Origin of the sequence: Hydrogenophaga sp. (assembly GCF_050182545.1) — a bacterium.
Lineage (GTDB): Bacteria > Pseudomonadota > Gammaproteobacteria > Burkholderiales > Burkholderiaceae_C > Hydrogenophaga.
The window spans coordinates 1-53,777 of record NZ_JBFXCD010000010.1; the positions used below are offsets into that span (position 1 = coordinate 1).

58 protein-coding genes, 2 tRNA genes and 2 pseudogenes (1 of these 62 running past the window's edge) are annotated in these 53,777 nt (G+C 65.8%); 35 read left to right on the forward strand and 27 right to left on the reverse strand.

What is annotated here, in order from left to right:
- The 19 genes and pseudogenes from AB7P10_RS12055 to AB7P10_RS12145 form a co-directional block, all read left to right on the forward strand.
- The coding region (locus AB7P10_RS12055) for a hypothetical protein (RefSeq protein ID WP_428294102.1) at positions 1-458 on the forward strand (458 nt) is incomplete at its 5' end.
- Positions 455-823 (forward strand): hypothetical protein, encoded by a 369-nt coding sequence (locus tag AB7P10_RS12060; RefSeq protein WP_428294103.1) that lies wholly within the window; start codon positions 455-457, stop codon positions 821-823. The genes AB7P10_RS12055 and AB7P10_RS12060, both read left to right, overlap by 4 nt.
- Before the next feature lie 112 nt (positions 824-935).
- Entirely contained in the window at positions 936-1,115 is a 180-nt protein-coding gene (locus AB7P10_RS12065) for a hypothetical protein (RefSeq protein WP_428294104.1), read from the forward strand.
- Positions 1,112-1,330 carry a hypothetical protein gene (locus AB7P10_RS12070; RefSeq protein ID WP_428294105.1) on the forward strand — a complete coding sequence of 73 codons (219 nt, stop codon included), beginning with the start codon at positions 1,112-1,114 and terminating at the stop codon, positions 1,328-1,330. Before AB7P10_RS12065 ends, AB7P10_RS12070 begins: the two co-directional genes overlap by 4 nt.
- On the forward strand, positions 1,327-1,524 hold the full coding sequence (locus tag AB7P10_RS12075; RefSeq protein WP_428294106.1) for a hypothetical protein: 198 nt from the start codon (positions 1,327-1,329) through the stop codon (positions 1,522-1,524). Before AB7P10_RS12070 ends, AB7P10_RS12075 begins: the two co-directional genes overlap by 4 nt.
- Positions 1,525-1,600: 76 nt before the next feature.
- The gene (locus AB7P10_RS12080) at positions 1,601-1,858 is read left to right on the forward strand and encodes a hypothetical protein (protein ID WP_428294107.1); all 258 of its coding nucleotides are present in this window, start codon (positions 1,601-1,603) and stop codon (positions 1,856-1,858) included.
- Positions 1,859-1,878: 20 nt separating this feature from the next.
- Entirely contained in the window at positions 1,879-2,868 is a 990-nt protein-coding gene (locus AB7P10_RS12085) for a recombinase RecT (RefSeq protein ID WP_428294108.1), read from the forward strand.
- A 34-nt stretch (positions 2,869-2,902) separates the two neighbouring features.
- Entirely contained in the window at positions 2,903-3,361 is a 459-nt protein-coding gene (locus tag AB7P10_RS12090; protein ID WP_428294109.1) for a hypothetical protein, read from the forward strand.
- A gap of 33 nt (positions 3,362-3,394) precedes the next feature.
- Entirely contained in the window at positions 3,395-4,303 is a 909-nt protein-coding gene (locus AB7P10_RS12095) for a DNA cytosine methyltransferase (protein ID WP_428294110.1), read from the forward strand.
- A gap of 49 nt (positions 4,304-4,352) precedes the next feature.
- Positions 4,353-4,802 carry a hypothetical protein gene (locus tag AB7P10_RS12100; RefSeq protein ID WP_428294111.1) on the forward strand — a complete coding sequence of 150 codons (450 nt, stop codon included), beginning with the start codon at positions 4,353-4,355 and terminating at the stop codon, positions 4,800-4,802.
- A complete protein-coding gene (locus tag AB7P10_RS12105) occupies positions 4,799-5,095 on the forward strand; it encodes a hypothetical protein (RefSeq protein ID WP_428294112.1) in 297 nt (98 codons plus the stop codon). Before AB7P10_RS12100 ends, AB7P10_RS12105 begins: the two co-directional genes overlap by 4 nt.
- The gene (locus AB7P10_RS12110; protein WP_428294113.1) at positions 5,092-6,297 is read left to right on the forward strand and encodes a hypothetical protein; all 1,206 of its coding nucleotides are present in this window, start codon (positions 5,092-5,094) and stop codon (positions 6,295-6,297) included. Before AB7P10_RS12105 ends, AB7P10_RS12110 begins: the two co-directional genes overlap by 4 nt.
- Positions 6,294-6,674: a hypothetical protein gene (locus tag AB7P10_RS12115; protein WP_428294114.1), complete on the forward strand. Its 381-nt coding sequence runs from the start codon at positions 6,294-6,296 to the stop codon at positions 6,672-6,674. Before AB7P10_RS12110 ends, AB7P10_RS12115 begins: the two co-directional genes overlap by 4 nt.
- The gene (locus tag AB7P10_RS12120; protein ID WP_428294115.1) at positions 6,671-7,270 is read left to right on the forward strand and encodes a hypothetical protein; all 600 of its coding nucleotides are present in this window, start codon (positions 6,671-6,673) and stop codon (positions 7,268-7,270) included. The genes AB7P10_RS12115 and AB7P10_RS12120 overlap by 4 nt, the downstream gene beginning before the upstream one ends.
- Positions 7,267-7,440 carry a hypothetical protein gene (locus AB7P10_RS12125; RefSeq protein ID WP_428294116.1) on the forward strand — a complete coding sequence of 58 codons (174 nt, stop codon included), beginning with the start codon at positions 7,267-7,269 and terminating at the stop codon, positions 7,438-7,440. The genes AB7P10_RS12120 and AB7P10_RS12125 overlap by 4 nt, the downstream gene beginning before the upstream one ends.
- A 237-nt stretch (positions 7,441-7,677) precedes the next feature.
- Positions 7,678-7,908, forward strand: coding sequence for a hypothetical protein (locus AB7P10_RS12130; RefSeq protein WP_428294117.1), 231 nt, complete (start codon positions 7,678-7,680; stop codon positions 7,906-7,908).
- A complete protein-coding gene (locus AB7P10_RS12135; protein WP_428294118.1) occupies positions 7,905-8,351 on the forward strand; it encodes a Lar family restriction alleviation protein in 447 nt (148 codons plus the stop codon). The genes AB7P10_RS12130 and AB7P10_RS12135 overlap by 4 nt, the downstream gene beginning before the upstream one ends.
- Positions 8,348-8,575, forward strand: coding sequence for an excisionase (locus tag AB7P10_RS12140; protein ID WP_428294119.1), 228 nt, complete (start codon positions 8,348-8,350; stop codon positions 8,573-8,575). The genes AB7P10_RS12135 and AB7P10_RS12140 overlap by 4 nt, the downstream gene beginning before the upstream one ends.
- 32 nt (positions 8,576-8,607) lie before the next feature.
- Positions 8,608-9,576, forward strand: a pseudogene (locus tag AB7P10_RS12145) (Arm DNA-binding domain-containing protein); the annotation flags it as partial.
- A gap of 182 nt (positions 9,577-9,758) precedes the next feature.
- Here AB7P10_RS12145 and AB7P10_RS12150 read toward each other — a convergent pair.
- The 3 genes from AB7P10_RS12150 to AB7P10_RS12160 all read right to left on the reverse strand — a co-directional run bounded on the left by AB7P10_RS12150 (position 9,759) and on the right by AB7P10_RS12160 (position 13,112).
- Positions 9,759-9,835: transfer RNA gene (locus AB7P10_RS12150), tRNA-Val, on the reverse strand.
- Between the two features lie 43 nt (positions 9,836-9,878).
- Entirely contained in the window at positions 9,879-12,128 is a 2,250-nt protein-coding gene (locus tag AB7P10_RS12155; RefSeq protein WP_428294249.1) for a RelA/SpoT family protein, read from the reverse strand.
- Between the two features lie 63 nt (positions 12,129-12,191).
- Positions 12,192-13,112, reverse strand: coding sequence for an alpha/beta fold hydrolase (locus tag AB7P10_RS12160; protein WP_428294120.1), 921 nt, complete (start codon positions 13,110-13,112; stop codon positions 12,192-12,194).
- Positions 13,113-13,205: 93 nt separating this feature from the next.
- Between AB7P10_RS12160 and AB7P10_RS12165 the strand changes: the two genes are divergently transcribed.
- Positions 13,206-13,976 carry a 3-hydroxybutyrate dehydrogenase gene (locus AB7P10_RS12165; protein ID WP_428294121.1) on the forward strand — a complete coding sequence of 257 codons (771 nt, stop codon included), beginning with the start codon at positions 13,206-13,208 and terminating at the stop codon, positions 13,974-13,976.
- Positions 13,977-13,994: 18 nt separating this feature from the next.
- Here AB7P10_RS12165 and AB7P10_RS12170 read toward each other — a convergent pair whose 3' ends face one another.
- The gene (locus AB7P10_RS12170; protein ID WP_428294122.1) at positions 13,995-14,645 is read right to left on the reverse strand and encodes an SIMPL domain-containing protein; all 651 of its coding nucleotides are present in this window, start codon (positions 14,643-14,645) and stop codon (positions 13,995-13,997) included.
- A gap of 92 nt (positions 14,646-14,737) precedes the next feature.
- Entirely contained in the window at positions 14,738-15,202 is a 465-nt protein-coding gene (locus AB7P10_RS12175; RefSeq protein WP_428294123.1) for a hypothetical protein, read from the reverse strand.
- Between AB7P10_RS12175 and ompR the strand changes: the two genes are divergently transcribed.
- Together ompR and AB7P10_RS12185 are read left to right on the forward strand one after the other, a co-directional pair.
- A complete protein-coding gene (gene ompR, locus AB7P10_RS12180; protein WP_428294124.1) occupies positions 15,201-15,932 on the forward strand; it encodes a two-component system response regulator OmpR in 732 nt (243 codons plus the stop codon). The two genes, AB7P10_RS12175 and ompR, sit on opposite strands and share 2 nt — an antisense overlap.
- A complete protein-coding gene (locus tag AB7P10_RS12185; RefSeq protein ID WP_428294125.1) occupies positions 15,932-17,335 on the forward strand; it encodes an ATP-binding protein in 1,404 nt (467 codons plus the stop codon). The genes ompR and AB7P10_RS12185 overlap by 1 nt, the downstream gene beginning before the upstream one ends.
- Positions 17,336-17,352: 17 nt before the next feature.
- Here the strand turns inward: AB7P10_RS12185 and ispF are convergent, their stop codons facing one another.
- Both ispF and ispD read right to left on the reverse strand, forming a co-directional pair.
- Complete coding sequence (gene ispF, locus AB7P10_RS12190) at positions 17,353-17,850, reverse strand: 2-C-methyl-D-erythritol 2,4-cyclodiphosphate synthase (RefSeq protein WP_428294126.1); 498 nt, start codon at positions 17,848-17,850, stop codon at positions 17,353-17,355.
- Complete coding sequence (ispD, locus tag AB7P10_RS12195; protein ID WP_428294127.1) at positions 17,847-18,569, reverse strand: 2-C-methyl-D-erythritol 4-phosphate cytidylyltransferase; 723 nt, start codon at positions 18,567-18,569, stop codon at positions 17,847-17,849. Before ispD ends, ispF begins: the two co-directional genes overlap by 4 nt.
- Positions 18,570-18,694: 125 nt before the next feature.
- Between ispD and mfd the strand changes: the two genes are divergently transcribed.
- Entirely contained in the window at positions 18,695-22,180 is a 3,486-nt protein-coding gene (mfd, locus tag AB7P10_RS12200) for a transcription-repair coupling factor (RefSeq protein ID WP_428294128.1), read from the forward strand.
- A gap of 51 nt (positions 22,181-22,231) precedes the next feature.
- Positions 22,232-22,963 carry a phosphoserine phosphatase SerB gene (serB, locus tag AB7P10_RS12205; protein WP_428294129.1) on the forward strand — a complete coding sequence of 244 codons (732 nt, stop codon included), beginning with the start codon at positions 22,232-22,234 and terminating at the stop codon, positions 22,961-22,963.
- A 15-nt stretch (positions 22,964-22,978) separates the two neighbouring features.
- Here serB and AB7P10_RS12210 read toward each other — a convergent pair whose 3' ends face one another.
- Positions 22,979-23,344 carry a translation initiation factor Sui1 gene (locus tag AB7P10_RS12210; RefSeq protein WP_428294130.1) on the reverse strand — a complete coding sequence of 122 codons (366 nt, stop codon included), beginning with the start codon at positions 23,342-23,344 and terminating at the stop codon, positions 22,979-22,981.
- An 11-nt stretch (positions 23,345-23,355) separates the two neighbouring features.
- Positions 23,356-23,976: an RNA polymerase sigma factor gene (locus AB7P10_RS12215; RefSeq protein ID WP_428294131.1), complete on the reverse strand. Its 621-nt coding sequence runs from the start codon at positions 23,974-23,976 to the stop codon at positions 23,356-23,358.
- Positions 23,977-24,218: 242 nt separating this feature from the next.
- Between AB7P10_RS12215 and AB7P10_RS12220 the strand changes: the two genes are divergently transcribed.
- Both AB7P10_RS12220 and AB7P10_RS12225 read left to right on the forward strand, forming a co-directional pair.
- Entirely contained in the window at positions 24,219-24,680 is a 462-nt protein-coding gene (locus AB7P10_RS12220) for a hypothetical protein (RefSeq protein WP_428294132.1), read from the forward strand.
- 10 nt (positions 24,681-24,690) lie between these two features.
- A complete protein-coding gene (locus AB7P10_RS12225; RefSeq protein WP_428294133.1) occupies positions 24,691-26,817 on the forward strand; it encodes a hypothetical protein in 2,127 nt (708 codons plus the stop codon).
- A gap of 12 nt (positions 26,818-26,829) precedes the next feature.
- On the opposite strand, the gene AB7P10_RS12230 is transcribed toward AB7P10_RS12225, so the two are convergent.
- From AB7P10_RS12230 to AB7P10_RS12240, 3 genes are all read right to left on the reverse strand, one after another.
- Positions 26,830-28,038: an HD-GYP domain-containing protein gene (locus AB7P10_RS12230; protein WP_428294134.1), complete on the reverse strand. Its 1,209-nt coding sequence runs from the start codon at positions 28,036-28,038 to the stop codon at positions 26,830-26,832.
- 113 nt (positions 28,039-28,151) lie between these two features.
- Positions 28,152-28,751 (reverse strand): GNAT family N-acetyltransferase, encoded by a 600-nt coding sequence (locus tag AB7P10_RS12235; RefSeq protein ID WP_428294135.1) that lies wholly within the window; start codon positions 28,749-28,751, stop codon positions 28,152-28,154.
- Positions 28,752-28,855: 104 nt separating this feature from the next.
- On the reverse strand, positions 28,856-32,065 hold the full coding sequence (locus AB7P10_RS12240) for a 4Fe-4S dicluster domain-containing protein (protein WP_428294136.1): 3,210 nt from the start codon (positions 32,063-32,065) through the stop codon (positions 28,856-28,858).
- A 112-nt stretch (positions 32,066-32,177) separates the two neighbouring features.
- On the opposite strand from AB7P10_RS12240, the gene AB7P10_RS12245 reads away from it, so the two are divergent.
- The 3 genes from AB7P10_RS12245 (at position 32,178) to AB7P10_RS12255 (ending at position 35,286) form a co-directional block, all read left to right on the forward strand.
- Complete coding sequence (locus tag AB7P10_RS12245) at positions 32,178-33,080, forward strand: LysR substrate-binding domain-containing protein (protein ID WP_428294137.1); 903 nt, start codon at positions 32,178-32,180, stop codon at positions 33,078-33,080.
- A 244-nt stretch (positions 33,081-33,324) separates the two neighbouring features.
- Positions 33,325-33,744 carry a CesT family type III secretion system chaperone gene (locus tag AB7P10_RS12250; RefSeq protein ID WP_428294138.1) on the forward strand — a complete coding sequence of 140 codons (420 nt, stop codon included), beginning with the start codon at positions 33,325-33,327 and terminating at the stop codon, positions 33,742-33,744.
- A gap of 15 nt (positions 33,745-33,759) precedes the next feature.
- On the forward strand, positions 33,760-35,286 hold the full coding sequence (locus AB7P10_RS12255; RefSeq protein ID WP_428294139.1) for a hypothetical protein: 1,527 nt from the start codon (positions 33,760-33,762) through the stop codon (positions 35,284-35,286).
- Between the two features lie 76 nt (positions 35,287-35,362).
- Here the strand turns inward: AB7P10_RS12255 and AB7P10_RS12260 are convergent.
- The 11 genes from AB7P10_RS12260 to AB7P10_RS12310 form a co-directional block, all read right to left on the reverse strand.
- Positions 35,363-35,437, reverse strand: a tRNA-Val gene (locus tag AB7P10_RS12260).
- Positions 35,438-35,493: 56 nt separating this feature from the next.
- Entirely contained in the window at positions 35,494-36,201 is a 708-nt protein-coding gene (gene dnaQ, locus AB7P10_RS12265) for a DNA polymerase III subunit epsilon (RefSeq protein ID WP_428294140.1), read from the reverse strand.
- On the reverse strand, positions 36,201-36,539 hold the full coding sequence (gene fdx / locus AB7P10_RS12270; RefSeq protein WP_428294141.1) for an ISC system 2Fe-2S type ferredoxin: 339 nt from the start codon (positions 36,537-36,539) through the stop codon (positions 36,201-36,203). Before fdx ends, dnaQ begins: the two co-directional genes overlap by 1 nt.
- Positions 36,540-36,550: 11 nt before the next feature.
- Positions 36,551-38,422, reverse strand: a complete 1,872-nt coding sequence (gene hscA, locus AB7P10_RS12275) for a Fe-S protein assembly chaperone HscA (RefSeq protein ID WP_428294142.1) — start codon at positions 38,420-38,422, stop codon at positions 36,551-36,553.
- Positions 38,423-38,454: 32 nt separating this feature from the next.
- Positions 38,455-38,973 (reverse strand): Fe-S protein assembly co-chaperone HscB, encoded by a 519-nt coding sequence (gene hscB / locus AB7P10_RS12280; RefSeq protein WP_428294250.1) that lies wholly within the window; start codon positions 38,971-38,973, stop codon positions 38,455-38,457.
- 67 nt (positions 38,974-39,040) lie between these two features.
- Entirely contained in the window at positions 39,041-39,364 is a 324-nt protein-coding gene (iscA, locus tag AB7P10_RS12285) for an iron-sulfur cluster assembly protein IscA (protein ID WP_291127139.1), read from the reverse strand.
- A 5-nt stretch (positions 39,365-39,369) separates the two neighbouring features.
- Positions 39,370-39,756: a Fe-S cluster assembly scaffold IscU gene (gene iscU / locus AB7P10_RS12290; RefSeq protein ID WP_382324333.1), complete on the reverse strand. Its 387-nt coding sequence runs from the start codon at positions 39,754-39,756 to the stop codon at positions 39,370-39,372.
- Between the two features lie 12 nt (positions 39,757-39,768).
- On the reverse strand, positions 39,769-40,986 hold the full coding sequence (locus AB7P10_RS12295) for an IscS subfamily cysteine desulfurase (RefSeq protein WP_428294143.1): 1,218 nt from the start codon (positions 40,984-40,986) through the stop codon (positions 39,769-39,771).
- Positions 40,987-41,056: 70 nt separating this feature from the next.
- Positions 41,057-41,593, reverse strand: coding sequence for a Fe-S cluster assembly transcriptional regulator IscR (iscR, locus tag AB7P10_RS12300; RefSeq protein WP_428294144.1), 537 nt, complete (start codon positions 41,591-41,593; stop codon positions 41,057-41,059).
- Between the two features lie 221 nt (positions 41,594-41,814).
- A complete protein-coding gene (gene uvrB, locus AB7P10_RS12305) occupies positions 41,815-43,935 on the reverse strand; it encodes an excinuclease ABC subunit UvrB (protein ID WP_428294145.1) in 2,121 nt (706 codons plus the stop codon).
- Positions 43,889-44,254, reverse strand: a complete 366-nt coding sequence (locus AB7P10_RS12310; RefSeq protein ID WP_428294146.1) for a DUF6172 family protein — start codon at positions 44,252-44,254, stop codon at positions 43,889-43,891. Before AB7P10_RS12310 ends, uvrB begins: the two co-directional genes overlap by 47 nt.
- A 78-nt stretch (positions 44,255-44,332) precedes the next feature.
- Between AB7P10_RS12310 and AB7P10_RS12315 the strand changes: the two genes are divergently transcribed.
- On the forward strand, positions 44,333-44,935 hold the full coding sequence (locus tag AB7P10_RS12315) for a 3'-5' exonuclease (RefSeq protein ID WP_428294147.1): 603 nt from the start codon (positions 44,333-44,335) through the stop codon (positions 44,933-44,935).
- A gap of 15 nt (positions 44,936-44,950) precedes the next feature.
- Here AB7P10_RS12315 and AB7P10_RS12320 read toward each other — a convergent pair whose 3' ends face one another.
- Both AB7P10_RS12320 and gcvA read right to left on the reverse strand, forming a co-directional pair.
- Positions 44,951-45,166 carry a DUF3820 family protein gene (locus AB7P10_RS12320; protein WP_428294148.1) on the reverse strand — a complete coding sequence of 72 codons (216 nt, stop codon included), beginning with the start codon at positions 45,164-45,166 and terminating at the stop codon, positions 44,951-44,953.
- The gene (gene gcvA / locus AB7P10_RS12325) at positions 45,163-46,071 is read right to left on the reverse strand and encodes a transcriptional regulator GcvA (protein ID WP_428294149.1); all 909 of its coding nucleotides are present in this window, start codon (positions 46,069-46,071) and stop codon (positions 45,163-45,165) included. Before gcvA ends, AB7P10_RS12320 begins: the two co-directional genes overlap by 4 nt.
- Positions 46,072-46,214: 143 nt before the next feature.
- On the opposite strand from gcvA, the gene AB7P10_RS12330 reads away from it, so the two are divergent.
- The 5 genes and pseudogenes from AB7P10_RS12330 to AB7P10_RS12350 all read left to right on the forward strand — a co-directional run bounded on the left by AB7P10_RS12330 (position 46,215) and on the right by AB7P10_RS12350 (position 52,575).
- Positions 46,215-47,420: a CaiB/BaiF CoA transferase family protein gene (locus AB7P10_RS12330; protein ID WP_428294150.1), complete on the forward strand. Its 1,206-nt coding sequence runs from the start codon at positions 46,215-46,217 to the stop codon at positions 47,418-47,420.
- Positions 47,417-48,532 (forward strand): annotated as a pseudogene (locus AB7P10_RS12335) (acyl-CoA dehydrogenase family protein); the annotation flags it as partial. The gene AB7P10_RS12330 and the pseudogene AB7P10_RS12335, both read left to right, overlap by 4 nt.
- Before the next feature lie 87 nt (positions 48,533-48,619).
- Positions 48,620-49,606 carry an MDR family oxidoreductase gene (locus AB7P10_RS12340; RefSeq protein ID WP_428294251.1) on the forward strand — a complete coding sequence of 329 codons (987 nt, stop codon included), beginning with the start codon at positions 48,620-48,622 and terminating at the stop codon, positions 49,604-49,606.
- Positions 49,607-49,731: 125 nt separating this feature from the next.
- The gene (locus AB7P10_RS12345; protein ID WP_428294151.1) at positions 49,732-50,697 is read left to right on the forward strand and encodes a tripartite tricarboxylate transporter substrate binding protein; all 966 of its coding nucleotides are present in this window, start codon (positions 49,732-49,734) and stop codon (positions 50,695-50,697) included.
- A gap of 174 nt (positions 50,698-50,871) precedes the next feature.
- Positions 50,872-52,575: an AMP-binding protein gene (locus tag AB7P10_RS12350; protein ID WP_428294152.1), complete on the forward strand. Its 1,704-nt coding sequence runs from the start codon at positions 50,872-50,874 to the stop codon at positions 52,573-52,575.
- Here the strand turns inward: AB7P10_RS12350 and AB7P10_RS12355 are convergent.
- Entirely contained in the window at positions 52,565-52,927 is a 363-nt protein-coding gene (locus AB7P10_RS12355; RefSeq protein WP_428294153.1) for a rhodanese-like domain-containing protein, read from the reverse strand. The genes AB7P10_RS12350 and AB7P10_RS12355 overlap by 11 nt on opposite strands.
- 11 nt (positions 52,928-52,938) lie before the next feature.
- Positions 52,939-53,777, reverse strand: partial view of a chromate efflux transporter gene (gene chrA, locus AB7P10_RS12360; protein WP_428294154.1) — the 3' portion only. Its footprint extends 505 nt past the window's final position; only the last 839 of its 1,344 coding nucleotides appear in the window; its start codon lies off the right edge, out of view; its stop codon occupies positions 52,939-52,941.

The following is a 53,777-nucleotide window of genomic DNA, read 5'->3' on the forward strand; positions in this document are numbered from 1 at the left end:
GGGACGCTGCCTGGGACGCTGCCGGGGCCGCTGCCTGGGCCGCTGCCGGGGCCGCTGCCAGGGACGCTGCCGGGGCCGCTGCCGGGGACGCTGCCGGGGCCGCTGCCGGGGCCGCTGCCTGGGACGCTGCCTGGGACGCTGCCGGGGCCGCTGCCGGGGCCGCTGCCGGGGCCGCTGCCTGGGACGCTGCCTGGGACGCTGCCGGGGCCGCTGCCGGGGCCGCTGCCTGGGACGCTGCCTGGGACGCTGCCGGGGCCGCTGCCGGGGCCGCTGCCTGGGACGCTGCCTGGGACGCTGCCGGGGCCGCTGCCTGGGCCGCTGCCGGGGCCGCTGCCAGGGACGCTGCCGGGGCCGCTGCCAGGGACGCTCTCAAGCCGACCACCGAACACCTGCAGGCCAGCGCTGCCGATCTGGTGCGCCGCATGTGCGAGGTCAAGGGCGAGTCGGAGGCCGCATGAGCGCCAGCAACTACCCAGAGGGCAGCGACAACGCATCCGCGCCGTGGAACGCGCCCTGCACCGATCACGCCGAAGGCCTGGCCCTTGAGCAGGTGTGCGGCGCTGACATTTCCCTGACCACGGAGACGCTGGGCGAGTTTCTGGCGACGGTGGACGAAGACCGTTCGCCGGTGCTCACGAAAACGCCGGTGCTGCGAGGGCCGATCAGCAGCGCGGAGCTGTTGAAGCTGATGCTAAACCGGCGCAACACGGACCAGATCGTTGCCGCGGCGACCCGGGAGCTGACATCGCGGTATCTGGACGCCGCCTACACCCGCAAGGTGATCGGCTTGGAGCTTGACCGCGTGCTGGAGATGCAGCCGTGAACGCGGACGCGATTTTCATCCTTGCCGTCGTGCTGCTTCTCGTCCTGTTCGCTGGCGATCCGGACCTTCACGACAGGCTCATTCAAACACCCATGACCTGCGAGGTGAAGAAATGACCGCCCCCAACTGCCGCCACAACCCGAAGAACGGGCGCATGGGCGGGTACTACGACCCAACCTGTCCTCTGTGCAGGGCTGCGCAAGAAGACCCGAAAGCCATTGTTGCGCAGGTGGTTGCCATCGTGGCCGGTGTTGCTGTGCTCGTGTGGCTTCTGGTTTGGAGCGTGTCATGAACCCATACCTGTTCGTCAGCATCGCCTGCACATGGTTCTTGATGTGCACTTTTATCGTGTGGCTCTCGCAGCCGATTGGTGACGGATTCATGGATCAGCTCATTACGTCTTTTCTTGGCGGCTTTTTGCTGACCGCGATCTCTTGGATTCTGATCGCCGCAGCCGTGGGCGCGGTGTACGGAGCTTGGTTTTTCATCACCGGGAGTCACCCATGAGCAGCTTCAACACCACCCCCAGCGAAGGTCTGGCATCTGCCCGGCGCTTGCTCAAGCAGGCACGCCGCCTGTACTCGGTGCCTGAGGTGCCGGAGCACATCAACCGGCACAACCGCAAGGCCTACGTCCGCGCAGTGCTCAACCTTGGCGACAAGTGGCTGCTGGCCGTGCCGCAGGGCCGGAGCCCGCAATGAGCGACCGTCTTTTCATAACCCTTTGCCTGGCTGCGCTGCTGCTGGGCATGGCTTCCCCTCACTTCTGGGCCTGACCATGAACTTCCACCCCAACCGCGTCCAGCCCGAGCAGATGGCCCGCTGCCCGTTCGACATGACCTGCCGCTACCCGCAGGGCGAGTGCATGGGCGCATGCGACCTGTCCAGCAACGTCGCCCCGCTGGCCGTGGATATCGCGCTGCCCGACGACAGCCGCATGACGCTCGCAATCCACACCTACCGCGTGTACCGCGTGGCCGGGCATTCCTTCTGGCCTGCCCTGCGCAAAGCCATCCGCGCCGCTCGGCGCAACTGATCAACCACCGAGGAACACACATGAGCAACAGCAACGCCGTCGCCCTGATCAGGGAAGACATCTACAGCGTGCAGGAGCGTTTCGACAAGATGGCCGGGGGCGCCCTGAACTTCGAGCGCGAGGCCGGCTTCGCGGTGCAGGTGATCACGGGCAACGAATACGCCATGAAGATCGCCATGGCCAACCGCCAATCGGTGATCCACGCTGTCACGAACGTGGGCGCCATTGGCATCAGCCTGAACCCGGCGAAGCGCCAGGCCTACCTCGTGCCGCGCGACGGGAAAATCTGCCTCGACATCAGCTACATGGGCCTGCTCGACCTTGCCATTCAGTCGGGTTCGATCATGTGGGGGCAGGCCGAGCTTGTCTACGCGGCCGACCGTTTCGAGCTTCGAGGCTTCGACAACCCGCCGCTGCACAACCGCGATCCGTTCGCGCCTGATCGTGGCGCCATCGTCGGCGTGTACGTGGTGGTGAAGACCCGCGACGGGGACTACCTCACCACGACCATGAGCATTTCCGACGTCTTCGACATCCGCGATCGCTCGCAGTCGTGGAAGAGCGGCCAGAAAGGCCCGTGGAAGACCGACGAGGGCGAGATGATCAAGAAGACCGTCATCAAGCGCGCCTACAAGCTGTGGCCGAAAACCGACCGCCTCGACCAAGCGGTGGAGCACCTGAACCGCGAGAACGGCGAAGGGTTGGACCCCATCGACAACCGGCCTGCCGCCACCGTCATCACGGCCAGGGACGCGCTGGCCGAGGCCATGGCATCGCTGCCAATCGAGGAACAGAACATCCTGCGCGAACTCGGCCAGGAAGTCACCGACCTGTTCAACAGCGAGGAATTCGGCGCTTCGTTCGCCTTCGACCGCATCGAGCGCGAGAACCTGGACGGCGACCAGAAATCCGCCCTCTGGTATGTGCTGCCCTCCGGCGTGCGCTCCGGCTTGAAGGCCGAGGGAGACGCGCGCAAGAAGAGGAAGCCCGCCGCGGCTGAGGCCGCCTGACCCTTCCCCCACCACCAACCCAACGGAGCATCCCATGAACACCGAAAAGCAAACCACCATCATCGAAGTCAACGGCGTGAAGCTGGAAGTCGATCTGCGCACCGCCAAGCGCATCGATCAACTGGCCATCGGTAGCCGCGTCAAGTGCCTTGTGAAGTCCGGCTACAGCGGCAGCGACTTCAGCACCTACCCCGGCGTGATCGTCGGTTTCGACCCCTTCCCCAGCAAGCCCACGATCAACGTCGCGTACCTCGACACCAGCTACGGGGGCGGCCTCAAGTTCAAGGCTTTCAACAGCGAGACCAAGGACTTCGAGGTGATCGCGGACATCGACAACAACGCCTTGGAGATCGACAAGGGCGACGTGCTCCGCAAGATGGACCGCGAGATCGATTCGAAGGCTCTGGAACTCCAGAAGCTGCAGGAACAGCGCGCGTACTTCCTTGCCCACTTCGGCCGGTACTTCACCGAGCTGTCGCCTGAACTGGCCTGACCGTCTCGCCCACCACCAACCTGAAAGACCACCATGCGCGCGATCGATCTTTTTGCCGGGGCCGGGGGGTTCAGCACTGGCGCCACCATGGCAGGGTGCGAAGTGGTTTGGGCGGCCAACCACTGGCCCGCTGCCGTGCAGGTGCACGCCAACAACCACCCGGGCACCATGCACGTGTGCCAGGACCTGCAGCAGGCCGATTGGACGCAGGTGCCGGCGCACGAACTGCTCTTGGCCTCACCCGCCTGCCAGGGCCACAGCCGGGCGCGCGGCAAGGAACGGGCCCACCACGACGCGCAACGCTCCACCGCGTGGGCCGTGGTGTCGGCCGCGGAATGCCATCGGCCCGCCGCGGTGGTGGTCGAGAACGTGCCCGAGTTCGCCAAGTGGACGCTCTACCCCGCGTGGTGCGCAGCCATGCACGCTCTGGGCTACGCGCTGGCTCCGATGGTGCTGGACGCCGCCGACCATGGCGTGGCGCAGCACCGGCGCCGGCTGTTCGTCGTTGGCACGCGCTCGAAGCATCCCATCACGCTGGACCTGCCGCTGCGTAAGCACGTCGGCAGCGGTTCCCTGATCGACTTCGACGGCGGGCGGTGGTCAGCCATCGACAAACCAGGCCGCTCTGCCAGCACGCTGGCGCGAATCGCCGAGGGGCGTCGCGTCTGCGGGCCGCGTTTCCTGACCGCGTACTACGGAAACGAGCGCGGCGGCCGCGGTCTGGAGCGCCCCGTGGGCACCATCACAACGCGCGATCGCTGGGCTGTGATCGACGGCGACCGAATGCGCATGCTCAACGTGGCCGAGTGCCGCCGGGCCATGGGCTTCCCCGACAGCTACCAGCTCCCGCCGCGCGCCAAGGACGCCATGCACATGCTCGGCAATGCCGTGGTGCCGCCCGTGGCGCGCGACGTGATCAACGCCATCCGGGAGGCAGCATGAAAACCACCATGCGCGACATGGAGCGCCTGCAATTCAACAAGGAGACGACGTGAGCACAGCTGAAGAACTGGCGCGAATCCTCAAGCAAAAAGGCGACGGTGACCTCAATGAGGTTGGCGACAAATGGGGCGATTGGGTTTGCATCGAAGCCGCCGCCCACCTCCGCGCCCTTGACGCAAGCCACCAGAGGCTGGTTGAGGCGCTGGAAGAGCAGCAAGCCGCACAGGCCATGCCGATCTATGGCGACTACTCGGGCTTTGTCTGGCCCAAAGTTGAGATGCGCAACCCCGGCGAAACCGCTTGGGGTTGGATTTGCGAGAAACACGGTCTTGGCTACCAAAGCGGCTGCATCTGCTGCACCGACGACTGGAAGCGCCATCAGGACGACAGGGACCGCGCTGCGCGATATGCGCGCGACGACGCCCTGAATGAAGCGAGCAAAAAGGCCCGCGCCGCCCTCGAATCCGCGCAGGCTCTTTCCAACCAGGTGAAGTCATGAGCAAATTCATTCCATCAAAAGGCGACCTCTTCTACGTGCAATTCAAGCCATGGGACAGACCTGTCGGCGGCTTTCTGTCTGACACCGTGGAAGTGGTGAAGGTCCAAGACCGCAGCTATCGGGGAGACGTCTTCACTTGCAAAGGCCGCGATGACCACGCTGTAGTTGGTGAGCGCGATGCGCCCTACGCCTCTATCGTGACCTTCGTGCATGACGAGGTTGACTACTTCCCTGTCGGCCCTGAAATCATCGAAGCACTCGGCTTGAAAGTCAGCGAGGAACAACAGCCATGAAAACAACCGACATCACGTCTCCAAACACCGACGACACCCGCACGGTTGCGGAGGTGGAGGAACACATCAGGCTGGCGAATGCGCTGCCACTGCTGTGCGAGGCATGGGGCGAGTCCGATCTGCCCTGTGCGTTCATCGCATACACCGAAGCCGAGATCCGGAAGTTCATCGTGAACGAGTGGCTTGGCGACCCAGACGACCCCCACGCAACCGAGGTCATCAAGGAATTGGCCAACCGAGACTGGCCCGAAAAAGGCGACTGGGTAGCCGAGTTCGAGATTGGCGGCGTGTCCTTCAAGCGCGTCTACGAATCGAACTCTCGCGCAGCCATATCCAAGCACGAAGCCGACAAGGCCGCTGGGGTGGGCGGTGAGGCGGTGGCGTGGGTTGATGAGCGAGCTATTAGCTGGCTTGCCTCACGCGCCAACTCGAAGACCGCGCACATCACAACGCAACTCAGCAAGGAAAAGTCTTTCGAGCGGCCAATGGCCTTGTTCGCCGCCGCACCTACCAAAGAGGCAGAGCAGGCGGAAGCGCCGAGCGATCCGTATCTTGATGGGATCATGAAACGGCTCGCCACACAGCCACAGGCCAGCGGTGCGGGGGAGGGGCCAGACGCAATGCAGATAGCCGACTTGATTGACCCGCTAACAAGAAAACAGGCTCCCGACCATCTGACTATGGCTGTGGCTGCAATGGCATTGCGCGCACTCGCCACCAAGCCGCCTGCCGATCTTCCCGCGTATTACGTCAGCGGCCCCTACACGGTTGGCAAGCACGCCGGGTGGCATTCGGTGTGCGAAACAGCAACAGCGCGTGTCGTTGCGCACTTCAAGCCCGACCAGCCGCCTGCCGGGGAGCAGAAGCCGAAGTTTCAGGCCATCTACTTCCGGCGCAACACCGGCATTGATCGCCTCATCGTCCCGGCAGCGGAAGACCCGGGAAGCCATGTCGATCGCATCCTGATCACGAAGATCGAACTGCTCTACACCGCCCCGGCGCAGCCAGAGCAGGTGGCGCAGGACATCGACAAGCTGATCGACACAGAGTTTGAATCTGTGGGTTACATCGACGACTACGGAAACTTCGAGAAATCGTGGGCGGATTGGATGCGACAAGAGCAGACCAGGGGAATCACTTGGAGGCTTGTTCGCGCTCGCCGCGCTGCCCGCACCCGTGGTGATGGAGGGGGTTCGGCATGAACTGGGAAAACTTGGACAGAACGCGGCGCGACAGCGCGCACTACTCGGTCATGCAAGTGCAGCCGGGCGTCGGTGGGATGGTCGCCCTGCGCGAGATGTTCCCAGAAGCCAAGGCAGACGAATTGAACTTTGTGCTGTTCTCCACCAGCGGTGTGCATGGCACCTACTGCACCATCGAGGCGGTGGAAAGCCGCCTTCGCGGCGAAGACCCGGATGGCCCATCGGATGTGACCTTTCTGGTAGTTCAGCCGCGCATCGTGGCGCTGCGCTACGGCGTCTGCAAGCCTGCCAATCAGGCGGATATCGACTATCTCAAGAGGCTGCGCGAAAGCAGCATCAAGGTGGCATCCACCATCGGAATCGAGGCTCCCCAATGAACCAATCCCACACCGAGCTGGCAGCGCAGGAAAAACTGCGCAAGTTGGCCGTCAAGTGCGGCGGCAATCCCATCGACGAAAAGGTGGTGATGCTTCCTGAAGACTTGGCGCGGTTCGCCGCCGCCCTGGAGTCACCCGAGCGCGTGCAGGGGGAGGCGAATCAATGCGACGGCTGCGCAGTCGGTGCGCCGATCAATGAGTGGGGAAACCACAAGTACCCGGATGGCTCGCTTATCGCTTGCTCAAGAGATCGATACACCACCGAGGCACCTGCTCAAGCTGATAGAAGCGAGAAAATCCCGCTTCTAAGTTCAGCACCGGCTCAAGATGCGCAGGAACGGCTGGCGCTTCTCAAGAAGCAGTCTGACGGCTCTGGATCACTAGCCGCCATGCAGGCATACATCAACGGCCTTGAGCACGAATTGGTCGCCGCTCTCCGCGCCTCCACCCCTGAGAGTGTGCCGCTGAGTGAGGCGCAGATCGCAAACCTTATGCCTGCCGATGACACGCCAATGAGCTTGGGTGAGGCGTTTGTTCGGTTCGCCCGTGCCGTTGAGCGCGCCCACGGCATCGTCACCAAGGAGAGCAGCACATGAACAAACTTCGCTGGTACTTCAGCCCACAGTGGGCAGGATGGTTCCTTGTGTTCAGCGAGGGCACATCCGAGAAACAGGGGTACGGGCCTTTCATGAACGACTTCGAGATTCAGTTGGCCGCGAATATTCACGGCGTTCCATTCACAAGGGAGACCGGCAATGCAAGCTGAACAACAGAGCGAGCGGGAGCGCACACCGCAGTGCTGCAAACCACAGTGGAGGGCCTGCTGCTGCAACTGCGCGAGTCAACTCCGCGTTTCGAAACACCCATGGAACAAGGTTGTCGGCAAAGGTGAAGTCTCCTTGACCATGGGATGGGTGTGCACAGCGGGAACCGAGGACGGCTCGTCCGGCACATTCTTCGAGCACCAGCATGGCCTTTGTGAAGTGCATGAGGAGCGACGAGCATGACGCACACCCTTGGGCTGATTCGTGTGGCACCCGTGAGTGTCTACGCTGGCGAAGACATCAATATCGACGCTGGAACAGCTGGTTTTATCTGCACTTGCGGCAAGCGCGGTGATGTCGAGGCCGAGGAAAACGCCTTTCGACTCGTCGCAGCCTGGAACGCCTTCGAAGGGGTTGAAACCAGCGACATCCCGCGTCTAGCCGCGATCATCAGAGGGATGCAGCCATGAAACTATTGCCATGCCCGTTCTGCGACGGCGAGGCGCTTGAGAAGCACAGCCACAGCCACAACGCCGTGACCTGCGGAACGTGTCTCGCATCAGTACCCCAGTCGGGCCTGGGCTATGGTGATGCCGGAAAGTACTGGAACCGCCGTGCCGCCCTCTCCCACCCCAGCACTGGGCAATGGATGCCGATTGAGACATGCCCGAAGGACGGGACGTGGGTGCACATCACATCACCTCACTGGGGCTTTTCCATCGTTGCCAAGTGGGCTGAGTACCCCGGCAATCCCGCCATTGCGGCGGATGGCTCAGACGTTTGGATGTACGGCTGGGTTTTCCGCGACGAGTACCTAACTTTCGGCGGGGTTGAAGACGGGTTCCTCGGGTGGGACGAAGACGCGATGCCGCAGCTCTGGTGCCCTCCACCTCCACAGGGAGACAAGACATGAGCACAGCCGCCACCATGGAGCGGCAAGCCGTCGTCCAGGTGGCGGCGGCCCGATTCGTTACCATTGATTTGGCCTCTGGCATGTCCGGCCTGACTGAGAAGGCCATCCGGCGCATGATCGAAGATGGCGTCTGGGCCGAAGGCAAGCACTACCGGCGGCGGCATGGCCGGGTTTTCATCGACATGAGGGAGTACGAGCTGTGGGTCGAAAAGGGAATGGCGTAGAGCTGCGCGCGGCCTCTATCCGAGTCGGGTTCATGCTGGACGGTGAGTGGGTGCGCGAGACGCTGAAGCTCCCGCCCACGCCGGCCAATGAGAAGTACGCAGCTCGCCTGGTGGGCCAGGTCAACGACGCCATCAAGTTCCAGCGCTTCACCTACGCCGAGTTCTTCCCCGACAGCCCGCGCGCCAAGGCCGAAGGCCCGGGCACCTTCGGCGCCGCGGCTGATGACTACCTTCTGTCCATCGGTCAGAAGACCGAGGCGACCCGCAACCAGTACCGCCTGGCCATCGAGGAATGGAAAGCCCTGCTCGGTGCCGAGACGAAGCTCAAGGCCCTGACGCACGCCAAGCTCAAGGCGGTGGTGGGCGGCCACCCGTGGAAGTCGGCCAAGCGCATGAACAACGCCCTGATCCCCCTGCGCGGGGTGTTCGACATGCTCTACCCAGGCCCCCAGGCCATGCACAACCCCATGAACGGCATCGAGAACGCCCAGGTGGTGAAGACCCTGCCGGATCCGCTCACGCGCGCCGAGCGCGACATGGTGCTGGCCGACCTGCAGAAGCGGTACGACCCGCGCATTCACGCCTATTTCCAGTTCGCCTTCTTCACCGGCATGCGCCCCGAGGAGCTGATCGCCTTGCGCTGGAGCGACATCGACTGGAACGCCGGCATTGCCCGCATCCAGCGCGTGCGCACCTTCAAGGGTGGCGAGCGCGACGGCTCGAAGACCCACACCGTGCGCGACGTGGACCTCGTGCCACAGGCGCTGGACGCTCTGCGGCTGATGAAGCCCTACACCTTCATGCTGCGGGTGGAACGCGACGACCAGGACGATGCGGCCGATGTGTTCCAGAACCCCGTGACCGGACGGCCATTCCACGACGAACGCAGCCAGCGCGACCACTACTGGAAGCCAGCACTCAAGCGCCAGGGAATCCGCAGCAGGCGGGCCTACAGCACCCGCCACACGTACGCGACGGTCGCCCTGATGGGTGGGGTGCCGCCTGCCTACATCGCGGCGCAGCTCGGCCACAGCGTGCAGATGCTGCTGAGCAAGTATGCGAGGTGGATTCCGGGTGCCGACAACGGCTCAGCGAGGGATCGGCTGGCGGCTGCAATGTCGGGTGATTCTTCCCCAGTATTTCCCCGCGAGGGGGACCAGGGCCATTCTTCAGAGGAGAAGAATGGTAGGCGCGATTGGACTCGAACCAACGACCCCCACCATGTCAAGGTGGTGCTCTAACCAGCTGAGCTACGCGCCTACAAACGATTCGAAGCCTCGCAGTATAGCAGTGTTCGCCGATGCTATTTGCGCCGGACCACCCTCACCCCGGACACGTCCCCCACCACGGACATTGCACGCGCGACTTGGCGCGCATCCGAAACTTCAATGGTGAACGTCATCCACGCCACGTCCCTGACCGACTGGGTCTGCACGCCGATGACGTTCATCTTCTCGCGCGCAAACACATCGGAGATATCGCGCAGCAGACCCTGCCGGTCCTGTGCTTCGATTGCCACATCCACCGGATACACTGCCGGCCGCCCATCGCGATCCGGCGCCGCCTGCCCGCTCCACTGCACCTCGATCACGCGATCCGGGTTCTTGCGCTGCAAGTGGGCGAAATCGCTGCAGTCGGCGCGGTGGATGCTCACTCCCTTGCCTCGCGTGACGAAGCCACCAATCTCGTCCGGCGGCGCCGGTTTGCAGCATTTGGCCAGCTGCGTCATGAGCGATTCCACCCCGACCACGAGCACTCCGCCGCCGGTCTGGCTGGACGGTTTGCGCGGCTTCTTCAACCACGCGGGTACCTCGGAAGGTGCCTCGGGCTCGGGTGGACGCAGATGCGTCTCGATCGCCCGGAGCGACAGCTCGTCCTTGCCCACCTGCTCGAACAAGGCCTGCGCGGAGGCCATACCCATGGAGACCGCGAGATCGTCCAGCTTCAATGCGGTCTTACCCTCGCGCTGGAGCAGCTTCTCCACCGCCTCTCGCCCCCTGGCCACGGTTTCTTCCATCGCCAGTGCGTTGAACCAGGCCCGCACCTTGCTTTTGGCGCGGTGGCTTACCAGGTATCCCAACTCGGCATTGAGCCAGTCGCGTGACGGCCCTCCTTCCTTGGCGGCCGTGATCTCCACCGTCTGGCCATTTTGCAGCGGCGTATTGAGGGTCACCATGGCCCCATCAACCCTTGCGCCGCGGCAGCGATGGCCGAGGTCGGTGTGCACCGTGTAGGCGAAATCGACGGGGGTCGCTCCCTGCGGCAGCTCCACGATCGCGGCGTCGGGCGTGAGCACATAAATACGGTCGTCGAACAGGCCCTGGGCGGCGCCGCTCAGGTCACGCTCCCAGGCCAGCAGCTGACGCAGCACCGCGATCTTGGCGTCATAGTCGGAACTTGCCGACACGCCCGCATAGCCCTTGGCCCCCGCCTCCTTGTACGCCCAGTGCGCCGCCACGCCGTGCTCGGCGTGGTCATGCATGGCCTGGGTGCGGATCTGGATCTCGAACGCCCTGCCCTGATCGTCTCTCACGACGGTGTGCAGTGACTGGTAGCCGTTCGCCTTGGGCTTGGCAATGTAGTCGTCGAACTCATCGGCCACGGGCACATGCTTTGCGTGCACATGGGCCAGCACGGCGTAGCAGTCGTCCACACCGGGCACGATCACGCGCAGGGCCCGGATGTCAAACACCTGGTCGAAATCAAGCGACTTGCCGCGCATCTTCTTGACGATGCTGTAGATGTGCTTCGGGCGCCCTTGGACCGACGCTGCGATGCCCTGACGCTGCAGGTCCGCCTCAAGCTGCTGGCGCGCCTGCTCCACGTGGGCCTCTCGCTCGACACGCTTTTCGTCCAGCAGGCGAGCGACTTCCTTGTACGTCTGCGGCTCGAGGAAGCGAAAGGCCAGATCTTCCATCTCCCATTTGATCTGCCAGATGCCCAGGCGGTTGGCGAGTGGTGCGAATACCTGAAGCGACTCGGCGGCCAGCGCCCCGCCGGGATCGCCTTTGATGGCCGCGAAGTGGCGCAGGGTCTGGAGGCGTGAAGCCAGTCGCAGCATGACCACGCGCAAATCGCGCGAGAACGCCAACAACATCTTGCGCACGTTCTCGGTCTGGCTCGCGGCCAGTTCCGATGGCGCGGCCTTTGCCGGCGCTGAGGCCGCCTCTTCCTTGCGGGACTGCACCGCCGCCGACTTGATGCGCGCCTGGCGCTGCAACTGCACCAGCTTGGTGGTCTCGATCGCCAACGCCGCGAAGTTGTCGCCAAAGGCCTTGGCAATGACTTCCTGAGGGCGATTGAGGTACTGGCAGGCATACACGAGGTAAGCAGCCGCCTGCATCGCCTCTGACCCTCCAATGTCGTTCAGCACTCCAGCGACCGCGTCGGCGTGCGCCAGCGTATTCTCCCCGGTGTCGAGCTGCTCGCTGCCCAGCAAGGGTTCGGCAAACGCCCTCGCGCGCGCCAGTGCCTGGGCCTGTCTGGGGAGGCTGTCGGAAGTGGCCGCGACGATGGCCGAGGGCGCACCCAGGGAGCGCTCATCGGTACCCATGGGCTCCGCGGCCTCGGTCGCAGACGAGGAATTCGTTCTTTTCATGATTTGCTCAGCGCACGCTCAGTCGGACCAGAGAAAGTCCCTCACGGCAGCCACCTGGTCATCGGCCACCAGTGTCGGAGCATGGCCCACGCCGTCAAAGACCACGCATCGGGCCTTGGGACCTCGTCGCTCCATTTCGGAGGCGGTTTCCGGCGTCAACAGGTCCGACTGCGCACCGCGCAACAGCAGCGTGGGTGCCGTGATCGCGTCGTACAGGCCCCACAGCGCGGCCTCGCCTTCGCTCGCCATTCGCCGCGCCGCCGCCTGGTCGGCCATGCCGGTCAGCGCCTTGAGAGGCGTGGCGATGGCCGGGTCGTAGTGCAGCCACCAGCGTCCCTCGCGCTCGCGCAGCAGCGGCAGGGACAGCTCACGCCACTGGGCGGTGGTGTGCGGCCCGAAACCGGAGGAAATCGACGCCAGGTAGTCCAGCGCCGCCTCCTCTTTGTCGAACGACGGGTTCAGCCCCAGGTAGGTACCGATGCGCTGCAATGCCTCCCACTGAATGACAGGACCGACATCGTTGAGCACCAGCCGGCGAGGCGCCAGAGAAGCTTGTGCCGCGACCGCCATGCCGATCAGCCCACCCATGCTGGTGCCAACCCAGTCGATGACGGCCCGTGGATCCTGCGCGCGCAGGTGCATCAGCAAGGCCGCGAGATCGGCGACGTAGGTCGGCACCTGGTAGGCCATGGGATCGGCCAGCCAGTCGCTGTGGCCGCGACCAGCCACATCGACAGCCACCACACGGGAACGTTCGGTCAACGACCGCGCCAGCGTGTCGAAGTCGCGGCCCTGGCGCGAGAGACCATGCACGCAGACCACCACGTGGTGGCTCTGGCGTGCGGTGCAGGGCCAGTCCCACCAGGCCATGCGCCGAGGCCCGCCAGCGCGGGCTGCGGGACCATTGACAGAAAGGTGCTGAAGGTTCGGTTCTTGCATGGAGGTCTGACGGTGCGAAGTGGGCGCCCAAAAGCGTCCGTGATAATGCTTCGAGCACTTTTCAACCCATCGTACTGGAACTGGAGTTCACCCATGCTTGCCAACAAAACTGCCCTCGTCACCGGCTCCACCAGCGGCATCGGCCTGGGCATCGCCAAGGCCCTGGCGCGCCAGGGCGCCAACATCGTCCTCAACGGGTTTGGCGATGCCGAAGGCCCCAAGGCTGAGATTGCCGCGCTCGGTGCCAAGGTCGCTTATCACGGTGCCGACATGAGCAAGCCCGCTGAAATCGAGGCCATGATGGCGTTTGCGGCCAGCACCTTCGGACGGGTTGACATCCTGGTGAACAACGCGGGCATCCAGCACGTCGCCCGGGTTGAGGACTTTCCTGTCGACCGTTGGGACGCGGTCATCGCCATCAACCTCAGCAGCGCCTTCCATGCCAGCCGCCTGGCGCTGCCTGCGATGCAGAAAGCGAACTGGGGCCGCATCATCAACGTGGCCTCGGTGCATGGCCTGGTGGGTTCCGCCGAAAAGTCGGCCTATGTCGCCGCCAAGCACGGCATCGTGGGCTTGACCAAGGTCACAGCGCTCGAGAACGCCACCTCGGGCGTGACCTGCAATGCCATCTGCCCGGGATGGGTGCTCACCCCTCTGGTGCAAAAGCAGGTGGATGCCAAGGCGACCGCTCAGGGGATTTCCAACGCCGAGGCCACCCGGCAACTTCTGGGCGAGAAGGAACCCTCCATGCAATTCACCACGCCCGAAGAGCTGGGCGAGCTGGCGGTGTTCTTCTGCTCGCCCGCCGGCAACAACGTGCGCGGCGTGGCCTGGAACATGGACGGGGGCTGGGCTGCACAGTGAGCGGCCAGGATTGCCGCCCTATTTCAGCTGGATCGATCCCGAGACCGTCACGTTGACCATGGACTTGCCGGCCTCGATCGGCACGGGTGCGTCCGACATCGCGGCCTTGGCCTCCATGGCCATGGCGCGCGGCTGGTAGGGGCGCACGTCCTGGTCTGCCGAACTCACCGACACCTCACGCAAGCTGTAGTCTGAGAAACCGAAACCCTTGCTGACTTCGTCCGCGCGGGCCTTGAAGCGCTCGATCGCAAGCGCCTGCACATCGGACTCGAGTTTCTGGCGCGCCTCGCGCGAGAGCGAGAAGCTGATGCCCGACATGGTGAGGGTCTGGATCTTGCCGGCCGTGGTGCTGATGAGGGCGAAGTCGCGGCCCTCGAGCACCAGTTCGGTGCTGCCCTGCCAGCCATTGATCTTGCCGTTGCTGCCGTAGCGCGGGTACAGGCTGAACTGCCCGGTGCGCACTTCGAGCTGCTGCGGCCGGGCACTGGAACGGGCCACGGTCAGGGCCGCGTCCAGCGCCTGCTTGAGCTGGTTCTGCACCGTGACGGCATCACCGCCTTCACGCGTCGTGTTGAGCCGCATGCTGAGCCAGTCCTGGGGCACTTCCAGAAAGCCGCTGGCGGCAATGTTCACCACATTGGCGGGTACAGGCGACGCCACCTGGGCCATGGCCGGATCGCTGGCACCAAGCCCGAGGGCAAGAAGGGTGGGAAGGAGAAGACGGGAGACGGGGCGGGGGAGGCAATTCGAGGCGTGCAGGGTCATTGTTTGAACTTGAAGTCGTAAGGCGGCTGATCGCGAAGCTGTTCGCGCAGGCGCTGGCGCTCTTCCACCGAAAGTCGGTAGGGTTTGCGGCTGTCATCCATGTCGTCGAACGGTCTCCGCAACGCATCGCGCAAGCGCATCGCGCCACGAGGCTCGCTTTCGTCGGCGGTGATCGGCAAGGCGGCCACCGGCATCTCGGACGGCGCCGCAAGGACCGCGGCATCGTCCGGAGCGGCGAAAGCCGAGCCCAACACCATCAACAACAAGCCACTCGACAGATACGATTTCATGGTGCACTCAAGTATGGTCAGTTCAAGGATTGTGTGATGTGCCGCAGGTGAAGCGGACACCAGCGCGGGCAACATCTGTAACAGCGTGTCATAAAAATAAAAAATGAGTCCTGACAAGCACTTGGCGCTGCCACAATCGTGTTTGTTACATTTACCGGAAGTTGCTGCCATGCCACAAAACCAAGTTCGTCCCAACAAGGTGCTGGTCGTCGACGACGACGTGCGCATCCGCGATTTGCTGCGGCGCTACCTCATGCAAGAAGGTTTCGAGGTCATGCTGGCCGAGGACGGCAAAGCCCTGAACCGCGTGCTCCAGCGCGACTCGGTGGACATCATCGTGCTGGACTTGATGATGCCGGGCGAAGACGGTCTGTCCATCTGCCGGCGCCTGCGCGCCAACGGCGACCGCACGCCCATCATCATGCTCACCGCCAAGAGCGAGGACGTGGACCGCATCGTTGGGCTGGAGGTCGGCGCCGACGACTACCTTGGCAAGCCGTTCAACCCACGCGAGCTGCTCGCGCGCATCCATGCGGTCTTGCGCCGCCGTCCACCCACTGAAGTCCCCGGCGCACCCTCGCAGGACCAGGAAGTGGTGAAGTTCGGCCCATTCGAGTTCGATCTGAGCCTGCGCACGCTGCGCAAGGACGGCGCCGACCTGCCCCTGACCACTGGTGAATTCGCCATGCTCAAGGCGCTGGTTCGCCACCCGCGCCAGCCCCTGTCGCGCGAAAAACTGGCCCAGCTCGCGCGTGGCCGTGAGTTCGAACCCTTTGACCGCAGCCTGGACGTGCAGGTCTCGCGCCTGCGCAAGCTGATCGAGGAAGATGCCGCCTCGCCGCGCTACCTGCAGACGGTCTGGGGTGTGGGCTACGTGTTCGTGCCCGATGGCAACGCCTGATGCCCGATGAATCGCGCGTACCTTTCGAGACCCAGCCAGCCGCGCTGGAGACCGCGCCTGCGCCGCTGGAAATGCGCCCGACACGGGGCGTCAGTCTGTTCTGGCGCACCTTCTTCTTTCTCGCGCTGCTGCTCATTGGCTGCATCGTGGCGTGGCTGCAGACGTTTCGCGCCCTTGAGTACGAACCGCGCGCATTGCAAAGCGCCAACCAGCTGGCTTCGCTGGTCAATCTCAGCCGCGCCGCACTGGTGCACTCGGACGCGATTGCCCGCGTCTCGCTGATCAAGACCCTGGCCAGCGAAGAAGGTCTGCGCATCGCGCCGCGCGAACCCACCGACACCTTTCGCCTCTACAACATTGATGCGCTCAGCCGCAACGTGGCGGAACGCCTGAGCGCGCGCCTGGGCCCGGACACGCTGGTGGCACGCGAGGTCAACGGCACGCCTGGCTTGTGGATTGGTTTCACCATCGATGGCGACCCCTACTGGCTGCTCACCGACCCCTCGCGCATCGGCCCGGTGGCAGGCACGACCTGGCTGATCTGGCTCGGCACGGCCGCATTGCTTTCACTCACCGGCGCGGCGCTTATCGCGCGCCTGATCAACCGTCCGCTGAAGAAACTATCGTTTGCGGCCGGCCGCGTGCGCGAGGGCGACTTCAACGCCAGTCAGCTCAACGAAACCGTGGCGACGAGCGAGATCCGCGAGGTCAATATCGGCTTCAACCGCATGGCGCAACGTCTCTCCAAGATCGAGCAAGACCGCGCCCTGATGCTGGCGGGCATCTCGCACGACCTGCGCACGCCACTGGCGCGGCTGCGCCTCGAAACCGAGATGAGCGTGGGCGACTCGCAGGCGCGCGAGCACATGGCGGCGGACATCGACCAGGTCAACGCCATCATCGACAAGTTCCTGGACTACGCGCGCCCCGATCAACTCAAACCCGAACGCGTGAACCTCAACCAGATCGTGGATGCCGCGATCTTCGCCACCGGGCAGGATCCGAACACCCACATCACCACCAACATCCCTCTCGGCACCGTTGTGCTGGGCGATGCGGTGGAACTCCAGCGTGTGTTCACCAACCTGATCGAAAACGCCATGCGCTATGGGCGCAATGCCGAAACCGGCGTGGCCCGCATCGACATCGCAGCCAAGACCAAGGACGACGCGGTGCTGGTGAAGTTGCGCGACCACGGCAAGGGCGTCGACCCGGATCAGATCGAACAGCTGACGCAGCCCTTCTTTCGAGGGGACGTCTCCCGCACCGCAGCCACGGGAACGGGTCTGGGCCTGGCCATCGTGGACCGCGCTATCGCGCGCATGGGCGGGCGCTTCGCGCTGGCCAACAGCAGCACCGGCGGCCTGGCGGCCCACATGAAACTGGTGAAAGCGCCGTCCTGAACGCCCCCGGGCAGCGGCTACCGGGTTACTGAGAGCAACACCACGGCACGCGCCTCGATCGACAGGCCCTGCCCCACTGGCCCGATCTTTTCCGCCGTCTTCGCCTTCACGTTGACCTGCTCGATCATCAAGCCCAGCGCGCGCGCAATAGCTTCGCACATGGCACCGATGTGCGGCGCGAGCTTGGGCGCCTGCGCGATCACGGTGCTGTCGACGTTGCCTATTTCAAACCCTGCGGCGCGCACACGACGCGCCGCCTCGGACAGCAGCGCGCTGGAGTCAGCGCCCTTGAAGCGCTCGTCCGTGTCGGGAAAGTGGCGCCCGATGTCGCCCAGCCCCGCCGCACCCAGCAGGGCGTCGGTGATGGCATGCAGCAGCACATCGGCGTCGGAGTGGCCAAGCAGCCCCTGGCTGTGTGCAATGCGCACACCGCCAATGATCAGTGGGCGCCCGGGCACCAGTGCATGCACATCCCAGCCCTCTCCAATGCGAAACGTGGGAAGGTGTGTGCTCATGGGCGACTCCTGAGAACGGCTTCGGCCAGCGCGAAGTCTTCCGGGTAGGTGACTTTGAAGTTCTGTGCGCTGCCTCGCACCAGCAGCGGCTGGTGACCCGCCATCTCCATGGCGCTGGCCTCGTCGGTGACACCGGTGAACCCACTTGCAGCCGTGGACGCCAGCGCGGCGCGCAAGGCACCAACGCGAAACATCTGCGGCGTCTGCGCCAGCCACTTGCCGGTGCGCTCCACGGTGGCCGCGACACGACCACCAGCCTCGGCCTTGAGCGTGTCGGGCAAGGGCAACGCGAGCAAGCCGCCCACGGGATCGGCCCAACACGCGTCGATCAGCGACTCCACCTGGGCCGGCGTGATCAGGCAGCGCGCGGCATCGTGCACCAGCACCCAGTCGTCGTCTTCCGCTCCCTGGCCTCGCAGGGCATGCAAGCCGTTGAACACGCTCTCGGCCCGCGTTGCACCGCCGCAGCGCGCCAGCGTGGTGCCCACAGGCTGCGAAGCCCAGAAGCTGTCTTCCGGCGCAATCACCACCAGACAGCTGTCGATCCGGGTGACCAAGCGCAATGCGGCCAGCGTGTGCAACACCATGGCCTGTCCCGCTATGGGCTGGTATTGCTTGGGAAGACCGGTGCCTGCCCGGGTACCGCTGCCGGCACACGGCAGCAGCACATGACAGCGCGGCGTGCCAGGGCGGGTCAATTCGGAGGTGGCATCGGGCATGGTGAGCGTGCATTCTAGAATCAGAGCCCACACCCCCCGCCTCCGTGGCCGGGGGTTTTCGTCATGGTCGATCCGGCCCCACGCACACCCAGGCTCTCCCGCGCGCCAACCTACCCCCGCCTTTCATGGACTTGCCCCATCTCACCCCCGGCAAACGCCACACCATGCCCCACCCCGGTGGATCAGCGGACGCCTTGCTGCTTGCGCAACTGGGCATTCGCGAGAAGGCGGCCGGGCGCCTGACGGCCATCGTGACCGCCGATGCCAACGACGCTCAGCGGCTGATCGACGAGATGGCGTTCTTCGAGCCCGAGCTGCGCTGCGCGCTGTTTCCCGACTGGGAAACCCTGCCTTACGACACCTTCTCGCCCCACCAGGACCTGATCAGCGAGCGCCTGGCCACGCTCTGGCGCATCTCGCAACGCGACAAGGACACCGGTGCCGACGTGGTGCTGGTGCCCGCGACCACCGCGCTCTACCGCCTGGCACCGCCCTCTTTCCTGGCCGGCTACACCTTCCACTTCAAGGTCAAGCAGAAGCTCGACGAGGCGAAGCTCAAGGGCCAACTGACGTTGGCGGGCTACCAGCATGTCACGCAGGTGGTGAGTCCGGGCGAGTACGCGGTGCGCGGCGGCCTGATCGACCTCTTCCCCATGGGCAGCCTGGTGCCCTACCGCGTGGATCTGTTCGACGATGAGATCGACAGCATCCGCACCTTCGACCCCGACAGCCAGCGCAGCCTGTACCCGGTGACCGAGGTGCGACTGCTGCCTGGACGCGAATTTCCAATGGACGACGCGGCACGAGCGCGCTTTCGCAGCCGCTGGCGCGAGTTGCTCGAAGGCGATCCGACCCGAAGCCGCATCTACAAGGACATTGGCAACGGCGTGGCCACCGCCGGCATCGAGTACTACCTGCCCCTGTTCTTCGAAGACACCGCCACCGTGTTCGACTACCTCGGTGGGGACGCCACGGTGGTGCTGCATGGCGACCTCGAACCCGCCTTCCAGCGCTTCTGGCAGGACACGAAAGACCGCCATCGCCTGCTCAAGGGCGATACCGAGCGCCCTGTGCTGCCCCCCGAGGCGCTGTTTCTGGGCACCGAGCAGTTCTACGTCCGCGCCAACCAGCACGCGCAGTACGTGGTGCGAGCCCCCACCCAGCAGGACGCCGAACACGGCGCGCATGTGCAGAAGCTGGGTGACCTCTCCGTGGTGCGCGGCGCCGAAGACCCGCTCTCGCGCCTGCAAGGCCACATCCGCAACACCGCGCACCGCGTGCTGCTGCTCGCCGAAAGCGACGGCCGGCGCGAGAGCCTGCTCGACTTCCTGCGCGCCAGCGGGGTCAACCCGCCAGCCTTCGACTCGCTCGCCGAGTTTCAGGCCAGCGACGAGAAAACCGGCATCGCCACCGCGGCGCTCGCGACCGGCTTTTCCTGGCTCGACGACGGCATCGACTTCGTCACCGAGACCGAGCTCTTTGCCGCAGGCCCCACCACCCGCCGGCGCAGGAAGCAGGAACAGGTCAGCGACGTCGACGCGCTGATCAAGGACCTGTCGGAGCTCAATGTGGGCGACCCGGTGGTGCACAACGCGCACGGCATCGGCCGTTACCGCGGCCTCGTGCACATGGACATGGGGGAGAAGAACCCCGACGGCACACCCGCACTGCAGGAATTCCTGCACCTGGAGTACGCCGACAAGGCCGTGCTCTACGTGCCGGTGAGCCAGTTGCAGCTGATCGGCCGCTACACCGGCGTGAGCGCGGACGAGGCGCCACTGCACAAGCTGGGCAGTGGCCAGTGGGAAAAGGCCAAGCGCAAGGCCGCCGAGCAGGTGCGCGACGCCGCGGCCGAGTTGCTCAACATCTACGCCCGGCGCGCTGCGCGCCAGGGGCATGCCTTCCGCTACTCGGCGCAGGACTACGAGGTGTTCGCCAACGACTTCGGCTTCGAGGAAACCGCCGACCAGCGCGCAGCCATCCACGCGGTGATCCAGGACATGATCAGCCCGCGCCCGATGGACCGCCTGGTCTGCGGCGACGTGGGCTTCGGCAAGACCGAAGTCGCGCTGCGCGCGGCCTTCGTGGCCGTGACTGGCGGGCGCCAGGTGGCCTTTCTCGCGCCGACCACGCTGCTGGCCGAGCAGCACTTCCAGACCTTGTCAGACCGCTTTTCGAAGTGGCCGGTGAAGGTGGCCGAGATGAGCCGCTTTCGCTCCGCGAAGGAAATCACCGCCGCCGCCAAGGGCCTGGCCGACGGCTCGGTGGACATCGTGGTCGGCACGCACAAGCTGCTCAGCGAGAGCGTGAAGTTCAAGGACCTGGGCCTGCTCATCATCGACGAGGAGCACCGCTTCGGCGTGCGCCACAAGGAAGCCATGAAGGCGCTGCGCGCCGAGGTCGACGTGCTCACGCTCACCGCCACGCCGATCCCGCGCACGCTGGGCATGGCGCTCGAAGGCTTGCGCGACCTGTCGGTGATCGCCACCGCGCCCCAACGCCGGCTGGCCATCAAGACCTTCGTGCGCAACGAGGGCAACGGCGTGATCCGCGAGGCCGTGCTGCGCGAGCTCAAGCGGGGCGGCCAGGTCTACTTCCTGCACAACGAGGTCGAGACGATCGAGAACCGGCGCCAGAAGCTGGAAGAAATCCTCCCCGAGGCGCGCATCGCCATTGCCCACGGCCAGATGCCCGAGCGCGAGCTCGAGCGCGTGATGCGCGACTTTGTGGCGCAGCGCTTCAACGTGCTGCTGTGTTCCACCATCATCGAGACCGGCATCGACGTGCCCACGGCCAACACCATCGTGATGAGCCGGGCCGACAAGTTCGGCCTGGCCCAGCTGCACCAGTTGCGCGGGCGCGTCGGCCGCAGCCACCACCAGGCCTACGCCTACCTCATGGTTCCCGAGATCGAGGGCTTGACCAAACAGGCGTCGCAGCGGCTCGACGCGATCCAGCAGATGGAGGAGCTCGGCAGCGGCTTCTACCTGGCCATGCACGACCTGGAGATCCGCGGTGCCGGCGAGGTGCTGGGCGAGAACCAGAGCGGCAACATGCTGGAGGTGGGCTTCCAGCTCTACAACGAGATGCTCAGCGAAGCCGTGCGCTCGCTCAAGGCCGGCCGCGAGCCCGACCTGCTCTCGCCGCTGTCGGTCACAACCGACATCAACCTGCACGCACCCGCACTGCTGCCCAACGACTACTGCGGGGACGTGCACCTGCGGCTCTCGTTCTACAAGAAGCTGGCCACGGCCAAGAGCACCGACCAGGTGGACGCCCTGCTCGAAGAGATCGTGGACCGCTTCGGCAAGCTGCCGGCCCAGGCGCAGACGCTGATCGACGTGCACCGCCTGCGCTGCATCAGCGCGCCGTACGGCGTGGTCAAGGTCGACGCCGCACCCGGCGTGACCAGCATCACCTTCCGCGCCAATCCACCGATCGAACCGATGCGCATCATCGAATTGATCCAGAAAAACCGCCACATCAAGCTCGCCGGCAACGAGAAGCTGCGCATCGAGCGTGGACTGCCGGAGGTGAAAGACCGCGTCCAGCTCGTGCGCGACGTGCTGCGTTCGCTCGGGCAACCGATCAAGGCCACCGAAGCCGCTTGACGACACTCTCATCACTCCATTCGGGCTGAGCTTGCCGAAGCCCTCCAGACCATGACCACGACATCCGCCTTCGACCATGCCCCGGGCCTTACCATCCAGCGCTTCACCCCGCCGCTGAAGCTGAGCGATTTCAAGCTCATCGCCTTCGACATGGACTCCACGCTCATCAACATCGAATGCGTGGACGAGATCGCCGATGCGGTGGGCAAAAAGTCGGAGGTGGCCGCAATCACCGAGGCCGCGATGCGTGGCGAGATCGCTGACTTCAAGGACAGCCTGCGCCGGCGTGTGGCCTTGCTTCGAGGCGTGACCATCGCCGACATGGAACATGTCTACACCGAACGCCTGCGCATCAACCCTGGCGCAGCCGAGCTCATCAACGCGTGCAAGGCCGCTGGCCTGAAGGTGCTGCTGGTCTCGGGCGGCTTCACCTTTTTCAGCGAACGGGTGCGCCAGACGCTGGGCATTGATTTCACCCGCGCCAACGTGCTCGAAGTCGAAAGCGGGCCGAACTGCGGCCAGCTCACCGGCCGCCTGGTGGACCAACCGTGGGGCGACATCTGCGATGGCGCCGAGAAACGCCGCACACTCCTCGAAGTGGCCTCGCTGCTGGGCATCGAACCTTCTCAATGCATTGCCATGGGCGACGGCGCAAACGACCTGCCCATGATGGGAGCGGCTGGCCTCTCGGTGGCTTACCACGCCAAGCCCGCGGTGCGCGCGCAGGCGATGGTGGCGATCAACGAAGGCGGGCTCGACCGCCTGCTCGAGGTGCTGCGCTGAAACCACCCCGCAGCGTCAGCCCCCCGCGCGCTTGACGGTGTGGCCTTGCGCTGTCAGCGCGGCCATCACGCGCTCCACGTGATCGCCCTGGATCTCGATCACGCCGTCCTTCACCGTGCCGCCCGATCCACAGGCCGTTCGCAATTGCTTGCCAAGGCTGGCGAGTGCGTCCGGTGGCAACGCCAGCCCACGCACCAGCGTCACCGCCTTGCCGCCGCGGCCCTTGGTTTCGCGCGACACGCGGGCGACGCCATCGCCCACCGGCACGGCCCGCGCGCGCTGCCGGCACTCGCACTGCGCCACGGGCTGACGGCAATCCGGACACATGCGACCGGTCTCGGTGGAGTACACCAGCCCACCGCTGGAGAGCTTGTTCTTCATGAAGCGGCATCCTACCCGGGGATACGGTCCCGACCTGACCCAAGCCATTCATCGCACCACATTCGCAGCGTGGTCCGGGCGCGCGCCACGCGGTGCTTGACGGCGGACACACTGACGCCCAGTTCGACAGCGGCCTCCTCGTACGACAGACCATCCACGCCGACGAGCCAAAGTGCTGCGGACTGATTTTTGGGCAACACATCCAGGCCGCCCTGCAGGCGTTCGACCATTTCGCGCAGCGCGAGGCGCTCGCATGGGTCCGGTGCCGTGCAGGGAGCCAGGTCCACCACGGCGTCGCTCCCCCACTGCACCAGGCCAGGCGCGCGCGCGGCATGACCTCGCGCCAGATTGAGCGCAATACCGAACACCCATGTGGACACCGATGCCTCCCCGCGGAAGGTCGACCAGCCCTGAACCGCCTGCAACAGCGCCTGCTGCACCAATTCCTCCACGTCGCTGGCCAGCGCAACGCGGCGCCGCAACGAATACCGCATCGGACCTTCGTATCTGCTGACGAGGTCCCGCCAGTCTTGTTCCGTCAGCAGCGGTCGACTTCGTGACGACCCGTCATTCACTTCACCTTGCGGTATCGGGGAGGGCGAGAGGCAGTCTGATGGGGGCGTCAGGCACATGCGTGCAGTCTGGTCGAAGCCTTCACGCGATGAAATCCCGCGCCAACCGGAGGACCGGTCGACTGGGGCTGGGCGCGTGAGCCTAGTGACGCTGGAGACCGAGACCGGGCATCTCCCGGCACCACACAAGAACCGCGCCGTGCCGCCCCCCCCGGAGTCTTCTCCCCCCACTTCAGGGGGCAACACGAGCGCAATCCGTTGTCCCCTCCGTCGTCATTCCCGCCATTTTTGAAGGCCCGACCATGAACCCCAAGACTTTTTCCCAGCTCTGTGCCGATGCCGGCAAGGCACTCGGTCTGAAAGACAGCAACAACACACTCAGCATGGGCCAGCCCATCACGATCAACAACGTGGAGATCGAGCTCATGATGAAGACCTCGTTTCCCGCTGGGGTTCAGCTCATTCTGGAAGTGGGCGCCCCCGAGCCCAAACAGCGGCTGGCGGTGTACGAGGCGCTGCTGACGCATCAGATGCTCTGGATGGGCGATCTCAACGGTCTGTTCTGCTACGACGCGGTCCACGACCGAGTGTTGTTCAGCGTGGGCATGCCAACCGACGACAGCACCAAGGGTGAGCAACTGGCCAAGGCCATACAAGGTTTCGTGTCGCTGGTGCTGGACTGGCGCAACGGTCTGCTCAAGGGCACGCTGGACCCGGACTGGTTCCTCCAGGACGCCAACCTCGACAAAGTGGCCCACGTCTGAGGAGTCGAACATGGATATTTCCAACTCCAGCTCCAGCGACAAAGGCCGCGGCATTCAGATCACGGAGGAAGCGGACGACACGGATCTCGTGGCCTTCTTCAAGATCTTTGGCCACCACCCCGAGGAAGATTCCCCTGTTCGCACGCGCCCCAACGTGCCGCTTCTTCCCCTGTCTCAGCTTGGGCAGAACATGGCCCAACTCAGCCAGAGCCATCGTCTGAGCCTGTCGAGCGCGCTGGCCAATACGCCACCCGGTTCGCCAAAGTCAACGGCCTCACCGATCACCATCGAGATGGTGGCCACGCCGCACGACGCGCAAGGCATGGCCGACGAAGGCTTCGCCTGGATCACCAAACTGCTGGTGCAGATGGAGGCCATGAAAAGTCTGTCGACCGAAGCGCAGGCCAAGTTGCTTGAACAGGTGCCCGACCTGGCCACCGCCAACGCCCTGGCCAAACAGGAAACCATTGCCCACAAAAAGGAGCTGGGCAGCCGGCGCATTCGCACGAGCATCTACTCAGCCATGGTGATGTACTGGCTGACCTTTGGTCTGGGCAAGGTTGTGGGAAACGCCTTCGGCGCGATCATGGTCGCCAGCGGCATGCCAGCCGCATCCGTATATGCCCCGCTGATCACCATGCTGGGCGTGCCCTTCATGCAGGTGATTTTTGGCGAGCCCTATGGTGGTGCCTGGCGCAGCGCCGGCGCCAGCTACGGCTCCCCCGATCAGGCGGCGTACATCAACTACCAGACCGCCCATGCGCTCTACATTCGCGCATGGCTGGAGGGCAACCCGAGCGACGAGGAGAAGTACCGCAAGATCATGAACGGCATCGTGGACGGTCTGATCAAGCGAGAAAAGGAAAAGAAGCCCGGTGGCGGTTCACGCATTCCCCGACGGCTGCGCTCGAACGCCAGCGTGCCCGACCGTCGCGCGGATGGCACCGTGAAACCCGGACAGGTCGATCCATCCCGCGCCGTGGTGGGCGCGGCCAGATCGCGTTCCTTCATCACCGATGAAGTGCCGGTACACACCTTCACCGTGCTGAACGGCATGTCCGGCGCGGCCAATCTTTTCTGGTCACTGGGCATGGGCAGCGCCGTTGCGCGGGTGCCCGACGCGGTGGCCCACACCCTGCTGGGCTCCATCGCCATGATCTCGATGTTCGAATGGCAAAACGCGTGGCGTGCCAAGTACCAGGGCGTTGACCTCTCGGATGGCGGCCATCCGGCCATTCTGGGGGCCAAGCGGGAGGCCGCGCGCGTGACCCTCGAACTGTGGCGGCAACGTTGCACCGACGCGCTCAAACTGATCGCCAAGATTGACGACGTGCTGCAACGCGCCGAGCAGTACCTGAAGGACCACGACAACACGGACAAAAACTGGAACGACATCGTCAGCTACAAGGCCACCCTGATCGCCGCCCGATCGGAGTTGCGCCAATCGCTGAAACGCATTCTGGCGTCGGCCAAACGCGCCAAGAAGGAACACGACCAGCTGGTGACCCGCAACGAGAGGGCCAACCAGGCCGCCAAACGCCTCATTTCCTCGATGGTGGGGGAGAGCCCCGCGCCCGAGCCGTGGCTTGACGGCGCTCCCTTGACGATCCGCAGCGTGGCCCGCGTGCTGGGGTACATGACCGTGCTTGCACCAACGACCGCCCAGGCCATTTTGCTGGGCATGTCGTTGATGGACTACGCGCAACGGACCCAGGACGCCCATGAGCTTGCAGCCCTGTACAACACCACCGTGGTCAGCGAACCCACGAATGCCCTGGGTCTGACCTCAGACCAGATGGTCGTTGCCACGCTGACCGCCAGCACCGTGGCCGCCAATGCCATCGTCGGGTGGACTGCCAAGACCTTGTATGGCCTGCCTTTGTGGGAATACGGCATTCATGGGGTGGCGGGCATCGCCACCCGGGCCATCAAAGGCATGCGCAAATGCCTCGGCCTCGCGCCAGACACCGCATTGCCTGCTCCGCAAGACGACGATCCGGAGAATCCCGTCCAGCCGTACGTCGGAGATGCATACACGCCAGAAGACCAGGAAACCGGCGACAGCTACGAATTGCTGCCATTGCCCAAGGTCAGGGGCGTGGGCTCCAGCTCCAGCAGTTCCAGCAGCGACCACTGACCCTGGAGGGCGCTAGCAGCGGCTGAGCAACCTGGGCACATTCACCACCACACGAACGTCCCCGGGCGAGAGGCTGGCCTTGACCTCGAAGGCGGGGTTCTGCGTGTCGCGCAGGGTGGGCTCGCCCAGGGGCATGCCCTGGCGGCCGACGATGGAGAACACGCGCGGCGTATTGGCCTTCGGGCCACGCCGCGTCACCACTGCCACCTCTTCGTTGGCCAGGCGCACGTAACTGCCTGGCGGGTAAAAGCCCACGTGTTTGACGAACAATGCCCCCAGCGGATCCGGACTCTGGTCCGGCCCCAGATAGAGATCGCGCGCCACCTGCTGCGACAACAGGCCTCCCCGCCCCAAGCGTGGACTCAGGCAGGCGACGTACACGTCGGCCATCTGCAGCAGGCGCGGCGCAATGTCCGTGGTGCGCTTGCCTGCGGGGTAACCACTGCCATCCGGTCGTTCATGCTGCTCTTCCACCAGCTGCAGCCACAACGCATCGACCACGCCAAGCCGGCGCAGGATGCCCGCGCCCAGCGTCGGGTGTTCCTGCACGGCTTCGCGCTGGACGGCCGACAGCGGCGCGTTCTGGCGTGCCATGGCGTCGTGTGCCCGGGTCATGGCGATGTTCATGGTCAGCGCGGCGCGCAGAAGGGAACCCTGTTCGGAGGGTGAAAGTGCGGTAGACGGCGACACCAGCGTGCACAAGCCGGCCGAGAGCAGCGCATGCGTGGCGCTGTAGCCCATGCGCGCGTCGAACAGCAGTTGCACCAGCACGAGGAAGCTGTTGTCGGGCGCGGCGCGCCACAGGCCCTCAACGCGGGTGGCCAGCCGCTCGATGCGATCGACGAAGTGGGGGGCTTCAGCCCCTTGCTGGAGGATCGTGTTCAGCACCGCGTGCAGATCGGTCCAGGCTTCGACCGGCTCCATCTCCTCGCGTGGAAGGGCATTCGGAATCTCTGCCGCATGGGCATGGCTCACGCCGGCAATGCGGTTCAGCGGCGCGTTGTCGCGCACCATGCGATCAAGCTCGGCGGTGTAGCTGTAGGTCCAGGCGCGCCAGTCGCTCTCAAGCACCACCGGGCCATGCAGCATGAGCAGACCGCGGTGCTGCTCCGAGGTGATCGCCTCGCCCTTGCGCAGCAAGAGCACGCCCTTCGGGTCCCACACGTTCACGGGAACCGGCTGTTGCAGCTCAATCGCATCCAGGGGCAGCGGCTTGTACATCCCCGCCAATGTACGTCGCCTGTCCGACCGGAAAACCCGGAAAAAGCCGAGAAGAATCCTGCAAATTCAAAGGCTTGCGGTACCCATCGCGCCAGAGCCGCTGGCGGATGCGGTCAGGGTTCGACGGTTTCGTACAGCGTCAGCAGAGGGGCCGAAGCACGGTAGAACCGCGCCACCGCCAGCTCCAGCCCGTGGCCTGAAGCAGCCGGTTCTAGCGACAGCGCCCAGAAGCCGCAGTCGGCATACGGCACGCGCGCCTGCCAGCCTGTCTCGATCCAGCCACAGCGCCGAAATGCGCCCTGCGAGGCCCGGTTGTCCTGCCGGATGGCCGCCACCATTGCCTGAAGGCCCGCGCACTGCGACTGGTGCATCAGCGCGCGAATGACGCGAACACCATAGCCCCGGTGACGCTGGGCGGACGTCAGCCAGATCACCGGACACCCGATGCCCTCGACCTGGCGCAACTGGGCATAGCCGAGTGCTTGCCCGCGGTGGACGACGAGATAGCAATCGGCGCCGCCGTGCAGGCGATCGTGCACCCAGCGGTCTGGGCAGCGTGAGTCGGGCAGGGCAATGCCTGTCCATCGCACGTCACCGGCATCCACCAGCAATCGCGCCAGCACGGTCGCGTGGTCCATGCGCAAGGGCTCCAGGCAGGCGAGGTCGTGGGTGTGGGGCGATGGAGGCACCCGGGCGGAGGCTGTTTCGGACATGGGGCCAGCATGCGCCCCGCCCTTGCAGACATCCATCACTCGCGCACACTAGGCGCCGCGCGACGCGGCCGGCGCAGAGTCCGTGATGGTGCGGCGTGTAAGCGCTACAGGTCCACCACCAGGGTGGCGCCCGGCTGTTCCGTGCGCGAGCAGCACAGGACCACGCGCTGCTCGCGCTCGCGGCGGCTGAGCACAAAGTCGCGGTGCTGCACCGCACCCGAGCGAGCGGCGTCGAACGGCACGGCACAGACACCGCAGAGACCGTCGCTGCATTTGGTGTCCAGCGCGATGCCGGCCTCGGCCAGGACGTCGGTGGCGCGACGGTCGGCGGGAATGTCCAGCCTGCGGCCGGTGCGGGCGAACTCCAGCACGAAGGGGTGGTTCTCCCAGGCGTCGGCGTCCGGCACGCTGAAGTACTCGCGGTGCAGCGCGTCGTCGGGCCAGTGCCGCCGGGTTGCGGCCTCGAACACGCCGTCCATGTAGCGCGGGGCGCCGCAGGTGTAGAGGTGGAAGCCCGGCTCGAAGGCGGGGATGAGCGCGGCGAGGTCGGCGCGGCCGCCTTCGTCCTTGATGTGCAGGCGCACGCGATCGCGCCACGGCACTTGCGCCAGGTCGGCCAGAAAACCCGCGGTTTGGCGACTGGCCGCGCTGTAGTGGAGGTCGAACGAGCGTCCCAGGGCATGCAGCCGGTGCGCCATGGCGATCATCGGCGTGACGCCGATGCCACCGGCCAGCAGCAGCGAATGGCGGGCGTCCTCGTGCAGCGGAAAGTGGTTGGCCGGCCGGCTGATGAAGACCTTGCGGCCTTCGCGGAACGCGCGGTGCATCAGCGCCGAACCGCCCCGGCCTTGCGCTTCGCGCAGCACGCCGAGCACGTAGCGGCTGCGGTCCGCGGGGTCGCCCGCCAGGCTGTAGGCGCGCTGGTACTCGGGCGCGATGACCACGTCGACGTGGGCTCCAGCCTCGAAGGCCGGCAGCTCACCGCCATCGACCGCGGTGAACTCATACTTCGCCACGTCCTGCGCCATGTCTTCGCGCCGCCTGAGCAACACCGGGAACACCGGCGGTTCGCCCTCGGGCAGCTGGAACGGTGGCGCCAGCCCTTCGGTGTCGCCCACCGCCACGCGGTCCTTGTACTGCTGCGGCGTGAGCAGCGTGCGGTAGCGTTCGATGCCTTCGTCGCGGTTGACCGGGAACGGCACCGGGTACGGTGGCGGCATACGGTCGGCCGGGTACACGGCGAGCGTCTGCTCTTCGTAGCGCAGCTTCAGGCCGGTCTGCAGGCCGCGCCGGTTGGTTTGCGCCGCGCGCACGTAGCCGCCGGTGGTGCGATCGAGTTCCACGTCCCACCACCAGGTCTTCACCGGGTTGATCGCGCCCCGGCCCAGCTTGTCGTCCAGCGCCGCCAGAGCGGGCGCGGCGGCCGGCAGCTTCATGGCCACCTGCCGCCACAGTCCGTCGGCCAGCAGGCCTTCCAGGTTCCAGGGGCAGGTCTTCATGCAGCGCCCGCACATGCCGCCGGCGGCGTTGGTGATGCGGTAGCGCGCGCACTTCTCGGCGTCGCTCTTCCAGATTTCGTAGCCGTTGTACATGAGCTTGGGCCCGGCCGTGATGGCGCCCGAGGGGCACTCGCGCGCGCACTTGTTGCAGCTCTCGCAGAAGCGCTGCAGCCCGAAATCGATCGGGCGGTCGTGCGCCATCGGCAGGTCGGTGGTGACCGTGCCGCTCTTGAGGCGCGGGCCGAGGAAGGGATTGAGGATGACCTCGCCAATGCGGCTGACCTCGCCCAGGCCCGAGAGCAGGAGCAGCGGGGGCTGCAGCACGTCGCCGTCGAGCACCGAGTGCACGCGCGCCGAATAGCCCAGGCGGCGGATCTGCTCGCCGATGATGCCGCCCAGCATCGAAAAGCGCAGGTAGGCACGCATGCTCTGCGCCACCGAAATCCAGTCGTCGCCGCTGGCGCCTTCCATGGTCTCGTGGCCCTGGTCGAGCAGCAGGTTGACCGCGTTGGCGTGGTAGGCCTGCAGGGCGTTGCCGCCCGCGTCGTGCGAGTAGTACGCCCAGGCCGGCACGCCGCACAGGCCAACCGCATCGACACCCAGGTAATAGGCGGTGGCCTTGAGGTTGTCGGCGTTGCGCTGCGGGTCGGCGGTGCTGGCCGCCACCGGCCCGCGCGCCTCGCCGAACTGCAGCAGCAGCAGCGCCCCGAGCGCGCGCCGCGCGCAGGCGCCGATGGGGCTCTTCATCACGTAGTGCGCGTTCTTCGCGCCCTCCTGCACCGGCTTGCCCAGGTCGCCGAACAGCGCACGTGCGAAGAAGTCTGCCCGCTTGGGAAAGCGCGGCACACGCGCATGGTCGATGAAGGTGGTGGGCTCGTCCTGGCGCTTGAGCGTCTCGAACGGGTAAGCGCCCTGGCGGAATTCGCGCCGGGCGAAGGCTTCGCGGTTGAAGGCGTTCTTGAGCGTGCCCTTGCCCAGCCACCAGGCCGGCCCGTGCGAAAGGCCACGTTGTTGCCGCGGGCTCAGCGCCCTGTCGGCGGCCATCGCGAAATCGGTGGTGACCGCGGCCAGGCCGAATCGACGGCCCAGGAAAGGGTTGGAACCGTCGGGCAGCGTCAGGCCACTGGCCCGCGCCAGGTGGCCCAGGTCGACATCGCTGCAGGTCGCCGTGTGCGCGCGCCCCTCGTACCCCAGCATGCGCAGGTAGGTCGAAAGCAGCACCGCGGTCTGCGCCGTGAGCACCGCCGCGCGCTGCGGCTGCGCGTCGTGGATCCAGTCGCAGCCGGGCTCGCCGGCGCGCGGGTCGCGCGGAAACTCCACCAGGATCACGATGGCGTGCGTGTGCGCGTCGATCGGGCCATGCACCTTGCGCGCCGAGTCCAGAACGTCGGCCAGGATCATGTCCATGCCGGCGGCAAAACTCTTGGGCTGCGAGGCTTCGAGTTCGGCCCCGAGCGCCTGCACGCCCGGGTTGCGAATGGGTGTGGGCAACAGGGCCCCGCGCGGCAGGGCGCAGATGCCCATCATTGACGCGTCGAAGTAATAGCCCGCGGCCTTGAGGTGCTGGGCGCGCTCGTCCAGCCCGGCTGGCACCTCGCCGCGACACGGGTTGACGGCGCCGTCGCGCACCAGGTCGAACATGGTGATGAAGCGCCGCATCGCGTGCTTGATCGATTCGGGGTCGGCATCGTCAAACGACAGCGCCGCCATCGGGGCGCCCCCCGCCCACTCGGGGGAGGCATCCTGCCGCGTGAGGCGCTCCAGCGGATAAGGGCCGAGGTGGACGGGGCGGTCGCGGTAGGAGAAGAGGCGCATGCGGCAGGGAGGAACAAGGAAAGGACGCTGCACTCTAGGTGTCGGCCGCGGCTTTGGGAACCGGGGAGCGGCTAGACTGATTGCCAAACGTGATCACCCAGCGCTCCCCGCCATGACCCTGCAACAGCTGCGCGCCTTTCTCGCCGTCGTCGAACACGGCAGCTTTCGCGCGGCCGCGCGCGCCCTGGCGCTGTCGCAAGCCGGACTGACGCAGCGTGTGCAGGAGCTGGAGAACGGGCTCGGGCGCGTGCTGTTGCTGCGCTCGGCGCGCGGCGTGTGCCTGACCGGCGCGGGGCAGCGCCTGCGCGAGCGCGCCCTGCTGATCGAGGCCGAAGCCCGGCTGGCGCAAGAAGACCCGCCCGAGGATGGCGCGGACGAGGGCAGCCTGCGCATCGGCGTGGGGCCCACGCCCACCGCCCTGCTGCTGCCTCGCGTCGTGCCGGATTTCCATGTCCGCTTCCCGGGCGTGCGCCTGCGCCTCATGCCCGGCTTGCACGAGCGGCTGCGCCCGGCCTTGTTGCAGGGTTCGCTCGATCTGGCCCTGATGGCCACGCCCGACGACGTCTCATGGCCCGGACTGCGCCGCACTCCGCTGTTTCGCAGCACGCTCACCGTCGTCTCTCGCGAGGGTCATCCGCTCGCCGGCGCGCGGCAACTCGAGCAGTTGCAGGACGCGGAGTGGATTCTGATGGGTTCGCCCGGTGGCCCCGGGGGGACCGCCGTGCGCCTGTTCACCGACCATGGCCTGCCCACGCCGCGCGTGGCGGCCACCTGCGAAAGCTTCACCGAAGTGGCCGCGCTGCTCAGCCGCACCGACTGGCTGGCCTTGCTGCCGATCGACATCGTGCGCAGCGGCCTGATCGGCCCACGCGTGACACCCATCGACATTGCCCAGAAGGCGCATCAGTACGAAAACTGCCTGGTGCAGCGCGAGGGAACCCCGGTCACACCGGCGGCAGCGGCGTTCGCGACCATGTGCCAGTCGTGGTCGCGGGTGGTCGTGCGCACCGGCTGACGCTTTTCCGCGCGTTCAGCGGCAGCGGGATCACGGGTTCCGCCCGGTGCGGGCAGCACCAGGCGAAGTGCCTGGCTGTCCATCGGCCTCTCCCCCGAGGAAACACCGCTCTACGGCCACGCGCCTGCGGCCTGCACCTCAAGAGCGACACCAAAGTCCGGGCGGCCGCACTCACGCACGGCTGATGGCATTTCCGCCACCCGCGCGACGCCCCGCCAGGGCGACCCCTTCTTGCTGAACCACCATGAAAGAACAATTCATCAAAATCGCGACCGACTTCGCCACCAAGGCCAAACTGGACGCCAAGTTCGTCATCGACGGAGGCGCATTCGACGCCAACGGCACCCTGTGCTCCATCCTGTTCGACGAGAACATCAACCCCAACGAGTGCTTTCTCTACTGCGACATGGGGTCCGTGCCGGGCCAGGGTGCCGAATCCGCCCTGCGCAACCTGCTCGCGCAGAACTACGACGCGTACGCGGTCGCGGCGGCGCGCTTCAGCGTCTCACCGGCCAACGGTCACGCCATATACACGGTGGCCATTGATCTCGCTCACGCCACGGGCGACACGCTGCTCAACGAAATCAAGGGGGCCACCGAACTGGGAGACGAGTGGCGAAAGTCGAGCTTCGCAAACGTCCAGATGAGCGGCCCCAAGCTTTGACCGGAGGACCATGACATGGAAATCAATCTCCAGCTGAAGGCCTCCAAGGAAAAGGCGCCCAGCGCCGTCGTTCCGCGCACCAAGAAACTGATGAAAGTGGCGGACGTGCACTTTCACCCGACCAACTACGCCCAGCAAGGGACGGACCCAGCCCTGCTCATCGCAACGATGGACGCCCTGAAGATCCAGTACACCACGCTGTGCCCGATCCCGACCAACGTGCTGGCCTGTGGTTGCGGCCACGACGACCACAGCTACAGCCCGGCAATGGGGCACCCCACCAACCAGGCCAACTACTACATCAGCAACGAAGTGATTCGCTTCAACCGCACGGAGGTGACGCGCGAAGAGTACGAAGAAAACATCCGCAAGGACGCACCCCTGGCCTACAACCAGGGAGTGGATGGCGACACGGCGACACGGTACAACCAGCTCAACCCCGAACAAAAGGATCGCTTCGATCCGATGATGACCGGCCTGGTGCTCGGCGACTTGCGGTGTTCTGAAGATCTGATTCGCAAGCTCAGCAACTATCGCGGTGTGTTCACAGGCGTTGGCGAGATCACTGTTCAAAAAGAATGGGTTGAACAGAAGGTGCCCGCCGTGCATCAGGCCAATCTGAGTGACAGGTCCGATGGTCTCAAGCATCTGATGCAGACCTGCGGTGTGATCCGGATGCCGGTGGTGCTGCATTGCGACGTCGACGTGATCACGTTTGATCGTCGAAAAGGCGAACCGCCCAAGTACTTCCAGCCCATCAAGGCGTTTCTGGCAGATCCGATGTGCAAGGACACGGTCATCATCTGGGCCCACGCGGGTGGCCTGGGCAAGTACTCCGCGATCAGCGAAGGCCACCTCGACCGGCTGCGTGAAATTTTGACGTCACCCGCCCACAAACACGTGTATTTCGACATTTCATGGGACACGGTGGCCAAGCAGTTGCAGCGCACCGACCAGAAGGACGCCAACAACAACCCCAAGATGGTGGCAGAACTCGTCAAGCTGCTGAGCGATTTCCCCGACCGTTTTCTCTTCGGCTCAGACTCCCTCAGCCCCAACACGCTCGCGTCGTGGTCGGCCACCGCCGACCTGTACAACGAAGTGTTCAACACCTTGTCCAAGGACGCCAGCAAAAGCATCCGCTACGGCAACTACCAACGGCTGCTCGTGGGTGCCCGTCAGGAGATCCGGAGTTACGAGAAGCATTGCATCGACTTCGCGATGGTGCTGATCGACATGCGGCAGGATCGGCAACGGGACGGCTTTCCGGACGACGTCAAGGCCGCCGTCCTGGAGGCGGCGCAGGACGGCATCAACGTGGGGTTGGCTCTGCGCGAGCTGGAACTGCGCAAGACGCCGTTGACGCCCACCACAGTGGCGCTCCAGAAGAAGCTGGTCGCACCCGACCAGTTGCGCCTGATCGCCACGAGCATCATCGACAAATCCAAGCCGATGCCCTGGGACCAGAACAAGACCTTCTTCAACAACTACCTGGCGCCTTACAGAAACCGCATGAAATCCAGCACGACAGCGAAGCTGTAACCCGCTACTAGCCCTCAGGGGGCGACATCGCAAAGAAAAAGGCCTCGCTGGCAAAACCAGCGAGGCCTTTACTACCTGGTGGGCGGTGCAGGGTTCGAACCTGCGACCCCTGCCGTGTGAAGGCAGTGCTCTACCACTGAGCTAACCGCCCGATTGATCTGGCCGATCTCTCGGAAGCCTCAGATTATAGCCAGATTTTGATGAACCTCAGACTGCCTGCAGCGCGCGCCACACGGTCTTGCCCTTGCTCGCCTTGTCCAGGTCCGCCAGCACGCCCTCGTGCGCCTGGGCTTCCTGTTCGTTCGCGCGCAGCACCGGCAGCTCGAAGCGGCTGAGGTCGATGGCTTCGAGCTGACCGTTTTCGCCGGGTGTCTCGCCCAGGTCCATGAGCAGCGCGTCCTGGCCTCGCGTCATGTTGATGTACACATCGGCCAGCAGCTCGGCGTCGAGCAAGGCGCCGTGCAGCGTGCGGCCCGAGTTGTCCACGCCCAGGCGGTCGCACAGGGCATCGAGGCCGTTGCGCTTGCCCGGGAACATTTCCTTGGCCATTACCAGGCTGTCGGTCACCTGGCCGATCACGGTCTTGATGGAGGCGCGTCCCAACCGCTCCAGTTCCTTGTTGAGGAAACCGATGTCGAAGGGCGCGTTGTGGATGATCAGCTCGGCGTCGCGCAGGTAGTCGAGCAGTTCGTCGACGATGGCCGAAAACTTGGGCTTGTCGCGCAGGAACTCGTTGCTGATGCCGTGCACCTTGAGCGCGTCCTCATGGCTGTCGCGCTCGGGGTTGATGTAGAAGTGCAGGTTGTTGCCGGTGAGCTTGCGGTTGAGCAGCTCGACGCAGCCGATCTCGATGATGCGGTCGCCGTTCTCGGCCGAAAGGCCGGTGGTTTCGGTGTCAAGGACGATCTGGCGCATCAATGACTTTCCTTGGCGTGGTTGATCGAGTACTTCGGTATCTCGACCGTCACGTCCGTCTGCGCCAGGATGGCCTGGCACGACAGGCGCGAGTTCGGCTCCAGGCCCCAGGCGCGGTCCAGCAGGTCTTCTTCGGTTTCGTCGAGTTCGTTCAGGCTGTTGAAGCCCTCGCGCACGATCACGTGGCAGGTGGTGCAGGCGGCGCTCATGTCGCAGGCGTGTTCGATGTTGATCCGGTTGTCGAGCAGGGCTTCGCAGATCGAGGTGCCCGAGGGCGCGGTAACGCTCGCGCCCTGGGGACAGTATTCGGGATGGGGCAGGATCTTGATCGTGGGCATGGGGAGCGTTTTCAGACTTCTTCGAGTTTCTTGCCGGACAGGGCCTGCTGGATGCCGCGGTTCATGCGCAGCGCCGCGAAGGGTTCGGTGGACTTGGCGAGTTCGCTGGTGGCCTCCACGATCGCGTTGGCGTCCTCGCCGGTGGCCGTGGTCGCGAGCGCGGTCATCAGCGCATCGATCTGCTCGCGTTCCGCGGGCTGAAGCAGGTCGGCGTCGGCGGCCAGCGCGGTGCGCGTGGCGGCGATCATGCGGTCGGCATCCACCCGCGCCTCGACCAGGGCGCGCGACTGGATGTCCTGCTGCGCAGTGGCAAAGCTGTCCTGCAGCATGGCGGCGATCTGCTCATCGGACAGGCCATAGGCGGGCTTGACGTCCACCCGCGCTTCCACCCCGCTGCCCTGCTCCTTCGCGCTCACGGACAACAGGCCATCGGCGTCCACGGTGAAGGTCACGCGGATGCGCGCGGCGCCAGCCACCATGGGCGGGATGCCACGCAGTTCGAATCGGGCCAGGCTGCGGCAGTCGGCCACCAGATCGCGCTCCCCCTGCACCACATGCAAGGCCAGCGCGGTCTGGCCGTCCTGGTAGGTGGTGAAGTCCTGCGCGCGCGCGGTCGGGATGGCGCTGTTGCGCGGCACGATGCGCTCGACCAGGCCTCCCATGGTCTCGATGCCCAAGGACAGCGGGATCACGTCGAGCAGCAGCAGATCGCCGTCGCGGCTGTTGCCGGCCAGGGCATTGGCCTGGATGGCCGCGCCCAGCGCCACCACCTCGTCGGGGTTGAGGTTGGTCAACGGCTCCTGGCCGAAGAATTCGCCCACGGTGCGGCGGATCACCGGCATGCGCGTCGAGCCGCCAACCATGACCACGCCTTGGACCTCGTCCTTGCCCACACCCGCATCGCGCAGGACCTTGCGCACCGCAGCCATGGTGCGCGCGGTGAGCGCGGCGGTGCAGCTTTCGAAATCAGCGGGCGTGACGACCTGCTCGACGGGTTGACCGTCCACGCTGGCACGGAAGGTCTCGCTGCCTGCCGACGAAAGGGCTTCCTTCACGCGCCGGGCTTCGGCGTGCACCGCAGCGCGTTCCGAGGCGTTGAGCGTGGTACCCACGCCTTGTTGCGCCAGCACCCAGGCGGCCAGCGCCTGGTCGTAGTCGTCGCCGCCCAGGGCCGAGTCGCCGCCGGTGGCCATCACCTCGAACACGCCTTTCGTGAGGCGTAGGATGGAAATGTCGAAGGTGCCGCCGCCCAGGTCGTAGATGGCGTAGACGCCTTCCGACCCGTTGTCCAGACCATAGGCAATGGCCGCGGCCGTGGGTTCGTTGATCAGGCGCAGCACATGGATGCCCGCGAGTTGCGCGGCGTCCTTGGTGGCCTGGCGCTGAGCGTCGTCGAAGTAGGCGGGCACGGTGATGACGGCGCCATACAGGTCGTCGTCGAAGCTGTCTTCGGCGCGGAAGCGCAGTGTGGCCAGGATCTCTGCGCTGACCTCCATCGGCGTCTTGCGGCCGGCGACCGTGTCGATGACGGCCATGCCGTCCTGTTCAACCACCCCGTAGGCCAGCTTGTCCACGTCGGCGACCTGGGCCCGACTGCGCCCCATGAGGCGCTTGACCGAACTCACCGTGTTGGCCGGGTCTTGCACCTGCGCCGCGAGCGCTTCAAAACCGATCTGGCGGCCGGAGCCCCCTTGCGCGGGATCCAGATAGCGCACGACGCTGGGCAGAATCACGCGGCCATCGGCCGCCGGCAGACACTCGGAGACGCCGTGGCGCACTGCTGCGACCAGCGAATGCGTGGTGCCCAGGTCGATGCCCACGGCAACGCGCCGCTGGTGCGGATCAAGGGACTGGCCGGGTTCGGAAATCTGCAGGAGCGCCATGGGTCAACGATCAAATCTTTGCGGGGAACGGGCTATTGTCCCAGCAGATCGATCCGGTTCTCCACGTCGCTCGCAAAGCGCTCAACGAACATAAGGGCTCTGACCTGCTGCGCCAGCGCAGGCCAGTCGCGCTGCTCGTCCGCGGTGGTCTGCAGGCCTTGCAGCATCGCGCGCCGTGCGGCGGCCACCTCATCGGCCATGCGCTCCAGATCGGCCAGGCCATCGGCCTCTTCCAGCTCTTCGCGCCATTGCATCTGCTGCATCAGGAAGGCCTTGGGCATGGCGGTGTTGTTCTCGGCCTCGATCGCCGCGCCATGGAGCTCGCACAGGTACGCCGCGCGCTTGAGGGGGTCTTTCAGCCGCTGGTAGGCCTCGTTGATGCGCACCGACCACTGCATGGCCTGGCGCTGGGCCTGTGCGTCGGCGGTCGCGAAGCGGTCGGGGTGGGCCTCGCGCTGCAGGTCTTTCCAGCGTTGGTCAAGTGCGGCGCGGTCCACGGCGAACCGGGGGTTCAGGCCGAAGATGTCGAAGTCGGTCGATTGCAGGTTCAGGCTCATGTAAATCAAAGGCCGCCGGCACTGGAGAGCACGGGCGGCCTGGTGGGTGAACGCAGGGGCATCAGATCCTGAAGCTCTCGCCGCAACCGCAACGGTCGCGCTCGTTCGGGTTGTTGAAGCGGAAGCCCTCGTTGAGGCCCTCGCGCACGAAGTCGAGCTGCGTACCGTCGATGTAGGCCAGGCTTTTGGGGTCGACCAGCACCTTCACGCCGTTGTCCTCGAAGACCACGTCTTCCGGCGCAATTTCGTCGGCGTACTCCAGCTTGTAGGCCATGCCGGAGCAACCCGTGGTCTTGACGCCCAGGCGCACGCCCACACCCTTGCCTCGCTTGGCAATGTAGCGGTTGACGTGCCGAGCCGCGGCTTCTGAGATCGAGATGGCCATCGGAATCAGTTCACGTGTTTCTTGCGGTAGTCGTCGACCGCAGCCTTGATGGCATCCTCGGCCAGGATCGAGCAGTGGATCTTCACCGGCGGCAAGGCCAGTTCTTCGGCGATCTGGCTGTTCTTGAGTGCGGCGGCCTGGTCCAGCGTCTTGCCCTTGACCCATTCGGTCACCAGCGAGGACGAAGCAATTGCCGAGCCGCAGCCGTAGGTCTTGAAGCGCGCATCCTCGATCACGCCCGTGGTGGGGTTGACCTTGATCTGCAGCTTCATCACGTCGCCGCAGGCCGGTGCGCCCACCATGCCGGTGCCCACCGAGTCGTCGCCCTTTTCAAAGGAGCCGACGTTGCGCGGGTTTTCGTAGTGGTCAACCACTTTTTCAGAATAGGCCATGGTGTTTCTCCTTCAATGTGCTGACCACTGGATGGTGGACAGGTCAATTCCGTCTTTGAACATTTCCCACAGAGGGGACAGCTCGCGCAGCTTGGCCACGTTGTCCTTGATGGTGGCGATCGCGTAGTCGATTTCTTCCTCGGTCGTCCAGCGGCCGATGGTCATGCGCAGGCTGCTGTGCGCAAGTTCGTCGCTGCGGCCCAGGGCACGCAGCACATAGCTGGGCTCCAGACTGGCCGAGGTGCAGGCCGAACCCGACGACACCGCCAGGCCCTTGATTCCCATGATGAGCGACTCGCCCTCGACGTAGTTGAAGCTCATGTTGAGGTTGTGCGGCACGCGCTGTGTCTCGTGGCCGTTGATGAACACCTCTTCCACGTCCTTGAGGCCGGCGACCATGCGGTCGTGCAGGGCCTTGATGCGCAGGTTTTCTTCGTGCATTTCGGCCTTGGCGATGCGGTAGGCCTCGCCCATGCCGACGATCTGGTGCGTGGGCAGGGTGCCCGAGCGCATGCCACGCTCATGGCCACCGCCGTGCATCTGCGCCTCGATGCGCACCCGCGGCTTGCGCCGCACATACAACGCACCGATGCCCTTGGGCCCGTAGGTCTTGTGCGACGTCAGGCTCATCAGATCGACCGGCAGCGCCTGCAGGTCGATGTCGACACGACCTGTGGCCTGCGCGGCGTCGACGTGGAAGATCACCCCTTTTTCGCGGCAGATGGCGCCGATGGCGGCGATGTCCTGAATCACGCCGATCTCGTTGTTCACGAACATGACCGAGGCCAGGATGGTGTCGGGCCGGATCGCGGCCTTGAAGACCTCCAGATCAACCAGACCATCGGCCTGCACGTCGAGGTAGGTGACTTCAAAGCCCTGGCGCTCCAGTTCCCGCATGGTGTCGAGCACGGCCTTGTGCTCGGTCTTGACGGTGATGAGGTGCTTGCCCTTGGACTTGTAGAACTGCGCAGCACCTTTGAGGGCGAGGTTGTTGGACTCGGTGGCGCCACTGGTCCAGACGATCTCGCGCGGGTCCGCACCAATCAGGGCGGCGACCTGCTCGCGGGCGGTCTCCACGGCTTTCTCCGCTTCCCAGCCCCAGGCGTGGCTGCGCGAGGCCGGGTTGCCGAAGTGTTCACGCAACCAGGGAATCATGGCGTCCACCACCCGCGGGTCGCATGGGTTGGTGGCGCTGTAGTCCATGTAGATGGGAAAGTGCGGAGTGCTCATGGATGAACGTTCGTGGGCTTGTGTGTGGAAAGCGGCAACAGCGGGGTCGCATGCCCCGGTCAGGCCGGCGTCATTTCGTGAACGAGGCGCCTCCGAGGGCAAAGACCGAATTGGGCGCGTTCACGCGGATCGGCTTGACCACCGGCGCGCTGGAGATGGCGCGCTTGATCATGGGCGCGTTTTCAACGACCACCCCCTTGGCGAGCTGTTCGTCCACCAGCGACTGCAGGGACACCGAGTCCAGGAAGTCGACCATGCGGGCGTTGAGCTGGGCCCAGAGTTCGTGGGTCATGCAGCGGTGGCCTTCGCCCAGGCAGTTTTCCTTGCCGCCGCACTGGGTGGCGTCGATCGGTTCGTCCACCGAGACGATGATGTCGGCCACCGTGATCTCGGCCGCCTTGCGACCCAGCGTGTAGCCGCCACCCGGGCCGCGGGTGGATTCGACCAGCTCGTGGCGGCGCAGCTTGCCGAACAGCTGCTCCAGGTAGGACAGGGAAATCTGCTGGCGCTGGCTGATGGCCGCGAGCGTGACGGGACCGTTGTTCTGGCGCAGGGCCAGATCGATCATGGCGGTGACCGCAAAGCGGCCCTTGGTCGTGAGGCGCATCTCAAGCTCCTTGAAGTGTTGGCTTGACTGTCGTGGCATGGTCCAGCGGGCAGCGAACCCCTTGAACCCCCTTCTCCACCCACCCCGATCCGTTGCGGATCTGTTTGTCGAAGGCTTTCCCGACTGTTTTCGTCGAGTATACCCGAATCCCCAGTGATTTGCTCGGCATCTTGCTGGTTTACCCTGCCCTCCCCTGCAGGGTATCGCCCAGGCCGCCCCTGTCAGGCCAGGCTGTCGGCACCGGGCGCCCCGAACAACTGGGCCTTGAGCCGGGCCAGTTGGTCGCGCACGCTGGCGGCTTTCTCGAACTCCAGGTTGCGCGCATGTTCCAGCATGAGTTTTTCCAGCCGCTTGATCTCGCGCGCCACGTCTTTCTCGCTCATGTCCTCGATGCTGGCGCGGTGCGCGCTCTCGGCGGCCAGGCGGTCGGCTTCCCTGCCCGCCTTCTCGCTGTAGACGCCGTCGATCAGGTCCTTGATGCGCTTGTTGATGCTGCGCGGCTCGATGCCCATGGCCTGGTTGTACGCCATCTGCTTGTCGCGCCGGCGCTGGGTTTCGTCCATGGCCCGCTTCATCGAATCGGTGATCCGGTCGGCATAGAGGATCGCCTTGCCACCCAGGTTGCGCGCGGCGCGTCCGATCGTCTGGATCAGGCTGCGCTCGGAACGCAGGAAGCCTTCCTTGTCGGCGTCCAGGATGGCCACCAGCGAGACCTCGGGAATGTCCAGGCCCTCGCGCAGCAGGTTGATGCCCACCAGCACATCGAACGTGCCCAGGCGCAGGTCGCGGATGATCTCGACCCGCTCGACCGTGTCCACGTCGCTGTGCAGGTAGCGCACCTTCACGCCGTTCTCGGTGAGGTAGTCGGTGAGCTGCTCGGCCATGCGCTTGGTCAGCGTCGTGATCAGCACGCGCTCGTTCTTCTCGACGCGGACGCGGATTTCCTGCAGCACGTCGTCCACCTGGTGGATCGCGGGACGCACCTCCAGTTCGGGGTCAACCAGACCAGTGGGCCGCACCAGCTGTTCCACCACCTGGCCCGCGTGGGTCTTCTCGTAATCGGCTGGCGTGGCCGAGACGAACACCACCTGGCGCATGCGCTGCTCGAATTCCTCCAGCTTCAGCGGCCGGTTGTCCAGCGCGCTGGGCAGGCGGAATCCGTACTCCACCAGCGTGGTCTTGCGCGCGCGGTCGCCGTTGTACATGCCGCCGAACTGACCCATCAGCACGTGGCTCTCGTCCAGGAACATCACCGCGTCCTTCGGCAGGTAATCGGTTAGGGTGGACGGTGGCTCGCCGGGTGCGCTGCCGGCCAGGTGACGCGAGTAGTTCTCGATGCCCTTGCAGTGGCCGACTTCGCTGAGCATTTCCAGGTCGAAGCGGGTGCGTTGCTCCAGCCGCTGCGCCTCCACCAGTTTGCCCGCGCTCACCAGTTCCTTGAGCCGGTCGGACAGCTCCAGCTTGATCGCCTCCACCGCCTGCAGCACCTGCTCGCGCGGCGTCACGTAGTGGCTGCTGGGGTAGACGGTGAAGCGCGGAATTTTCTGGCGCACCTTGCCGGTAAGCGGGTCGAACAGCTGCAGTGTCTCGACCTCGTCGTCGAAGAGTTCGATGCGGATCGCCATCTCCGAGTGCTCGGCGGGAAATACGTCGATGGTGTCGCCGCGCACGCGGAACTTGCCGCGCGAGAAGTCCTGCTCGTTGCGCGCGTACTGCATGCGCACCAGCTGGGCGATCAAGTCGCGCTGGCCGATCTTGTCGCCGGTGCGCAGGGTCATCACCATCTGGTGGTAGCTCTCGGGCTTGCCGATGCCGTAGATGGCCGAGACCGTGGCCACAATCACCACGTCGCGCCGCTCCAGGATGCTCTTGGTGCAGCTCAACCGCATCTGCTCGATGTGCTCGTTGATCGCGCTGTCCTTCTCGATGAACAGGTCGCGCTGCGGCACGTAGGCCTCGGGCTGGTAATAGTCGTAGTAGCTGACGAAGTACTCGACCGCGTTCTTGGGGAAGAACTCGCGGAACTCGCTGTAGAGCTGCGCGGCCAGCGTCTTGTTGGGCGCGAACACGATGGCCGGGCGGCCCAGCCGCGCGATCACGTTGGCCATGGTGAAGGTCTTGCCCGAGCCGGTCACGCCCAGCAGGGTCTGGAACACCTCGCCGTCGTTGATGCCCTCCACCAGTTGGCGGATCGCCTCGGGCTGGTCGCCCGCGGGCGGATACGGCAGGAACAGCTCGAATGGCGAGCCAGGGAACTTGAGGAACTCGCCCTCAATGGGCGCGACGCCCCCCTCTTCAATTTTCGGATTTTTCGGCGTCGGGGGCAGGGTCGTCTGGGGCATCGGACGATTGTGCCGGATGGTCGCGGACAGCATCGGCCCTCGGTCTGCGCACTCCGGGTTTGGCCAGGATTTCCACGTAGGCCTGCGCGCCACCCTCCTTTGCCAGCGCGTCGAGCTGACCGATCAGCGCCGAGAGGTGCACCACCTCGGCCGCCTCCTTCGTCGCGCCGAGGCGGCAGTCGAAGTCCAGGTAGTCGACCCCCTCGGGCAGATCGCGGCGGCGCTCGCGCTTGAGGTACTTGCGGATCTCGTGTTTCACGGCCTCGAGCACGCGGTCGCGGTGGCGGCCTTCCTGGGTCAGGGCAAAGGTTTTTCTCATGGGGAGCGGGCGCGTGGACGGCGTGAAGTCGGGGAATGAAGGGCGCGATTATGCGCGCCGGGGTATCCTCGGCCGCTCATGACCGCGCGCGAACACCGCCCCACGCCCGACAAGGACGAGATCGCCCTGCTCGAACCCTTCGAGCGCCTTGGGCTGGACCGCATCTCGCTCGTGAGCACCGCGGCGCAGGCCCGCGAGGCCTGCGCGGCGCTGATCGAGCACACAGTGTGGGGCTTCGACACGGAGTCCAAACCCACCTTCTTCAAGGATCAGGTGTCCGACGGGCCGCACATCGTGCAGCTGGCCACGCTGGAACGCGCCTGGGTGTTCCAGCTGCACGAGCCTGACTGCCGGGCCCAGGTGGCGGCCCTGCTCGCGCACACCGGCCACATCAAGGCCGGCTTCGGCCTGGGCGATGACACCCGGCGCATCGTGTCCAAGCTGGCGGTGCAGCCCGCCGCCGTGATGGAGCTCAACGCCGTGTTCCGCGCGCGCGGCTACCGCAAGGACATGGGCGTGAAGGGCGCGGTGGCCGTGCTGTTCAACCGGCGCTTCATCAAGTCAAAGAAAGCTGCCACCTCGAACTGGGCCAACCCCCATCTGAACGAAGCGCAACTCGTCTACGCCGCCAACGACGCCTGGGCTGCGGTGCGGGTGTACCACGCCCTCGGGCTGGACTGAAGGCAGCGCCCCCGCTCAGCGCGCACGCCGCAAGGGGGCGAGCAGCTCGCCCAGGCCGTTGTGGTCGATTTCGTGCATCAGCGCCAGCAGGCGGCCGATCTCGCCGGGGGGAAAACCTTCGCGCGCAAACCAGTTGAGGTAGTTGCCGGGCAGGTCGGCGATGGGTCGGCCCTTGTATTTGCCATAGGGCATTTCCATCGTGAGCAGGCGTTCGAGGTCTTCGGGTTTCATGGGAAGGGCGTGTTCACACCGCCGTCGAAGCGCGTGCCCTGCTCGAGCAGCCATTCGCAAAAGGTCTTGACCACGGGATCGTGCTGGCGTTCCGCGCGCGTGATGACGAAGTAGCCCGGCGTGCCCAGCACCATGTCCCCGAATGGCGCCACCAGCTGCCCCGACGCAAGATCGGGTGCGACCAGCGGCGAGTAGCCCATGGCCACGCCGATACCGTCGATGGCCGCCTGCAGGCAGAAGTACAAATGCTCCAGTTCCAGCGATTGCGCCGGCACCACACGGCTGTGGTGCGCGATGGCGAGCCAGTCGTCCCAGGCTGTGCGCCGCGCGGGGCAATGCAGGATGGTGTGCCGCGCCAGATCGGCGATGCGCGCGAGCGGCACGCGCTCGATGAGCGACGGCGCGCACACGGGAAACGCCGTCTCCGACAGCACACGCACCTTGTGCAGGCCCGTGACCTCGTGCGGCTCACGGCGGATCACCACGTCGACGTTGGCGGGAAGACGACTCATCGGCTCCAAGCCTGTGGAGATTTGTACCTCGATGTGCGGGTACAGCGCGCGGAACTGCGCCAGGCGCGGGAACAGCCAACGCATGGTGAACGTGGGCAGCGCGTTCACGCGCAGCACCTCGTGCGCGCTGATGCGGCGCGAGGCGGACGCGATGGCCGCCAGCGCCGGGCTGATCGAATCCAGGTACAGCCGCCCCTGGTCGGTCAGCGCCACCGATTTGCCCAGGCGCAGGAACAACGGTACGCCCAGCCAGCCTTCGAGCGCTTTGATCTGGTGGCTCACCGCGCCGTGGGTCACGGACAGCTCGTCCGCCGCCTTTGAGAAGCTGAGCAGCCGGCCCGTGGCCTCAAAGGCGCGTATCGATCCCAGCGGGGGTAGGCGATGGAGCGTCATGATGTGAATTTTATTGACAGGATAGGGCAATATATATCGTTTGATTCGGTGTTTTCCTGGTGATTGAATGCAAAGCAAGCGGGGAATGGTGTAGGCCATGCCACAGTTTTGTGAAAATTCTTCAACCATAGAGAGACAACACCATGCTTTCGGGAAAACGCATCCTGGACCTGAGCTGGGTGCTCGGCGGCCCCTTTGCGGGCCAACTCCTCGCGCAGCTCGGTGCAGAGGTGATCAAGGTGGAGGCGCTGGAAGGCGACTTCGCGCGCCGCGTGCCGCCGGTATCCGGCACCCAGGACTCGCCCTTCTTCCTCTCCGTCAACCGGGGCAAGCGCAGCATCGCTCTGGACCTGAAATCGCCCGGTGGCAAACAGGCACTGCACGACCTCGTGCGCGAGGCCGATGCGGTGATCTACGGTTTCGCCCCCTCGGTGCCCGCGCGGCTGGGGCTTGACTTCGAAAGCCTCAGCGCCATCAACCCGCGCATCGTCGTCGCGCAGATCATCGGCCTGCACGACCAGGGGGAATGGGCCGACGCACCCGCGTTCGATCTGATGCTGCAGGCCATGTCCGGCGTGATGAGCATCACGGGTGAAGAAGGTGGCAAACCTGTGCGCGTGGGTTACCAGGTGGCCGACCTCGCAGGCGGGCTGTACCTGGCGCTGGCCACCGTGGCGGCGCTGGTCAAGGTCTCGAGCACCGGGCACGGCGAGCACGTGCAGATCTCGCTCTACGATGCCCAGATCGCCATGCTCACCTGGCAGGCCCAGGGCTTGCTTTGCGGCGGCCCGGTGCCGCGCGCCACGGGAGCGCGGCACGGGATGATCGCGCCGAGCGACACCTACCTGGCAGCCGACGGCAAGTGGATCGCCCTCGCGCCCACGGGCGAGGTGTTCTGGCGCAAGCTGTGTGAGGCGCTGGGTCACCCCACGCTGGCGGATGATCCGCGCTTTCATGACGCCGCCGCACGCATTGACAACATCGAGGCGCTGACGGCCGAGTTGGGCGCGCTGGTTGCCACGCGGCCGTCCACCGAATGGCTGGCGCTGTTTGCCCGGGCGCGTGTGCCCGCCTCCCCGGTGCTGGGTGTGGACGAGGCGCTGCGCCACCCGCTGACCCAGGCGCGCGGCATGGTGGAAGACGTGCTCCGGCCCGGCACCGATGCGTTTGTGGAGATGCTTGGCAACCCCTTCAAATACAACGGCGCACCCGTGCTGGACTACCCGCCCGCCTTGGCCGCCGACACCGCCGAGGTGCTGCAGCGCGTGGCGGGCTACGCGCCCGGACAGGTCGCCGAGCTTGCGCAGACGGGCGCCATTGGATTGACCGCGCAGGAGGCCCGCGCGTGAACGCCCTTGTCGACAAGCTGCCCGTCGAGGCCGCAGCGCTGCTCGCCGCGCTGCGTGCTTTCGCCCAGACTGAGGTCGCGCCGCTGGTCGGCACAAACCAATGGGCCGGCCCCGCCATCCGCGCCGCCTGCGCGCAAGGTCTGGCGGGCATCGAGATACCCAAGGCCCTGGGCGGCCTTGGGTTGCCCTTTGCCGCGCGCGCGGCGGCGGTCGAAGTGCTGGCGCGCGTGGATCTGGCCTTTGCCTTCGCCTTCATCAACCACCACAACGCCATCCTGCGCATCGCCGAAAGCGCCAGTGCCCAGGCGCACGAGCGCTATATCGCCCCCATGCTGCGCGGCGATCTGATCGGCTGCACCGCCATGTCGGAGGATGGCGCGGGAAGCGACTTCACCGCCATCGGCATGGCGGCGCGCAAGGTTGAGGGCGGCTGGCAGCTCACGGGCGGCAAACAGTGGATCGGCAATGCCGTGGGGGCCGAGATCGCACTGGTCTTCGCGCAGACCGATGCACAGCTCGGCCCGGCCGGCATCGCCTGCTTCATCACGCGGCTGGATACGCCCGAATGCAGGCGCGTGACCGACCAGCCGCTGGACGGGATGGCGCTGGCGGGCATCGGCGGTTTCGCACTCGACAGCAGCTTCGTGCCCGACAGCGACGTGCTCTACCCGCCTGGCCAAGGCTTCCGGCAGGCCATGGCGGGCGTGAACAAGGCGCGCGTGCACATCGCGGCCATGGCCTGCGGCTTGCTGCACAGCGCGCTGGCGCAGGCCACGGCCTATTGCAGCGCACGCACGGTGGCGGGCCAGCCGGTGCTCAACCAGCAGGGTCTGCGCTGGTCGCTGGTCGACGTATCGGTCACGCACGACGTGCTGCGCCTGCTGACCCAGCGCGCGGCGGCGCTGATCGAGGCGCGCGCTGACGAGGCGGTGGAGGCCGCAGCCACCGCCAAGCTCTACGCCGGCAACGAAAGCCTCGCCGCCGTGGGGCAGTGTGTGCAGGCACTGGGCGCGCGCGGCATGGCCGAACACCAGGGCCTCACCCGTCGCTTGCTCGCGGCCAAGGCGCTGTGCCTGGCTGATGGATCCAATGAAGTCATGCGCGAGCGACTGGGCGCGTCGCTCGTGCGCCGCTACGCGCGCGACTGGCGCAACGACACCTGCACATCCCCAACACCTTCCACGCCTTCCAGCACCGCCATGTTTCCAGCCCTCTACCTGACCCGCGCCGAAGATGGCGCGACCCGTGCCGAACTGCGCACACTCTCGCAGAGCGACCTGCCCGAAGGCGAGGTGCTTGTGCGCGTCAGCCACTCCACGCTCAACTACAAGGACGCGCTGGCCATCACCGGAAGATCGCCCGTGGTGCGCAGTTTCCCCATGGTGCCCGGCATCGACTTCGCGGGTACGGTGGAACGCAGCAGCGACCCGCGCTTCGCGCCCGGCGACGCCGTGGTGCTCAATGGCTGGGGCGCTGGCGAGACGCGCTGGGGCGGCCTGGCCGGCTACGCCACCACACGCGCCGACTGGCTGGTGCCGCTGCCAGCAGGCATGACGGCGCAGAAGGCCATGTCCATCGGCACCGCCGGCTACACGGCCATGCTCTGCGTGATGACGCTTGAAGCCCACGGCGTGCAGCCCGACGCGGGGCCGGTGCTGGTGACCGGCGCCAACGGCGGCGTGGGCAGCATCGCCATCGCACTGCTGTCGCGGTTGGGCTACATGGTGACGGCCTCCACCGGACGGCCGGAGGAGGCCGAGCACCTGCACGCGCTGGGCGCAAGCGGCATCGTGGACCGCGCCGCGCTTTCCAGCGCGGGCAAGCCACTGCAGAAGGAGAACTGGGCCGCCGCCATCGACGCGGTGGGCAGCCACACATTGGCCAATGTGCTCGCCAGCACGCGCTACGGTGGCGTGGTGGCCGCCTGCGGGCTGGCACAGGGCATGGATTTGCCCGCCACCGTGGCACCTTTCATCCTGCGTGGCGTCACGCTGGCGGGGGTGGACAGTGTCTATGCGCCGCTGGAGCGCCGTCACACCGCGTGGCAGCGGCTGGCCGCCGAACTCCCCATCGAAGTGATCGAGCGCAACACCCGCGTGATCGGCCTGGGCGACGCCCTGACCATGGCACCCCACCTGCTCGATGGGCGCGTGCGCGGACGCGTGTTGGTGGACATGAACCGATGACCACCTGCGAAGCATCCCTCGCCGCGCTTGCTCTGACGGGTGCCCATGCCAAACCCTGTGACTCTCTCCGGCATCCGCACAAGCCACTCACTTACTTTCAGAAGCCAACCCAAGGAGACAAACGAATGCAACGCAAGACTTTCACCCGAGCCCTGCTGGGCGGCGCCATCGCGGCCCTGGCACTGGGCGCCCAGGCGCAGGCCTACCCGACGAAGCCGGTGCAGCTGATCGTGCCCTTTCCTCCCGGCGGCTCGGTGGACTACGTGGCGCGCACTCTGTCGCAGAAGCTCTCGGAGCACTTGGGCCAGAGTGTCGTCATCCTCAACCGCGGAGGCGCTTCGGGCACCATCGGCACCTACGAGGCCGCGCGCGCCGCACCAGACGGCTACACGTTGCTCCTGGTGTTCGACTCGCACGCAGTCAACGCCAGCCTCTACGACGTCAAGTACGACACATTCACGTCCTTCGACTACGTGAGCTTGATCGGCACCATGCCCATGGCGCTGGTCACGTCGAAAAAGTCGGGCCTCGCCTCGCCGCAGGCGCTGCTGGCCGCCGCCCGGGCCGAGCCCGACAGGATCAACTACGGATCGTCGGGCGTGGGCGGCTCCAACCATCTGCAGCCCGTGGCCCTGGCGCGGCAGGCAGGTGTCCGGCTCACGCATGTGCCGTACCGCGGCGGCGGCCCCATGATCACCGCGCTGCTCGGCGGCGAGGTGGACATGGTCATCAGCAGTCTGCCCACGGTGATCCAGTACGCCAGAACGGGCCAGGCCAACGTGGTGGCCATCGGCACCAAAGAACGCGTACCGCAACTGCCCGACCTGCCCACCCTCGACTCCGTGGTGCCCGGCTACGTGGCCCAGTCCTGGGTGGGCATGATGGTGCCCCGCGGTGTGCCCGCGCCCGTCTTCGAACACATCCAGACCGCGCTGCGCAAGACCTTGGCCGACCCGACCGTCAAGACAAAAATGGAAAACGACGGCTTTCAGATCGTGAACAGCAGTCCCGTTGAATTCGAGGAGCGGGTGCGCAACGAATCCAAGCGCTGGGCCGGGATCATCAAGGCCGAGAACATCAAGGTCGAGTGACGGAACGCGGTGAGCCGCTTGACGCTCAGGGGGGGTGGCCTCTTCGGCTGTGACGAAACGGAACACCTGACATCAGGGAAAGCCCGATGGTGCCGCACGAGGAAGCGCGCGCCATCATGCGTCGCAGCGCGGCCGTGACCGCCGATCCCCGCCACCCGACCGAAGGACATCCGCATGAACGCCGACACCCCGCCCGCCTTGTCACACGCCAGGGGCGCCACCGAACCTGCGCTGCTGGACTTCACCATCGGTGTGGCGCTGGCACGGGCCGCCGAGCGCTGGGGCGAACGCGACGCGCTGGTGATTCCGCACCAGGGCGTGCGCTGGACCTGGCAGCAGTTGCTGCAACGCGCCGATGCTCTGGCCGCCGGCTTGCTTGCGCTAGGCCTGCAAGCCGGAGACCGGGTCGGCATCTGGTCACCCAACCGCTCCGAGTGGACGCTGCTGCAGTTCGCCACCGCGCGCGCCGGCCTGATCCTGGTCAACATCAACCCCGCCTACCGCAGCAACGAACTCGCCTACGCACTCAACAAGGTGTCGTGCAAGGCGCTGGTGCTGGCGCCGGCGCTCAAGACCAGCAACTACCTGGAAATCCTGCGTGGCCTGGCGCCCGAACTCGACGCCAGCGCGCCCGGCCAGTTGCAGGCCGCGGCCCTGCCGCACCTGCGCTGGGCGATCCGCCTCGACGCCGGGCGCACCGCCGGCATGCTGAACTTCGACGAATTGCCCGCACTGGCCACCGCCGAGCAGCGCGCACAGCTCGCGGCCCTCGGCCCCACGCTCTCGCCCGCCGACCCGATCAACATCCAGTTCACCTCGGGCACCACGGGCTTTCCCAAGGGCGCGACGCTGACGCACCGCAACATCCTCAACAACGGTTTCTTCGTCGGTGAAGCGATCCGCCTGACGCCGCACGACCGCCTGTGCATCCCCGTGCCGCTGTACCACTGCTTCGGCATGGTCATGGGCAACCTGGCCTGCGTCACGCACGGCTGCGCCATGGTCTACCCCTCCGAAGCCTTCGACCCGGCCGCCGTGCTGCAAACCGTGCAGGCCGAGCGCTGCACCGCGCTGTACGGCGTGCCCACCATGTTCATCGCGGCGCTGGACCACCCGGACTTCGCCGCCACCGACCTCGCCAGCCTGCGCACCGGCATCATGGCCGGCTCGCCCTGCCCGATCGAGGTGATGAAGCGCGTGCAGTCGCAGATGCACATGCGCGAGGTCACCATCGCCTACGGCATGACCGAGACCTCGCCCGTGTCCACGCAAAGCGCGGTGGACGACCCGGTGGAGCGGCGCGTCTCCACCGTGGGCCGGGTGCAGCCGCACCTGGAGGTGCGCATCGTCGACCCCGACAACCGCCCCGTGCCGCATGGCGTGGTGGGCGAACTCTGCACGCGCGGCTATTCAGTGATGCAGGGCTACTGGGACGACCCGGAGAAGACGCGCGAAGCGATCGACGCCGAGGGCTGGATGCACACCGGCGACCTCGCCACCATGGACGCCGAGGGTTACGTGAACATCGCCGGCCGCCTCAAGGACATGGTGATCCGCGGGGGCGAGAACGTCTACCCGCGCGAGATCGAGGAGTTCTACTACAGCCACCCCAAGGTGCAGGACGTGCAGGTGGTCGGCGTGCCCGACGCGAAGTACGGCGAAGTGCTGTGCGCCTGCGTGGTGCTCAAGCCCGGCGAGAAGGCCACCGCGCAGGAGCTGCAAGACTTCGCGCGGGGCCGCATCGCGCACTACAAGGTGCCGGCCTACGTCGAGTTCATCGACGCCTTCCCCATGACCATCACCGGCAAGATCCAGAAGTTCGTGCTGCGCGAGGCGATGGGAAAAAAGCTGGGGCTGAAAGCCGCCGTCACCGCTTGAGGGACAACGGCAGCCCGAGCGCGCGCCAGGCCTCGATGCCACCGCGCAGGAAGCGCGCATTCAACCCCCGGGCCTTCAGCGCCATCACCGTGCCACGGCTGACCTCATGGCCGTGCACGCAATACACCACGATCTCCTGCCCACTGGTGTAACGCGACGCCCAGAGCTCCACTTCCTGTGGGTCGTGCCAGATGGCGCCGGGCAGCATGTCCGTGGCCTCCTGAAACCTGGGCGCGCGGCGCACGTCGATCATCAGTGCCGCTCCGACGTCTTCTGGCTCGCAACCGAAGGGCTCGCTGGCCGGTTCCAGACCGGTGGGATCGGGGGTGGAAGCTTGAGGCAGTTGGGCCATGGTGATCTCCTTCAACTCGACAACGTGATCACAAGCCCGGCCAATGCGCACACACCCAGCAGCGGCATCACCCCGAACTTGAAGCGAAACAGCGCCACCAGCGCCAGCACGGTGATGACGACGGGGGGCAGGTCGAGTGGCCCATCGAAGCCCCGCGGCCACCAGACGTGGTAGGTGAAGAACAGCGCGAGGTTGAGGACCACGCCCACCACCGCCGCCGTGATCGCCGACAGCGGCGCGGTGAAACCCAGCCGGCCGTGCGTGGCCTCCACCGCCGGCCCACCCGCCAGGATGAAGATGAACGAGGGCAGGAAGGTGAAGAAGGTCACCACCGTGGCGGCCAGCGCGGCGCCCAGGAAGAGCGCGTCCGGCCCCAGCACGGCCTTGACCCAGCCGCCCACGAAGCCCACGAAGGCCACCACCATGATCAGCGGCCCCGGCGTGGTCTCGCCCAGCGCCAGACCATCGATCATCTGCGCGCCGCTGAGCCACTGGTGCGTGTCCACCGCCCCCTGGTAGACATAGGGCAGCACCGCGTAGGCACCGCCAAAGGTGAGCAGCGCGGCCTTGGAGAAGAACCAGCCCATCTGCGTGAGCGTGCCCTGCACGCCTTGCGTCCACAGCAGCAGCGCCATGGCCAGCAGCCACAAGCCCAGCCCGGCCGCGAGCACCTTCACCAGATGCCGCTTTGAAAAACGCGCGTGCACCGGCGTGGGCGTCTCGTCGTCGATCAGCGCCGGGCCATGATCCGCCACCGCCGTGCCATGCCCGCCGCCCAGCGCGAACACCTGCGGCCAGCGGCGCGCGCCGAAGTGACCGATCAGCGCGGCGGCGAGCACGATGGCCGGGA

Excerpts from the sequence above, each read along its gene's own strand:
- iscU (WP_382324333.1), bottom strand. The coding sequence starts at position 39,756 with ATGGCCTATTCTGAAAAAGTGGTTGACCACTACGAAAACCCGCGCAAC.
- AB7P10_RS12170 (WP_428294122.1), bottom strand. The coding sequence starts at position 14,645 with ATGGCCCAGGTGGCGTCGCCTGTACCCGCCAATGTGGTGAACATTGCC.
- AB7P10_RS12355 (WP_428294153.1), bottom strand. The coding sequence starts at position 52,927 with ATGGCCCAACTGCCTCAAGCTTCCACCCCCGATCCCACCGGTCTGGAA.
- mfd (WP_428294128.1), top strand. The coding sequence starts at position 18,695 with ATGGACTTGCCCCATCTCACCCCCGGCAAACGCCACACCATGCCCCAC.
- gcvA (WP_428294149.1), bottom strand. The coding sequence starts at position 46,071 with ATGACGCTCCATCGCCTACCCCCGCTGGGATCGATACGCGCCTTTGAG.
- ispD (WP_428294127.1), bottom strand. The coding sequence starts at position 18,569 with ATGCCCGATGCCACCTCCGAATTGACCCGCCCTGGCACGCCGCGCTGT.
- AB7P10_RS12330 (WP_428294150.1), top strand. The coding sequence starts at position 46,215 with ATGCTTTCGGGAAAACGCATCCTGGACCTGAGCTGGGTGCTCGGCGGC.
- AB7P10_RS12185 (WP_428294125.1), top strand. The coding sequence starts at position 15,932 with ATGCCCGATGAATCGCGCGTACCTTTCGAGACCCAGCCAGCCGCGCTG.
- AB7P10_RS12095 (WP_428294110.1), top strand. The coding sequence starts at position 3,395 with ATGCGCGCGATCGATCTTTTTGCCGGGGCCGGGGGGTTCAGCACTGGC.
- AB7P10_RS12235 (WP_428294135.1), bottom strand. The coding sequence starts at position 28,751 with ATGTCCGAAACAGCCTCCGCCCGGGTGCCTCCATCGCCCCACACCCAC.
- AB7P10_RS12080 (WP_428294107.1), top strand. The coding sequence starts at position 1,601 with ATGAACTTCCACCCCAACCGCGTCCAGCCCGAGCAGATGGCCCGCTGC.
- AB7P10_RS12340 (WP_428294251.1), top strand. The coding sequence starts at position 48,620 with ATGTTTCCAGCCCTCTACCTGACCCGCGCCGAAGATGGCGCGACCCGT.
- serB (WP_428294129.1), top strand. The coding sequence starts at position 22,232 with ATGACCACGACATCCGCCTTCGACCATGCCCCGGGCCTTACCATCCAG.
- ispF (WP_428294126.1), bottom strand. The coding sequence starts at position 17,850 with ATGAGCACACACCTTCCCACGTTTCGCATTGGAGAGGGCTGGGATGTG.
- AB7P10_RS12135 (WP_428294118.1), top strand. The coding sequence starts at position 7,905 with ATGAAACTATTGCCATGCCCGTTCTGCGACGGCGAGGCGCTTGAGAAG.
- AB7P10_RS12105 (WP_428294112.1), top strand. The coding sequence starts at position 4,799 with ATGAGCAAATTCATTCCATCAAAAGGCGACCTCTTCTACGTGCAATTC.
- AB7P10_RS12110 (WP_428294113.1), top strand. The coding sequence starts at position 5,092 with ATGAAAACAACCGACATCACGTCTCCAAACACCGACGACACCCGCACG.
- AB7P10_RS12160 (WP_428294120.1), bottom strand. The coding sequence starts at position 13,112 with ATGCAAGAACCGAACCTTCAGCACCTTTCTGTCAATGGTCCCGCAGCC.
- AB7P10_RS12155 (WP_428294249.1), bottom strand. The coding sequence starts at position 12,128 with ATGGGTACCGATGAGCGCTCCCTGGGTGCGCCCTCGGCCATCGTCGCG.
- AB7P10_RS12310 (WP_428294146.1), bottom strand. The coding sequence starts at position 44,254 with ATGAGAAAAACCTTTGCCCTGACCCAGGAAGGCCGCCACCGCGACCGC.
- AB7P10_RS12250 (WP_428294138.1), top strand. The coding sequence starts at position 33,325 with ATGAAAGAACAATTCATCAAAATCGCGACCGACTTCGCCACCAAGGCC.
- AB7P10_RS12345 (WP_428294151.1), top strand. The coding sequence starts at position 49,732 with ATGCAACGCAAGACTTTCACCCGAGCCCTGCTGGGCGGCGCCATCGCG.
- AB7P10_RS12225 (WP_428294133.1), top strand. The coding sequence starts at position 24,691 with ATGGATATTTCCAACTCCAGCTCCAGCGACAAAGGCCGCGGCATTCAG.
- iscR (WP_428294144.1), bottom strand. The coding sequence starts at position 41,593 with ATGCGCCTCACGACCAAGGGCCGCTTTGCGGTCACCGCCATGATCGAT.
- AB7P10_RS12070 (WP_428294105.1), top strand. The coding sequence starts at position 1,112 with ATGAACCCATACCTGTTCGTCAGCATCGCCTGCACATGGTTCTTGATG.
- AB7P10_RS12065 (WP_428294104.1), top strand. The coding sequence starts at position 936 with ATGACCGCCCCCAACTGCCGCCACAACCCGAAGAACGGGCGCATGGGC.
- AB7P10_RS12215 (WP_428294131.1), bottom strand. The coding sequence starts at position 23,976 with ATGTGCCTGACGCCCCCATCAGACTGCCTCTCGCCCTCCCCGATACCG.
- AB7P10_RS12060 (WP_428294103.1), top strand. The coding sequence starts at position 455 with ATGAGCGCCAGCAACTACCCAGAGGGCAGCGACAACGCATCCGCGCCG.
- AB7P10_RS12240 (WP_428294136.1), bottom strand. The coding sequence starts at position 32,065 with ATGCGCCTCTTCTCCTACCGCGACCGCCCCGTCCACCTCGGCCCTTAT.
- AB7P10_RS12090 (WP_428294109.1), top strand. The coding sequence starts at position 2,903 with ATGAACACCGAAAAGCAAACCACCATCATCGAAGTCAACGGCGTGAAG.
- AB7P10_RS12245 (WP_428294137.1), top strand. The coding sequence starts at position 32,178 with ATGACCCTGCAACAGCTGCGCGCCTTTCTCGCCGTCGTCGAACACGGC.
- AB7P10_RS12075 (WP_428294106.1), top strand. The coding sequence starts at position 1,327 with ATGAGCAGCTTCAACACCACCCCCAGCGAAGGTCTGGCATCTGCCCGG.
- AB7P10_RS12175 (WP_428294123.1), bottom strand. The coding sequence starts at position 15,202 with ATGGCAGCAACTTCCGGTAAATGTAACAAACACGATTGTGGCAGCGCC.
- AB7P10_RS12120 (WP_428294115.1), top strand. The coding sequence starts at position 6,671 with ATGAACCAATCCCACACCGAGCTGGCAGCGCAGGAAAAACTGCGCAAG.
- AB7P10_RS12115 (WP_428294114.1), top strand. The coding sequence starts at position 6,294 with ATGAACTGGGAAAACTTGGACAGAACGCGGCGCGACAGCGCGCACTAC.
- AB7P10_RS12315 (WP_428294147.1), top strand. The coding sequence starts at position 44,333 with ATGACCGCGCGCGAACACCGCCCCACGCCCGACAAGGACGAGATCGCC.
- uvrB (WP_428294145.1), bottom strand. The coding sequence starts at position 43,935 with ATGCCCCAGACGACCCTGCCCCCGACGCCGAAAAATCCGAAAATTGAA.
- AB7P10_RS12320 (WP_428294148.1), bottom strand. The coding sequence starts at position 45,166 with ATGAAACCCGAAGACCTCGAACGCCTGCTCACGATGGAAATGCCCTAT.
- AB7P10_RS12220 (WP_428294132.1), top strand. The coding sequence starts at position 24,219 with ATGAACCCCAAGACTTTTTCCCAGCTCTGTGCCGATGCCGGCAAGGCA.
- AB7P10_RS12210 (WP_428294130.1), bottom strand. The coding sequence starts at position 23,344 with ATGAAGAACAAGCTCTCCAGCGGTGGGCTGGTGTACTCCACCGAGACC.
- ompR (WP_428294124.1), top strand. The coding sequence starts at position 15,201 with ATGCCACAAAACCAAGTTCGTCCCAACAAGGTGCTGGTCGTCGACGAC.
- AB7P10_RS12085 (WP_428294108.1), top strand. The coding sequence starts at position 1,879 with ATGAGCAACAGCAACGCCGTCGCCCTGATCAGGGAAGACATCTACAGC.
- AB7P10_RS12130 (WP_428294117.1), top strand. The coding sequence starts at position 7,678 with ATGACGCACACCCTTGGGCTGATTCGTGTGGCACCCGTGAGTGTCTAC.
- fdx (WP_428294141.1), bottom strand. The coding sequence starts at position 36,539 with ATGCCCACGATCAAGATCCTGCCCCATCCCGAATACTGTCCCCAGGGC.
- AB7P10_RS12255 (WP_428294139.1), top strand. The coding sequence starts at position 33,760 with ATGGAAATCAATCTCCAGCTGAAGGCCTCCAAGGAAAAGGCGCCCAGC.
- AB7P10_RS12295 (WP_428294143.1), bottom strand. The coding sequence starts at position 40,986 with ATGAGCACTCCGCACTTTCCCATCTACATGGACTACAGCGCCACCAAC.
- AB7P10_RS12125 (WP_428294116.1), top strand. The coding sequence starts at position 7,267 with ATGAACAAACTTCGCTGGTACTTCAGCCCACAGTGGGCAGGATGGTTC.
- AB7P10_RS12140 (WP_428294119.1), top strand. The coding sequence starts at position 8,348 with ATGAGCACAGCCGCCACCATGGAGCGGCAAGCCGTCGTCCAGGTGGCG.
- hscA (WP_428294142.1), bottom strand. The coding sequence starts at position 38,422 with ATGGCGCTCCTGCAGATTTCCGAACCCGGCCAGTCCCTTGATCCGCAC.
- AB7P10_RS12165 (WP_428294121.1), top strand. The coding sequence starts at position 13,206 with ATGCTTGCCAACAAAACTGCCCTCGTCACCGGCTCCACCAGCGGCATC.
- iscA (WP_291127139.1), bottom strand. The coding sequence starts at position 39,364 with ATGGCCATCTCGATCTCAGAAGCCGCGGCTCGGCACGTCAACCGCTAC.
- dnaQ (WP_428294140.1), bottom strand. The coding sequence starts at position 36,201 with ATGCGCCAGATCGTCCTTGACACCGAAACCACCGGCCTTTCGGCCGAG.
- AB7P10_RS12230 (WP_428294134.1), bottom strand. The coding sequence starts at position 28,038 with ATGTACAAGCCGCTGCCCCTGGATGCGATTGAGCTGCAACAGCCGGTT.
- AB7P10_RS12350 (WP_428294152.1), top strand. The coding sequence starts at position 50,872 with ATGAACGCCGACACCCCGCCCGCCTTGTCACACGCCAGGGGCGCCACC.